This window comes from Winogradskyella sp. (genome assembly GCF_025210595.1).
Taxonomy (GTDB): domain Bacteria; phylum Bacteroidota; class Bacteroidia; order Flavobacteriales; family Flavobacteriaceae; genus Winogradskyella.
The window spans coordinates 1-57,671 of record NZ_JAOARH010000044.1 but is presented as its reverse complement, the minus strand read 5'-3'; the positions used below and the strand labels follow the sequence as shown (position 1 = coordinate 57,671).

The following is a 57,671-nucleotide window of genomic DNA, read 5'->3' as shown; positions in this document are numbered from 1 at the left end:
TAAAACGTATGTTTATTATATTTATTTTATCAAAAAATTATGATAATACTTCTGCTACTTTTTTACCGATTTCAGCAGGTGAATCTACAACGTGGATACCACAAGCTCTCATAATTTTCTTTTTTGCTTGAGCAGTATCATCACTACCACCAACTATAGCACCAGCATGTCCCATTGTACGTCCTGCAGGAGCAGTTTCACCAGCAATAAATCCTACTATTGGCTTTTTACTTCCACTTTCTTTATACCAGTTTGCAGCATCTGCTTCTAACTGTCCACCTATTTCACCTATCATAACAACAGCTTCAGTTTCTGGATCGTTAATTAAAAGCTCTACAGCTTCTTTAGTAGTAGTACCAATGATTGGGTCACCACCAATACCAATTGCTGTTGTAATACCTAAACCTTGTTTTACCACTTGGTCAGCAGCTTCGTAAGTTAAAGTTCCAGATTTAGAAACAATACCTACTTTACCAGATTTAAAAACAAAACCTGGCATAATACCAACTTTTGCTTCACCTGGTGTAATAACACCTGGACAGTTTGGCCCTACCAAACGACAATCTTTATCTTTAATATAACCTGCAGCTTTAATCATATCTGCTACAGGAATTCCTTCTGTGATAGTAATAATGACTTTAATACCTGCATCTGCAGCTTCCATAATTGCATCTGCAGCAAACGCTGGTGGTACAAAAATAATAGTGGTATCAGCATTAACTTGTTCTACAGCATCAGCTACAGTGTTAAAAACTGGTTTTCCTAAATGTGTTTGTCCGCCTTTTCCTGGTGTTACACCTCCTACAACGTTAGTACCATACTCAATCATTTGACCAGCATGAAATGTTCCTTCGCTACCTGTAAAACCTTGAACTATAATGTTAGAATCTTTATTAACTAAAACGCTCATTTGATAGTGTTATTTTTATTTTATTCATCCTTACCTGTAAGTTAAGATGAACATGGTTTATATTTTGTTGCACAAAAATAAGTTATTTTCTATGAGTTAGAAATAACATTTCATTAAAATTATTGATTCATTTTAGATACTCTTAAAAAACATTGAGGGTTTCACAAAAAAGCGAAACCCTCAGAGTATCTAAAAATAAATATCTAACAATTTATTTTGAAAGATTTTTTACCTGCTCAATAAGCTCAGGTACTTTTTTTATAGATGCTATTTCTTTATACTTTGATCTAAAATCATCTGCTGGAATACCAAAATAATGCTTTCCGCCTTCTAAAGATTTACTCACACCTGCTTTTGCAGATATCACCGCTTTTTTTCCAATAGTTACACCACTTGTAATACCAACCTGTCCCCAAATAGTGACTTCATCTTCAATAACTGTACAGCCAGCGATTCCTACCTGTGAAGCAATTAAACATTTTTTACCAATAACAGTATCATGTCCTATCTGAACCTGATTGTCTATTTTTGATCCTTCTCTAATAGTAGTATCTCCTGTAACACCTTTATCAATAGTACAGGCAGCGCCAATATCTACATTATTCTCAATAACTACACGTCCTCCAGATTTTAATTGATCGAAACCTTCTGGTCTGTTTTTGTAATAAAACGCACTGGCACCTAAAATTGTGCCTGCATGAATAATTACATTATCGCCTATGATTGCATCGTCATAGATACTAACATTAGAGTGAATAACACAATTTTTTCCAATGGTTACATTATTACCAATAAAACAGTTGGGCTGTATTACTGTACCTTCCCCAATTTTAGCATCAGCCGCTATAGATACACTAGAAGATCTAAATGGTTTAAAATAAGTGGTTAATTTATTAAAATCTCTAAAAGGATCATCTGAAATTAATAATGCTTTACCTTCAGGACATTCCACCTCTTTATTTATCAATACTATAGTTGCAGCAGATTGAAGTGCTTTGTCGTAATACTTAGGATGATCTACAAATACAATATCGCCTGGTTCAACCACATGAATTTCATTCATGCCCAGAACAGGAAAATCATCAGAACCAACATAATCTGTATTGATTAAACTAGCTATTTCTTTTAATGTATATGGCTTTGGAAATTTCAAACTTTAGAATTTTGAATATTAGATTTCTGCTTTACTTCGGCAAGCTCAGTACAAGTTGCAGGAATAACAATTACTCTTTAATACGTTCTTTGTATGTTCCTTTTTCTGTTTCTATTTTAATCTTATCACCTTCATTAATAAATAAAGGTACATTAACAGTTGCTCCTGTTTCTACAGTTGCAGGTTTAGTAGCGTTAGTAGCTGTATTACCTTTAACACCTGGCTCAGTGTGAGTAACTTCTAAAATAACACTTGCAGGCATATCTACAGATAATGGTGAATCATCTTCGGTGTTAATTAATACTGTAACCACTTCACCTTCTTTCATTAAATCTGGTGCATCTAATACTGTTTTTTGAAGTTGTATTTGAGAATAATCTGAAGTATTCATAAAATGATAAGTGTCACCATCATTATACAAATACTGGAACTTATGTGTTTCTACTCTTACTTCATCAATTTTATGACCAGCAGAAAAAGTATTATCAATCACTTTTCCTGTGGTAACACTTTTTAATTTCGTTCTTACAAAAGCAGGTCCTTTTCCTGGTTTAACATGAAGAAATTCTATAATTTTAAATATATCGTGATTATATCTTATGCATAATCCGTTACGTATATCTGATGTACTTGCCATAATATTGTTAAGTTGTTTATTCGTTAAGTCGTTTTGAAAAAAACTTTAATAATTTAATTTGATTTGAAATACCCTTTCATAATACCACGATGAGAATTCTTTATAAACTGAAGAATTTCATCACGCTCTGTAGTGGCTTCCATTTCAGCTTCAATGATTTCTGAAGCTTGTGTGTTATTGTAATTCTTTTGATATAATATTCTATAGATGTTCTGTATCTCTCTTATTTTTTCGGTACTAAACCCTCTTCGTCTTAAACCTACAGAATTTATACCAACATAAGATAAAGGTTCGCGAGCTGCTTTTACATAAGGTGGTACATCTTTTCTAACTAAAGATCCTCCTGTTACAAATGCATGGTTACCTACAGATGCAAATTGATGTACTGCAACCATACCTGCTAACACTACATTATCACCTATAGTAACGTGACCTGCTAAAGTTGTATTATTAGAAAAAATACAGTAATTACCAACAATACAATCGTGTGCAATATGGCTATAAGCCATTATTAGACAATTATCACCAATTACAGTCTTCATTTTATCTGTAGTACCACGATTAATAGTTACACACTCTCTAATGGTAACATTATCTCCAATTTCTACAGTAGTATCTTCATCGTTATACTTTAAGTCTTGTGGAATTGCAGAAATAACAGCACCTGGAAATATATTGCAATTCTTTCCGATACGTGCACCTTCCATAATGGTTACATTACTTCCAATCCATGTACCCTCACCTATAATCACATTATTATGAATGGTTGTAAAAGGCTCAATAACTACATTCTTGGCTATTTTTGCTCCAGGATGTACGTATGCTAAAGGTTGATTCATTTTCTTATTTTACTTTTGAAATTTGAGCCATTAATTCGGCTTCTGCACATAATTTTCCATTAGCATAGGCATAACCTTGCATATGACATATACCACGTCTTATTGGTGTGATAAGTTCACATTTAAATATTAGCGTATCACCTGGTACTACTTTTTGTTTAAACTTAACGTTATCCATTTTCATGAAAAAAGTTAAGTAATTTTCAGGGTCTGGAACTGTACTAAGTACTAAAATACCTCCTGTTTGCGCCATAGCTTCTACAATTAAAACGCCTGGCATTACTGGAGCACCTGGAAAATGTCCTTTAAAGAACTCTTCGTTCATAGTAACATTTTTAACTCCAATAACATGATTATCAGTTAGCTCATACACCTTGTCTAATAATAAGAACGGTTGTCTATGTGGTAACATATTCATAATTTGATTCACATCCATTAGTGGTGGAGAATTCAAATCTATTTGTGGTACGTTATTACGTCTTTCGTTCTTAATAATCTTGGACATTTTTTTAGCAAACTGGGTGTTCACAAAATGTCCTGGTTTATTTGCTATAACTTTTCCTCTTATGCGAGTACCAATTAATGCTAAGTCACCAACAACGTCTAATAATTTATGACGCGCCGCTTCATTAGGATGATGCAACGTTAAATTATCTAAGATACCATTAGGTTTTACAGCAATATTATCTTTTTTAAAGGCAACTCTTAATTTATCCATAGTCTCTGGAGATAATTCTTTATCTACATAAACTATGGCATTGTTTAAATCACCACCTTTAATTAAACCATGCTCAAGAAGCATTTCAATTTCGTGTAAGAAACTAAATGTTCTGGCGTCTGCTATTTCTTCTTTAAACTCAGAAACCGAATTCATAGTAGCATTTTGGGTTCCTAATACTTTAGTCCCAAAATCTACCATTGTGGTTATTTTATATGAACTAGAAGGCATAAGAATTATTTCACTACCTGTAGTTTCATCTGAATAAGACACTACGTCTTTAACCACATATTCTTCGCGTACGGCTTCTTGCTCTACAATACCAGCTTTTTCGATAGCTTCAACAAAAAACTTTGAAGAACCATCCATTATTGGTGGCTCAGAAGCATTCAATTCAATAACAGCATTATCTATATCCAATCCAATTAAAGCTGCCAAAACATGCTCACATGTTTGAATAGTAACACCGTTTTTTTCTAAACAAGTACCACGTTGTGTGTTTGTTACGTAATTAGCATCAGCTTCTATTTTTGGGCTTCCTTCTAAATCAATACGTTCAAACAGAAAACCTGTGTTTTCTGCACCTGGTTTAAAAACTAATGTCACATTAGCTCCTGTGTGAAGTCCTACACCTTTTAGTGTAACTTCTTTTTCAATGGTCTTTTGCTTTATTTCTGTCTTAATTATAGCCATCTACTTTTTTTTCGATTTCATTTATATTTTTAACAATCTTAGGTAAGTTCTTAAAATAGACATAAGACTTGTTATAATCTCCATAAGTTAGTGCTGGCGAACCTTGTAATACTTCATTATCTTTAACATGTCTACCTATACCAGACTGAGCTTGTATTTTTACATTATTTCCTATAGAAATATGCCCAACAATACCTACTTGTCCACCTATCTGGCAATTTTCACCAATTTTAGTAGAACCTGCAATACCAGTTTGAGCTGCTATAACAGTATTTTTCCCTATTTCTACATTATGTGCTATTTGTATTTGATTATCTAGCTTTACTCCTCTTCTAATAATTGTAGACCCTAATGTTGCTCTATCTATTGTAGTACCTGCTCCTATATCTACAAAATCTTCTAAAATAACATTACCTATTTGTGGTACTTTAGAATATTCGCCTTTATCATTAGGTGCAAAACCAAAACCATCTGCTCCTATTATTGCTCCAGAATTGATTACACAATTCTTCCCTATAATACAATCTGAATAAATCTTACCACCAGAAAACACTATAGTATTATCTCCAATAGTTACATTGTCTCCAATGTAAGAATTAGGAAAAATTTTCACATTATCTCCGATAGTTACATTATCTCCTATATAAGTAAAAGCACCTATATATATATCATTGCCAACTTTTGCTGAATCTGATATAAAACTAGGAGTTTCCACTCCAGATTTATTAAGCTTTATTTGATTGTAATACTCTAACAACTTTGTAAAAGCACCATAAGCATCCTCAACTTTAATTAAAGTTGTATTTAAAGGTTCTTCGGGCTCAAAGTCTGAATTAACAATAGTAATAGAAGCCTTAGTTGAATATATATACGATTTGTATTTAGGGTTTGCTAAAAATGTTAATGACCCTTGAGTTCCTTCTTCAATTTTTGCAAGTTTAGAAACTTCAATGTTTGGATCACCAACTATTGTACCTTCTAGAATACCTGCGATTTGTTCTGCTGTAAATTTCAATTAGTAAATTTTAAATAATTTGTTGGTTTCCGCAAAAATAGAAAAAATGTATTACATTTTCTTTTTAGGATAACACATATAATATTTAGTGACTGGTTTGCTTAATGCTTTAAGGTTTAATTGATCTGATGCTTTTACTATATCTTTTATTTTACCAGACTTTAATAGAATGTTAATATGTTGCTTTTTATTTTGATAAGCAACATTGGTAATCTCACCATTAAAAACAAAATAATCTGCTTCTGGTTTAGAAATTTTGTATTTTTCCATTAACATATTTGTATGAGCAATCAATTCAGGTTTTTCAATTGGCTTTTTCTTCATTTTAATCTTCAATAAATCCCTATTAATAATCATTTCGCACAAATTTTTAAGTACAAAATCATCATGGTATTGCCACTCTTTCATCGCAGAAAGAATATCATAATCATCTAGCTTAGCGAAGATTAACAATGTGTCGGAATCAAAACTATTGAGATTAACTTCAGAAGTTAAAAAATAATTTAACGGTTCACTACAATTTAATTGCACGCCTTGTTGTACCAATTCTTTAGCACGTTTTAATATTCTGGTAAGTAATTGCTCTGCAACAATACCTGTTTTATGCAAATACACTTGCCAATACATAAAACGTCTTGCTACTAAAAATTTTTCAACACTATAAATACCTTTTTCTTCAACAATTAACTGATCGTCGACCACATTAAGCATTGTAATTAAACGCTCACTATTAATATTTCCTTCTGCAACACCTGTGTAAAAACTATCACGTTTTAAATAATCTGCCCTATCCATGTCTAGCTGACTAGAAATAAGCTGACACATAAATTTCCGAGGATATTCTTCCTTAAAAATTGAAATAGCTAACGTTAAACTTCCGTTAAACTCTTCGTTGAGTTCTTGCATAAAGCGCAGCGATATTTCCTCGTGAGATATGTCATTAACAATACTATGCTCCATAGCATGAGAGAAAGGACCATGGCCAATATCGTGCAATAAAATAGCGATTAAAAGCCCATTTTCTTCATCATTAGATATTGTAACACCCTTAAAACGAAGCACATTGACAGCTTTTTGCATTAAATGCATACTACCTAACGCATGGTGAAAACGTGTATGATGTGCTCCTGGATACACTAAATAAGACAAACCCATTTGAGTAATACGTCTTAATCTCTGAAAATATTTGTGCTGAATTAGATCGAAAATTAACGAATTAGGAATCGTAATAAATCCGTAAATTGGGTCGTTAAATATTTTAAGTTTATTATTAGACTTCAAAACTGAAAATTCATTAATTAGAAAACAAATATACATGAACAACATAAATATTCTCTGGGTAGACGATGAAATTGATTTATTAAAGCCTCATATTCTTTTTTTACAAAAAAAACAATACGATGTCACCACATGCCAAAGCGGTACTGAAGCCCTAGAGATTATTAACGATACAAATTTTGATATTGTTTTCTTAGATGAGAACATGCCTGGTCTTACCGGTTTAGAAACACTTAATGAAATAAAAGAGCGTCGTGCCAACTTACCTGTTGTTATGATTACCAAGAGTGAAGAAGAATATATAATGGAAGAAGCTATTGGTAGCAAAATTGCAGATTACTTAATTAAACCTGTAAATCCAAATCAGATTTTATTGAGTTTAAAAAAGAATTTGGATCATTCGCGCTTAGTGTCTGAAAAAACCACTTCTAACTATCAGCAAGAGTTTAGAAAAATTGCTATGGATTTATCTATGGTAAACTCTTATGAAGAATGGGCAGATCTATATCAAAAATTGATTTATTGGGAATTACAACTTGAAGATATTGAAGATGTTGGTATGACAGATATTTTAGAGTCTCAAAAAACTGAAGCCAATTTGCAATTCGGAAAATTTATTGAAAAAAATTATGAAGACTGGTTTAATGCTGATACTGATGCACCTGTAATGTCGCATACCCTATTCAAAGACAAGGTTGTTCCAGAACTTAGTGATAAGCAACCAACCTTAATGATTGTTATTGATAATTTACGCTACGATCAATGGAAAGCCTTTGAACCTATTGTAAACAACTATTATAAAAAATCTTCAGAATTATCTTTTTATAGTATTCTACCTACTGCTACACAATATGCGCGCAATGCTATTTTTTCTGGTTTAATGCCTGCTGATATGGAAAAATTATATCCTAAATATTGGAAAAACGATACTGACGAAGGTGGTAAAAACCTACATGAAGATGATTTTTTAAGAGAACAATTAAAACGTTTAGGGCTAAATCATATTAAATACGAATACCATAAAATTACCAATTTAAAATCTGGAAAAAAACTCGTTGAAAACTTTAGAAGTTTAAAAAATAATGATTTAAGTGTAGTAGTTTATAATTTTGTAGATATGCTTTCTCACTCAAAAACCGAAATGGAAGTTGTAAAAGAACTAGCATCTAATGATAAGGCCTATCGCTCTTTAACGCAAAGTTGGTTTAAAAACTCACCTTTGCTTGAAATGATACAATTATCACAACAGCTAGGGTTTAAACTCATTTTAACAACAGATCACGGAACTATAAATGTAAAATCACCATCTAAAGTTATAGGTGATAGAGATACAAGCCTTAATTTAAGATACAAAACAGGCCGAAGTTTAACTTATCAAGATAAAGATGTTTTGGCTGTAAAAAACCCTAAGTCTGTGCATCTACCAGCATTAACTATGAGTAGCTCCTTTATTTTTGCAAAAGGCGATTTATTTCTGGCGTATCCTAATAATTATAACCATTATGTGAGTTATTACAGAAACACCTATCAGCATGGTGGAGTTTCCTTAGAGGAAATGATTATCCCGTTTGTCGTCTTAGATCCTAAATAAAGTAAAACTCAATGCAGAACACTTACCAAATAAAAACAGGTGTTCTGCATTAAAAACATCTCATTATCAGCAACTTTAAAAGATAAATTTAAGTGAATTTAATATGCTAAATATTTAGATTTACAACTGCTTAAACATCTTTTAAAAGCATAAAAATCCGATGAAATACACTTTTTCCTAGGATTTTTAGTTTTTTTTTTTTAACATTGTACTCATATTTACAATTTTTAGCGTGAATACCATTGAGTTAACATATCACTTAGATGAAATCAATACTGCAGCTTTAGATGTACTAAAACACTTAGAATCTAAAGTGATATTATTTAACGGTAATATGGGTGCAGGTAAAACAACTTTGATAAATGCCTTATTAAAAGCCATGCAAAGTGATGATGTTGCCACTAGCCCTTCGTTTTCTATTGTAAATGAATATAAAATACCGAATGATAGAGTTTTTCATTTTGACTTTTACAGAATTGAATCTGTAGAAGAAGCTTTAAATTTTGGTATTGAAGATTATTTTAATAGTAAGCATTGGTTATTTATAGAATGGCCAGATCGTGTAGAGAGCTTATTACCAGAACACACCCAAACACTTACTATTACTCATATTGACAACAATAAAAGATCCCTCAAATTAACTATAAACAATAAACTTTTAACCGAACATAACGCTATGACAGAACCGAAATTTTAAATAAAATTTCACATACATTCTACCAAAGAAGTACTAGAATTACGGAAAAACCGTAACAGAAATCTTAAAATTTCTTGGATTTTAACACCAATTGATTTTTACAGCCTATGTATGCGCTATACATTTGTATTAAATTAATTAATTAAATCCCTTAAATTATGAAAGCAAAAAAATTAGTACTAGCGGTTGCTATCTTTGGAGGAATGTTGTTTACTGTACAAGCAACTAATATTATTGACCTAGATGGACAGACTACAACAGAAGTTAGAAAAGATAGAATCAAAAAACTTAAGAACGGATAAGAAACGTTACAACAGAAAAGTTATAAATGGGAGTTTAATAGCAACGATTGTTGCTGCTACTCCCTTTTTATTTTATCTATATGAATATGTTCCTGAAGCTAAGGTTTGGGAAACTTTTCTTTTTACTTATGAAAGCAACCATTTTGAAGACGCAAGTACAGGTATTTGGGTTCTAATGATGAAAGTCGTCCCATTATTATTAACAATTGTTTGGTTCTTCACCTGTAAACATTGGTGGTATCATGCGTTAATTGTACCTATAGCTATGTTTACTTTTCAAGTTGTTAGTGCGTTAAGCCAAGAACTATATATGGATGTACTTCATATTATTTATCTTCTTCCAATTATGGCTATTATTTTTCCATCAATTTATTTAATAAGAGCTAAAATGTTTTATAGGATAAATGATCACGATAAAACCATGGAGGAATTAGAAGAAGAATTTATGATGAAACCTAAAACTATTTGGGGAAAAGTAAAGCAGTATTTTTAGGTTCTATTAAATTTATTAAGATATTATTCGTAATTTGAAGTTAGCTAATTTAGTAATCAAGCTAGTGATTTATTATCTTGCAGTTACTAAATCAATTAACTATTTTTAATGAGTAAGTCTTTATCACCATTTACTAAAGCCCAATTATTACCACAAGAAGAAACTTTAGAGATTCTTAAACAAAAAGGCGAACTTTTTATTGGTATTCCTAAAGAAACACATTTTCAAGAAAGACGTGTTTGTTTAACACCAGATGCTGTTTCTGCATTAACAGCCAATGGTCATCGTGTTTTATTTGAATCTGGTGCTGGTGAAGGTGCTAATTTTAAAGATAAAGATTATAGTGAAGCTGGTGCAGAAGTAACTAAAGACACTTCTAAAGTCTACTCCTGCCCTATGATATTAAAAGTAGAGCCACCGTCTTTAGACGAAATTTCACTCATTAATCCACAAACCATATTAATTTCTGCATTGCAGATTAAAACACAAAGCAAAGCCTACTTTGAAGCTTTAGCTAAAAAGCGTATTACTGCTCTAGCTTTTGAGTATATTAAGGATGATGATGGTGCATATCCTGCGGTACGTTCGCTTAGTGAAATTGCTGGTACTGCATCAATTTTAATTGCCTCTGAGCTTTTATCTAATGTTAATGGTGGTAACGGACTAATGATGGGAAACATCAATGGAGTTCCACCAACCGAAGTTCTTATTCTTGGAGCAGGTACTGTTGGTGAATTTGCAGCACGTTCTGCTATTGGTCTTGGTGCTAATGTAAAAGTATTTGACAGCTCCATTACTAAATTGCGATGCGTACAAAACAATCTAGGTAGAACAGTTTATACCTCTACAATGCAGCCTAAAAACCTTCTTAAAGCTTTAAAACGTTGCGATGTTGCCATTGGCGCAGTACGAGGAACAAATCGATCTCCTATAGTGATAACAGAAACTATGGTAGAACACATGAAACCAGGTTCAGTTATAATAGATGTGAGTATAGATATGGGAGGTTGCTTTGAAACTAGTGAAATTACGACACACGATCATCCAACTTTTGAATACAAAGGTGTAACTCATTATTGTGTTCCTAATATCCCAGCAAGATACTCTAGAACTGCTTCAGTATCTATTAGTAATATATTTACACCATATTTATTACATATTGGCGAACATGGTGGATTAGAAAATGCTTTACGTTTTGATAGAGGATTAAAAAATGGGTTGTATTTTTACCACGGTATTTTAACAAACAAATCCGTTTCTGAATGGTTTGGTTTAGATTACAATGATGCCAATTTATTAATTTTCTAATTTAATATATATACATGAAATTTACTCAACGCTTGGCCTATTATCTTGGTGGCTTTGCAATCGGACTCATAATATTAATGTTTTTTTTGAATGGTAAAGAGGCTTCATGCGATTATACTCCAAACGCAAGAACAGTTAAAAATATAAGCTCTAAGCCTATAACCTATTCTAATGAAGCTTCAGAATTCATAAACAAGAATTCATTAGACTCAACTACAATTATAAATCTCATAAAATACGGAAATGTAGATTTTTCAAAAAGCAAAACAAAACTGAAATCTTGCAAAATTTATCATATAGATAACATTTATAAAGATTTAGACATTGAACTTAATGTTGAAAATTGTGATTCTATTGCTAAAATATTGTCCATGCGTTACATCAACGAATAAAATTACATTTTCGTAGTATAAATATCAATTCTTAAATTTTAATTTAAATATTTGATTTTTAAACTTAAATCTATCAAATAAATGAAAATACTTGTAACTGGAGCAGCAGGATTCATTGGCTTTTTTACTTCAAAAGTTTTACTAGAAAAAGGACACGAAGTTGTTGGCTTAGATAATATTAATGATTATTATGATGTTAATCTTAAATTTTCAAGATTAAAAGAGTTAGGAATTAACACAAATGAAGCAGAAAATTTTGATGTACTATGTAAAAGTACAATTGATAAGTTTTCTTTTGTAAGAATGAATCTTGAAAATCGCGAAGCGCTTCCTAAACTTTTTGAACAAGAAAAATTCGACGTTGTATGTAATTTAGCAGCACAAGCTGGTGTAAGATATAGCTTAGAAAATCCTGAAACATACATAGATTCTAATTTAGTTGGCTTTTTAAATATTCTTGAGTGTTGTAGACACCATAATATTAAACATTTAGTTTATGCCAGTAGCTCTAGTGTTTACGGACTTAATGAAAAAATTCCATTTTCAACTGATGATAATGTAGACCATCCTATTAGTTTATATGCAGCAACAAAAAAGAGTAATGAATTAATGGCACACACATATAGTCATCTCTTTAATATTCCTACAACTGGTCTGAGATTTTTTACAGTATATGGACCTTGGGGAAGACCAGATATGGCTATGTTTTTGTTTACAGATGCTATAGTAAATGATAGACCTATTAAGGTTTTTAATCATGGTAAAATGGAAAGAGATTTTACATATATTGATGATATTGTTGAAGGTGTCGTTCGTATCTGCGAAAAACCAACTCAAGAACGTCTAGATAAACAAATGCTATATAAAGTCTATAACATAGGAAACAACAACTCTGTTAAATTACTAGATTTCATAAAAGAAATAGAAGTTAACTTAAACAAAGATGCCGAAAAAAACATGATGCCTATACAACCTGGAGATGTTGAAAAAACATGGGCTGATGTTGATGAGTTAATTAAGGATTATGACTACAGACCAAATACACCTATTCAAGAAGGTGTAAAGTCATTTGTAAAATGGTATAAAGAATATTATAACAAATAGTTAAGCACTTTATATCTAAAAACAAGTCGTTTATATATATTTGTAAATACTTAAATAAATCTCACATATTTGTGATATAAAACACCCCAAATCAAACACATTAAAATATAATATGAAAATTTCAAAAATTTGTTGCATTGGCGCAGGATATGTAGGTGGGCCTACTATGGCTGTAATCGCTAAAATGAATCCAAATATACAAGTTACTATTGTAGATATTAACGAAGATCGTATAGCTGCTTGGAACGATGAAGATCTTTCTAATTTACCAATATATGAACCTGGTTTAGCTGAAATAGTTAAAGAAACTAGAGGGAAAAATCTACACTTTACCACAGAAATTAATAAAGCAATTGATGAGTCTGAAATGATTTTTATCTCTGTAAATACACCAACCAAAACCTATGGTAAAGGAAAAGGTATGGCTGCAGATTTAAAGTATGTAGAACTTTGTGCAAGAAATATCGCCGAAGTTGCTACTACAGATAAAATCGTGGTAGAAAAATCTACTTTACCTGTTAGAACAGCTAAAGCTATAAAAAGCATACTTCATAACACAGGAAGTGGTGTTAAATTTGATATTTTATCTAACCCAGAATTTTTAGCTGAAGGCACAGCTATTGAAGATTTGTTAAGTCCAGATAGAGTTTTAATTGGAGGTGAATCTGAAGAAGCCATAGAAGCTTTAGCAAATATTTATGGAAGTTGGGTATCTCAGGATCAAATTCTAAGAACAAATGTTTGGTCTTCTGAGTTGTCAAAACTCACAGCAAATGCCTTTTTAGCACAGCGTATATCTTCTATTAATGCTATTTCTGAGTTATGCGAAAAAACTGAAGCTAATGTTAGTGAAGTTGCAAAAGCCATTGGTATGGACTCAAGAATTGGACCAAAGTTTTTAAATGCCTCAATTGGTTTTGGTGGATCTTGTTTTCAAAAAGACATTTTAAACTTAGTTTATATAGCCAGAAGTTATGGTCTAAATGAAGTGGCTGATTATTGGGAACAGGTTATCACGTTAAATGATCATCAAAAAAGAAGATTTTCAGATAATTTAATAAGTACCTTATACAATACCGTATCTGGTAAGAAAATTGCAATGCTTGGCTGGGCATTTAAAAAAGACACTAACGACACAAGAGAATCTGCCGCAATATATGTTGCAGATCATTTATTAAACGAACAAGCTAATATTGCAGTTTATGATCCTAAAGTACCTTCTAAAAAAGTATATGGAGATTTAGATTATTTAGCTACTCGTTCTGAAGATGAAAATAAAGAATTAGTTGAAACTTTTGACAATCCGTATGATGCTATAAAAGACGCACATGCTGTTGCTATTATGACAGAATGGGATGAATTTAAAACTTACGATTGGAAAAAAGTTTACGACTTAATGAAAAAACCAGCATTCATTTTTGATGGAAGAAACATTCTTAATAAAGATGAAATGGCTGAGATTGGGTTTGAATATTCTTCTATAGGCAAATAAAAACTTAACAATATATTTCTCTAAAAGCCTATTGAATTTTGAATAAAGATTTAATAGGCTTTTAGGTTATATACACTTGTTGAAACTGTCTTATCTCACAATTAATCTGCTATATAATTCTCTTTCAGCATCAGACATTTTTATCAAATAAATGCCAGGTTTCAAACTACTTATATCTAATCTTGTTGTAGAAGACACATTAAGACTTTCATTTTCTACTCTTTTCTCTTGAATAATCTTACCTGTGATATCATACAAGTATAAATTAGTTAGTCGATCACTACCAGCAAGTTTTATATCAACATAATCTGCTGCAGGGTTAGGATAGACTGCAAAACTAAAATCAAGAGCTGTACCATCTATTGGCTCTTCTACTCCATCATCACTACAATCTGTTTCAACAAAAATAGTTACAGAATCTTCATCAAAATCATCTATTAAAGAACTGAAAACGGTTACTGTATACTCTGTGGTTTCTGTTGGTGACACTTGAATAGACTGAGTAGTCTCACCTGTACTCCAAACATATTCATATTCAGATCCATCTCCTCCACTAGCAGTTAAAGTTATCATATCCCCTATGCAAATTTCTTCATCTTCGCCTGCATCTGCAATAACTTCAGGAATAACATTCACAACAACTTGCTTTTCATCATAGCAATCACCTATATACCCTCTTACCTCATAAGCTGTTGTTTGAGAGGGACTAACTGCTACATTTGGTTGAGACGCACCATTATTCCACTCATAGGTATTTGCACCAGAAGCTGATAACGTTACAAAATCACCATTCATAATGTTAACACTTTCACCATTTAAAATAACAACATCTGGATTAGGATTTACAAAAACTGTTACTTCATCAGAATCAACTTGAACACCTTGAGTAACTGTTACATCATATGTTGTTGTTGATAAAGGGCTTACTGTAATACTCTGAGTAGTCTCCCCTGTGCTCCACAAATAACTATCCCCTGGACTAGATGTTAACACTACTTCATAACCTGAATTTTCACAAACATTCTCATCTTGCCCAGCAGACACAACCAAAAGCTCTTCTACTGTTACAGTTACCTGTGCTTCGGCTGTACATGTTAGATTTGTTCCTAAAACGGTATAAGTCGTAGTGGAATTAGGCGTTACAACAATTGTATCACTTGCTTCTCCAGTACTCCACAGGTATGTATCTGCACCAAAAACAGTCAGTTGTACACTTTCACCTTCAACAATAGATAAATCTTCAGTTATCGTTAATGTTGGTAAGCTATTAACTGTTACAATCACCTCATCTGTACTTGAACAACCATTTGATATTACTTCTACGGTATATATTGTGTCAGTAATTGGTGAAACAGGGATTGAAGGTGTGGTTTCTCCAGTACTCCACAAGTATTCATCTCCACCACTAGCAATGAGTATTGTAGAATCACCCTCACAAATTGTTTGGTCTTCACCAGCTTCAGCAATAGGTAAGTCATTCACGAACACAGTAACAATATCATCATCACTATTCCCAAAGCCATCAAATGCAATAACCGTGTATGTAGTTGTAACTGTTGGACTAACTTCTATTGAAGTTGTAGTTTCACCATTATTCCATAAATAGGTTTGCCCACCAGATGCAGAGAGCAAAACAGACTCCCCTTGGCAAATAGTTTGATTTGGTCCAGCGTTCGCTGCGAACGCTCCTGACAAAACCGTTATCTGATTACTTCTAAGAAAACGGTTAGGTATTTCTCCTTCTGCAAACTGTGTATATCTTGCCTCTATTTGAAAAGTTTGATTTATCGATGTATCTAATCCTGTGATTATTCTTGTATAATTTGTAGCAGTAGCATTATCGTTTTGATCGACTTCATTTATTATCGTATCGAATCCACCTTGTGGTTCTAAACTACCTGTATCTAATTCAAATGTTAAAATATAATCATCACCACTGAGAATCGCACTAACAAGTACTGGAGGTAATGGTAATAGTAATGACTCAACAGTTATAATTGAACTATCTGTAAAGCCACCATCATTAGATGTGAAAGTAATATTAACTACCCCTTCTGAGATTGCGGTTACAAGACCAGTATTTTCGTCAACTGTTGCAATAGTATCATCAGAACTTGACCAAAAACCCGTTTGATCAGTAGCATTATTAGGTAGAATCTCAACATTTAAAGTTAATGTTTCATTAACGTTAGTAGTAACTGTTTGTGGCGTTACCAAAACACTAGTAACATTAACTTCTGGGCTAACATTTACTATTCTTGTAACCTCTTCAGCAGCATTACCTTCACTGTCATTTACATTATATGTTATCACATAGGTACCAATACTAGTATTATCAACGACGTCACCACCAACAACTATACTTGAAGTAATATCTCCATCCTGTTGGTCAAACGCAGTAGCACCTTCATCAGTATAAGCAACACTATTTACAATAATATCAACTACTTCATCACCTAATAAAATAATTTCAGGCTCTTCAACTGGAACAATTTCCCCATCTACTTGATTTAAAAATACTTCTAAATTAGTATAACCTGCATCTAAATCATTACCATTATTATCTGCTACATTTGGATTTAAACCATTTGCGGTTTCCCAAGTATCTGGCATACCATCATTATCTGTATCATATCCAGATGGTCTAGCACTAGTTGGAATTGTAGGGTGTGGTATACTGCTTATATCATCAAAAAAAGAACCATTATAAGTATCATTAATAATCATGTTTAAGTCTGCAGTATCTTTGGTATCTCTATAGATGTTTACAGTACCATCTGAATTAAGTGTTTTATAAGCACCTAAATTTCCATTTACAACAATATTATTATAAGCATCGTTAGCAGTCTCTATCGTAAAGGCTTCGCCAATTAAAGGAAATTGAGTACTTGTAAAAAACTGATCACCAACAGGTGTATTAGGAGTATACGGAGCGTCACTTGCAGTAAAATAAACCCACATGTCTCTATCATCACTTAGGGGTGTCTCTCTTTGACCTGTCACTATGTTTCCAGAAGTATAAATTAAAGGATTTTTATTTATTTTTGCCTGAAGCTTTTGTAAAGTATTAGCAGATATAACTCCATCACCATACCATGCGTTGCTTCTAAGACCGCCTACTGAAGGTTTATAATAATTATTCATTACATTATAAGTTCCTTCATGAGTAATTCTTATTAATCTAGTTCTCCAGTTATATACAACATTATTTATGATATCGTATTGCCCATTACCTTTAGGATTAGGAAATCTGTGGGAAATGCCACTATAAACATTATTTATAAAAGTAAAATCACCATCAACTTCGTCAACTCCTAAAATACTTCCTGTTTTACTATCTTGAAAAAAACAGTTTTGAATCGTAACATTTCCCATTACTCCAGAAGTATTTCCCCAAGTAGCTGATTGATCCATTCCATGGCTAAACGTACAATGGTCAAAAATTATATTGTTACCTCCTAAATATTTAAAGCTATCAGGTAAATATTGGCTTGTGCCCACTTGAATAACAATACCTTCATTTCTAAATCTAATATGCCTTACAATAACATTATCCACATCCTGAAACATTAAATAAGACGTTTTAATAGTAATACCACCATTAGGTGCTGTTTGACCTGCAATAGTTAAATTATCGTAATTACTGCCATTGATTACTACTGCAAAAGCACCTTCTTGGGTAGCGTCGATTTCACCACTCACATCAAAAACTATAGTCCTAGTTCCTTGTGTTTGAATAGCTTCTTTTAGTCCACCTGGCGCATCCCAATCTAATGTTGTTACATGTATTACTTGTCCTCCACGGCCACCTGTTGCATAAGCACCTGCACCTTTAGCGGATGGAAATGCTAACTGTTGGGCGAAAGTATTCTGAAAACTAAATGTTAATAATATAAAAAGGAGTGCAAAATTTAATCCATATAAGGTTCGTGCTCTTAGTTCTTTCATTTTTGGGGTAATTTAAAATCTAAGTAGGTTATTGTAAATCCAAATATATCTAACAGAATAACATTTAACGTCAAAAAGCTAAACTATTCGATAAAAAGATTAAGTTTGTAAGTACAAACCTACTAATGCGCTATTAATCTAATTTATTTGCACAATATACGACAAGAAGTAGGCTATTGGACGTCAGGCTAATAAACTTTTATTAACATGTTATCAAAAACGTCGTCTTTTTAAAAGGCCATCAATAATTGTAAGTTTACTTTGCTTATTAATGGAATGACATGCAAGTAATTTTTTATCCCAGTTTGGTAAAATACTATTTACAGTTTTCTCTGAATAATCATTAGTTGTTAACACTTCTATTTTATTAATTTTCATACTGTGTCCGTACCTTTTTGCACAGTCTTGTGAAGGTCTATATAAATTATCTTGTTCGTCTCTAAATATGTTACCAGCAGGACGAGATCTTCTAACATCAGAAACTATTGGGTTCTTAGGATGACTTATCCACTCATTGGTAAACAAACTATCTGAATAAAATAAAAATAATTCGTCAAGAGACGAAGCACCATTATTTTCTTTTATATTACAAAATAACCAATACTTGTTATCATGTTTTAGTATAGTGGAATCTAAAGCTTGAATTCCTTTCATAAGTGTTTGCTTAAAGCGCCAATTATAAGGGAATTCAATACATTCATAAATATCCACACTATTGTTTGCGGCTGTCTCGGGAATCAAATATAACTTACCATCTTCTTCTATAATAAAGGGGTAAGACATATGGTAATCGTTTTCTATAATGGTTTTTGGCTTAGTATAATTACCTTTTTGGTCTAATTCCATTACAGATATTTTACCTAAACCTTCTTTATATATTAACTCTTCAATATAAAGATAATACTTATCATCTTTTTCAACAATAAATGGATCTGCCCAAAATCTATCCTTAGGAGGTACTATCTTTTTAAATCTAAAAAATGATTTAGACCATTCTTGTTTAGAATTGAATTTAAAAAGTAGTATCCATTGATTAAAATAGAATGAATTATAGACGAGAGAATTAATCTTTCTTAAGGCAATAACTGCCATAGCCTTTAGGACTTGAGAATTTGTTGGTGTTAAAAACAATCTATTACTATAAAAATCTAGATCTTCTGACTTATCTAAACTACTAAAGAACTCATCTGGACTTAGCGCATGTAACTCCTTTAATTTTCTAGGCATCATATTTAACGCCTTCCAATAATATTTGTTTTTATTTCGTTTGATACTTAATTTTTCTGTTGCACTAAATGAATCTGACAACTTTAATCCACCATCCAAATCTTCAGATAAAATCTGTAGTATTACACCTGTTACATCCCAATTTTCAAATACCTCCCAAGTGCCTGCTGGCCCTCCTCTGTTTACAGTATTGTCACCATGATGGTATGACCAAATACCATATCTAGCTATTTTTAGGATATCTCCTCGTAATATTCTAAATCCTAATCTTATTAATACATCTAGATCATATTTTTTTATTTCAGCAATATCATCTTCTATAATATAATCACTAAACTTTTTCTGTTTAGGAACAACAACTATTTCATCACAACTAACCAGATCTTTTACTCTTTTAGACTTAAATGCATCTGGTGTTACTTTAAATAATTTAGAATCTAATTTGTTATATAAAATCCATACTAGTTTTTTTCTCAGTTCATAAATTGTTCTGAACTTAGACTTGTTATTACTAGAGCTACCATTCTTTATTATTAGGGATATTTCGGCATAATCAGAAGAGTTTAATATTTCTAGCATTTTATATGCCCAATTAGGAATATTGTCACTGTCTATTAATAATCCGATTTTTAATTTACGATTCATCATTATAATAAAGTATTGAGGTAAAAGCTTTTGTAATTATCAAAATTGAAGAAGTCCAAATATGCGATAATTTAATTATATAAAAAAAAATTATCAAACACTTTCTTTTTATAAAGCGATGAAATAACAAGAAATAAGTAGCAAAAAAACAATTAAGATTAACTAATTTTATTACATAAACGAATATATCCATAATGTCAACCTAAAAAAATGGCATTTAATTGTCTTTTGTGCATATTTACAGCTCAAAACATTAGCCTGCTTATGGATTCAAAAAAAGAAAAGAAAAACAGATTATATCATTTAGATTTAATTCGTTTTTTTGCTGCTCTATATGTTGTACTATATCATTATGGATATAGAGGCTATGCAAAGGATAATTTCTCAATTTTACAATTCCCAGAGTTAGAAAGCTTTTCTAAATATGGTTACTTAGGAGTTGACTTGTTTTTTATAATAAGTGGTTTTGTAATTCTTTTGTCCATAAGGAAATCTAGTTTTATAGACTTTATGGTTTCAAGGATAACAAGATTATATCCAGCTTATTGGTTCTGCGTAATTTTGACAGCGTTAATAATTTATTTCTTTGATGGAAATATTTTTAAAATAACCTTACCACAGGTTTTATTTAATCTAACAATGTTAAATGGCTTTTTTGGAGTTGAATATGTAGATGGGGTGTATTGGTCATTATTAATAGAACTTAAATTTTATATACTAATTGGTTTGATATTACTGTTTAGATTAATGAAGCATATCAAACTTTTTGCATACATTTTACTATTCTTCGCTATTGCTCAATTAATAGTTCCATTTAAGAATGCACCTATATTACTAAAAGTTATTTACTATGTAACCTTTGCAAAGTATAGTGCATACTTTGTTGCAGGAATGTTTTTCTTTTTAATCAAAACTGGAAAAAGATCAATTTTCAATATAATTCCAATACTTATTTCATATATAGTTGCAATATTATACGCTGTAGGTAAAGTACAAGATAGAAATCTAAGATATGATAACGCATACGATGAGAATGTGGTTGCTATTCTTATTACAGTATTTTTTATCATCATGTTTTTAATAAGCTATGGTAAATTGTTGTTTTTAAATAAAAGAATATTTTACTATTTCGGAATACTAACGTATCCTTTGTATTTAATACATCAAAATATAGGTTTCATAATATTTAATACACTAGGAAAATCAATAAATAAGTGGTTATTGATTAGCATAGTTTTGATTCTTATGATATTTGCTTCCTTTTTAATTCATAAATTCATTGAAAAACCTCTAAGTAAATCAATAAGAAACAAGCTAACAAGTAGCAAAGTTTTAAATAATATAAGATTAAAGACAAAGCCTGCAAACTAAGAGTTAAAAATTATAAGATGCATAAACTCCAAATCAATATTTCAATTAAGAAATTAAATACCTTAAATCCTAAAACGGTAATTAACATCATTATCAATTTTTAGACAACATATATTTTAGATAATTCTCATATAACTATAACACTTAAAGAAAAATCAAATAGCTTACAAATAAACAGAAATGGCTTCTATAAATATAAAATCATTAATTTCTAGTTTAGTTTCAAAGCTAAAAAGTCCTTTAGTAAGAAATGTAATTATTGTAGCCTTAGTTACACTTTTTATAAAGGTTTTGGCCTTTTATAAAGAAACAATTATTGCCAGTAAATTTGGTTTAGGATTCGATCTAGATACATTTTTAGTTGCCTTACTTATACCCTCTTTTATTCAAAGTGTATTTCTTAACTCATTAACAAACCTGTTTATTCCAAATTACATTGTAGAGTTAAAGAATAAGGGTAACATTGCTGGTTTTCAGAGTATCGTTTTTTTAATGGCATTTGCTGTAGCTCTATTCTCAACACTTTTAGCATATTTTGTTATTGATTTATTTCTTGAAGAGGTGTTTCCTAACAAATCCGTAGAATATTATTTACAAGTAAAAAAGCAACTTTTCATCATTTTACCTTGTTTAGCATTATGGGGATTTACATCTGTTATATCTGGTCTTTTAGAAATTAGTAATAAATTTTTGGTGTCAACAATTCAAGGTGTCTTCCCTATCCTTACTGTAATTTTATGCTTGTTGTACTTCAAGTCTTACTTTGGAGATATGGTTCTGGCTTATGGTAGTCTCTTTGGGAGTATCATTAGTTTTATATTTATTCTATTATTTGGATTACACCATAAAGTTATATACATAGGCAAGCCGGTAATGAACAAAAACTCTTGGGAAATGGTGAATCAGTTGCCGCCTAAAATTTCTTCAAGTTTTTTATCTGCTATGAATAATTTTATCGATCAGTTTTTTGCTGGTCAACTAGCTATAGGCTCTATTGCTGCTTTAAATTACGGCAATAGGTTTCCTGCTTTTGGTGTCACAATTGTTATTATGGCATTTGGAAGCGTTCTTTTACCACATTTTTCTAGACTAGTTAATGAAGACTTAAAAATGGCATACAGCCATCTTTTTAAGACCTTAAAAATAATTTTTTTCTCAGGTATTATAGTAGTAGTCATTCTTATCTTATTCTCTGATTCAATTATAGAATTGTGGTTAGAACGTGATGAATTTACTGCAGAAGATACTATTAAGGTATCTAGAATTCAGCAAATTCTTCTCATTAATGTACCTTTTTATTTGTGTACCAGAATAATAGTTAAATTCTTAACAAGCATAAATAAAAATAAATTTATGGCTTGGGTGTCACTACTCAATTTAGTAGTCAATGTTATTTTAAACATAATATTAATAAAATACTATGATGTTTATGGACTGGCATTTAGCACAACATTGGTATTAATTATTAGTAGTTTTTTCTATTTTGGTTTTACTTATAAACAATTTAAAAAATTAAGTTTATGAAAATTGATTTTCTAGTCAATTCTTTAGTTCCAGGTGGAGCGGAAAGAGTTCTTGTTTTACTTGCAAACTTTTTTAAAAAACAAGGGCATGATGTTACGATAATAACTTTTAACGAACCTGAGATATGGAAGCCAGATCCAGAAATTACAAGAGCAAGATTACATGGCGGAAAGATTAAGAATCATATGGTAAGGAGTTTGGTTAATCTTACAAAGTACTATTCTAAAAAGAAAAACAGACCAGATGTGCTTATTTCATTTATGATACAGACTAACTTAATAGGTATACTAGTTAGCAAGCTGTATAGGATAAAGGTTATTGCATCTGAGCATAACAATCACCTGAAAGAGACTGATCGTATAGGGCGAATGACAAGAAAATATTTTTATAGATTAGCCAATAAACTAACCGTATTAACTCATTTTGATAAAATTCACTACGATAAATTAGGTGTAGACACTTATGTAATGCCAAATCCATGCACGTTTGATATCTATGAAGAAGAAATAAGAAAAAGAGATAAAATCATTTTAGCTGTTGGAGCTTTAAATAGATATCACCATAAAGGATTTGATAATCTTATTAAATTAATAGCACCTATCCTAAAGAAACACAAGGATTGGAAACTTAAGTTGGTAGGTGGTGGAACCAAAGGAACTAACTTTTTAAAGGCACTTGTAGATGAGCATAATATACAAGACAAAGTTATATTTACTGGATTTTCAACAGAGGTATCTGATATAATGAAAAAATCGGATATTTACATTATGACGTCTCGTTGGGAAGGATTACCAATGGTGCTTATAGAAGCTATGTCTCAAGGTTTGGTCTGTATTTCTTACGATTGCAAAACTGGTCCGTCTGAAATTATTGAAAATGAAACAAACGGAATTTTAGTTGAAGATCAAAATATTGAAGAAATGTCTCTAAAATTAGAGGACCTTATTAATAACCCAGATAAAAGAAATAAATTAGCAAAATCTGCCACAGAATCGTTAGACAGGTATGATATATCCTCAATATATGATAGGTATATGAAAATTATAAAAAGCTTTTAATGTGAAACTAAAGACATTAATACATATCTGTTTTCTGTTACCTTTTGTTTTTACTTTATTTAATGCACAGGTTTTAATAAGTATCTTAGTATATGATGTATATGCTCAGATAATGGCTTATGCAAATTTAGGCCTGCTCGTTTTAGGTATTGTCCTTTTGTTTAAAAATCATGGGGAATTCTCTAGAACAGCTAAAATGTGGATAATTTTTTTCATACTTTATTTTACAATTGGTATGACAGCTGGAATTATTCACGATCATCCTTCTAATATAATTGTCAGCATTATCCCTTTATTTTATGTTGTTGGTTTCTACTACTACCTAAGTTTTGCAGAAAATAGAGTTTTATTTGAAAAGGTAGCATTTATATGTCTTATAATCGTTTGTCTATTATGTATTCATTGGTATAATATAAACTTTGATTTAGATAAAGGTGGTGTACATATATACACCGTAGACAGGGCACAAGGAGTTTACGGAGATGCAAATAACATGGCCTTAACTTCAATAATAGCTTTTGTTTTTGTCTACAAGGTTTTTCAGCCGAAAAATAAAATGCTTTACATTTTAAAATTGGCATTATTATTTGCTATGTTTTATAGCTTATTTGTAACTTTTTCAAATACAGGCTTCATGGTACTTATTGTATCATTGGTAATGTTAAACCACAACTTTTTTAAAGGCATAAGACTTCTTATAGGAATTGTATTAATACCTGTCCTCTATATATTTTTACTCAACTTAAACAACTTAACGGCAGACCTAGATTTAGTTGGGCAGCAACGTGATAAAATAAATAACATTGTTAATATAGTATCTCTCAATTTTGATAAGGTTGATGATTCTGGCCGAAATGAGTTGGTTGCGAAACTTTTAACTTACGTATACGAAAATCCCTTTTTTGGCAATGGTGTAGATTTTGCAATTTCTAAACACGGTCATAATACAATTATAGGTGTTTGGGCAGATGCTGGTTTATTTGTACTTTTGTTTTTCTTAGGAATGCTCTTTACTTACTTTGTTAGGGCTATAAAATCTTCAATTGAAACAAGATTCTTTGTTTTACCTCTTTTAATTGCTATGTGCATATTTATGCTTAGTCTCCAAACTATAATTAACCAACCATATTTGATAGCCTTTTTTATGTACATTGGCTATAAAATAGATTTTGCTCAAGAAAACGAGGAGGAGGATGTGACACAAATTGAAGAGTGAAATTTTAAACCAATTTTAATTACTGATGTTTAAAATCAATCATAAAATATTAAATGTCGTATTACTAATACTTCTCGCTGTCATAGTTGTAAAAAACAACTACTTAAGTAAGTTAGGATTAATCCTATTCAAAGACAGTAATCACAATTATAAATCAAACAGAGAATATAAAAGACAACTAGACCTATATAAGGTTTACTCAAAAAAGCAATGTAATTACGTAATGCTCGGCAATTCAATAACTCAAAATGTTAATTGGAACGAATTGTTAAATAGAACAGATATTATTAATCGTGGTATTGGTAAAGATGTTACTGCGGGTTTTAAAAACAGACTAAATCATGTTACTAGTTTAAAACCGAAATACTGTTTTATAATGGGCGGAATAAATGATATTCTTTTTAACATAGATGTTGATGAAATTCTTGCCAATTATGAGGATATCGTTCGCATTTTAAAAGCCGAGAATATTATTCCGATAATTCAAAGTACACTCTTTGTTTCTGAGAGTTATGAAAATGCAAATTCTATAAATATAAAAGTGAATAATCTGAATTCAAGACTTATTCAATTAAGCAAGTCACATGATGTGAAATATTTAGACTTAAACGGTATACTTTCCTCTAACAATAACCTCAAAGATTCTTACACCACAGACGGAATTCACCTTAATGGTATAGGGTATCTTAAATGGAAGAAAATACTCGCTATGGAAATGAAAAACCACCAATTATCCGATTAATAATAACTGTTATTGCAGATAAAAGTAATTACTTGACAGTTAAAGGAATAATTTTGATTTTTTGACATTGTTAGTCATATTTGCAATATAAACAACCCAAATCTAAAAGAGAAATGCGAATAGTTATTTCCCAAGTAAAATTAGTCTATTATAAGACTCATATTCATTTGTTTTAGATGAAAAAATTTCTGAAACATATAGCCTATGGTTTCTTTTTCTTTGTGCTAATCAATCTTTTGATTGTATTAAAGTACGAATACCCTGCATATAAAGCCATAAAGGAAAAAACCCATAAAAATTATTTAAAGTGGAATAACATTTATGAAAATAAAAACACTTACGATCTAATAATTTTAGGATCAAGTAGATCGTATACTGGTTTTAATCCAAAAGTCATAGACTCTGTATTAAAACTAAAATCATTTAACATGGGAACTTCTGCACAAGATATAGCAGAGTCCTATCATTCTTTAGTTGAAATATTAAATCATCAAAATCCTAAATATATAGTTCTTGAAACATACTTAGATCTGTCCGACGACAGACACGATTATTATCAGATTTTCTCAAATGCTTCCTTTTTTAAATCTTCATCAAATAAATTTGAATTAATTTCTAATGGTTATGGAAGCAATGGAATAGCTAACTATTTTATCCCATTAATGAAGTTTAATAATTACATAAAACAAGATATTATAACTCTTTTCTCTAAGGCTGCTCAAAAAGCACCTGAGACTGATTGGTATAAAGGGTATTTAAAAGATACGGTAATTATTACTAAAAAGAAAATAGCTGCTTTGAGTCCTGTACCCAATTTTGATAATACACCTTTTAATAAAGAGCGATTTAATACTTATTTTAATAAGATAAAAGAGTTAACCAAATCTAAAGGAATTAAATTAATAGTTTTAAGAACTCCTTATCCTCCTACTCGACTTAAACTAGATGATAATGCAGATGAAGAGAATTTTTATAAAAGCTATTTTAAAAACATTACTGATGTAAAGTTTTACGATTTAAATCATTATAAAGCTGAAATATTCAAATACTCAGATGAAGACTTTTCAGATCATCACCATGCTAACCTCACAGGTGCAAAAAAAATTAGTCTTCAACTCTCTGATATTATAAAAACCAATCAAACTAATTAATAACTACTATGCTTTTTAATTCAATAGAATTTTTCATCTTCTTACCTATAGTGTTCGCTATATATTGGCTCATTGGTAATAAGCGTATTAAACATCAAAACCTTTTGATTGCCATAGCAAGCTATGTGTTCTATGGTTGGTGGGATTGGAGATTTTTGTTTTTGATTTTGTTTAGCTCTTTAGTAGATTACACTATAGGTTTAAAGCTTAAATCTGAAGAGAAACCATCCAAACGCAAGGCCTTACTATGGGTAAGTATTTGTGTAAATCTAGGATTCCTTGGTTTCTTTAAGTACTACAACTTCTTTGTTGATAGTCTTGTTGACTCCTTCACCTTTTTTGGTAGTGAGCTAAGCATTAACACATTAAATATTATTCTTCCTGTAGGAATTAGTTTTTATACGTTTCAAACCTTAAGCTATACCATAGATGTATACAATAAAAAATTAGAGCCAACCAAAGATTTTCTAGCTTTTATGGCTTTTGTTAGCTTTTTTCCTCAGCTAGTTGCCGGACCTATTGAGAGAGCCACTAACCTATTACCTCAATTTCATGTAAAAAGAGAATTTGTTTATAAAAATGCTGTTGATGGGTTACGCCAAGCACTTTGGGGATTATTCAAAAAAGTTGTAATTGCTGATAATTGTGCAACTTATGCCAATATAATTTTCAATAATCAAGAGGATTATTCTGGTAGTACACTTCTTATGGGAGCATTTTTCTTTGCTTTTCAAATTTATGGTGATTTTTCCGGATATTCAGATATAGCTATTGGTATCTCGCGTCTATTTGGTTTTAATCTAAAACGGAACTTTGCTTTTCCTTACTTCTCAAGAGATATTGCAGAATTTTGGAGACGTTGGCACATATCCTTGTCAACATGGTTTAGAGACTATTTATACATTCCGTTAGGTGGTAGTAGAGGCGGTACAAAGATGAAAGTCCGAAATACATTCATAATTTTCATTGTAAGCGGATTTTGGCATGGTGCCAATTGGACGTTTGTAGTTTGGGGTGCATTAAATGCCATATATTTCTTACCCCTTCTTCTTTTAAATAAGAATAGAGTAAACACCAACCTTGTTGCAGAAGGAAAATATTTACCAACAATAAGGGAGGTATTTCAAATGACAACAACATTTTTCATAACCTTAATTGCATGGATATTTTTTAGAGCAGATAATGTAACAAATGCATTTATATACATTAAAGACATGTTTACAACATCATTATTTACTACACCAGAAATCTTCCCATTGACAATTTTAGGATTGGTAGCTTTCTTTACGTTTATAGAGTGGTTAGGAAGATCTGGTGAGTATGCTATTGAAAAAGTTGATTTTATGAAACGCCCTGTTCGATGGTGTTTCTATTTTTTACTGGTTGTATTAATATTTAGCTTTACTGGTGAACAGCAAGAATTTATTTACTTTCAATTCTAAGTTTGATGAAAAAGTTTATTAAAAACTGTATTTTATTTTTTCTATTATTATTAATAGTAGGTGAATTTGTCGTAAGGTTTACTCATGCTGTTTCTGATATACCAAAAAGAACAATAGATAATACAGGTATTCAAAAATACTTTATAAATCAAACTGGTTATTGGAAAGGTGGCGACCATAAATGGAAGATTAACGAATTAGGCTGGCCAGGTGATTTACCCTCATCTTTTGACAAATTAATAACTATTATTGGCGATTCTTACATTGAAAACTTTATGAATCCTAATGAGTGTCATCAAGGCTCGCTATTAAAGAAAAGAATGTCGGATTACAATTTTATGGAAGCAGGAAGGTCAGGTGTGTCTTTTATTGAGGCTATGGAAATCAGTAAACATTTAGACTCATTACATCCTATACAAACCTTAATTTATATTAATGATAATGATTTTTATGAGAGTGTTACCGAGATTAAAAAAATGAGAGATATTACTCAACTAAACTTAGAAAACAATCAGATAATATATGGTGAAATGAAATCACCAGGATTAAAAAAAATTCTATACAATTGGAAATTACTCTACTACTTTTATAATAGATATCCGATTAATTTTTCAAATAAGAATAAAGAAAATGAAATAAAAGAACCAGAATTTGATAAGGCATTAAAGTTTAAAAATGAAATTTTAGAATTATTTAAGTTCATTAAAACTAATTATGAAACATCAAGCAAAATTTTAATTTTCCACCCTAAAACCAACGAGTATTTTATAAAGTTAGCTAAAGAACATGGATTTAAAACCATCGTATTAGACTCTAGTATGGATAATAAATCATGGACATTTGATTACGATTCTCATTGGACATGCTATGGACACGAACAAGTAGCCGATCAAATCACGATTGGGTTGAATGAATACTTAAAAGGAAAGGAGTAATAAAATGATTAAATCTAAATCTGATTATAAAAACTATCTTAATAAAGATAAAGTTGCTCTAGGTATCAAATGCTCTAGTCTTGAGAATAAGCTAATAAATTTTATCTCGCCAAATCCAATATGGACGTTTCAAAAATTACTAAGAAAGTTAGAGTATTATACAAATTGCAAAAAAACAGGAATTCACAAAATCTATTGTTATTATTTAAGATACAGATTCAAAAAAACATCTATAAAACTTGGCTTTTCAATTCCTATTAATGTCTTTGGACCAGGACTTTCAATTGTACATTACGGCACTATTGTTGTTAATTCCGCTTCATCAATAGGTGCCAATTGTCGTATACATGCTGGTGTAAACATTGGTGCATCTGGAGGTAAAAAAGAAGCTCCACAGTTAGGTAACAATATATATATAGCACCAGGAGCAAAAATTTATGGTAACATAAAAATTGCAAATAATTGTGCTATAGGTGCTAATGCAGTTGTTCACAAATCTTTCGAAGAAGAAGGCATTATGATTGCCGGAAATCCTGCAAAAAAGATAAAAGCTATTGACATACGAAAAATCATAAAACACATTCAGTAGTTTTTTAAATCCTTCTAAATCCAAGCCAAAAATGAAACCCAATCAAAAAACAAAAATTCTATTCGTTTTGCCTTCATTAGTGCCAGGTGGTGCAGAACGTGTAATTTCATTTGTTGCAAATAATATAGATAGAGATATATTTGATCCTGTGCTCGTAATAGCAGGCTTTAATAAGGATAATGCTTATGATGTAAGTAAAACAAATACCATTTACTTAAAAAAGTCTAGAATCCTTACCGCTATACCCTTTATAATTACAACAATTTCACGCTTAAAACCCGACATTGTGGTTAGCTCCATATCTCATGTTAACACAGCCATGTCAATAATTTCACCACTGTTTAGAAAAACAAAATTTATTGGAAGAGAATCTACAGTTTTAAGCAAACGCAAAAATGAAAAAAAACCTAGAAAATGGTCTCCTGCATATTTTTTACCTGATGGTTTCAAAAATTTAGACAAGCTTATTTGTCAATCCCAGGATATGGCAGAGGATATGATAAAAAACTATAATGTCCCAAAGGAAAAAACATTTGTTATTAATAACCCTATTTCTAGCTTACCTATAATAAAAAAAAATAGACAAAGGATAGGTCAGAAAAGATTTATTACAGTAGGGAGATTGACAGAAGTCAAAGGATATGAACGTATTTTGGAAATACTTTCAAAACTAAAAACACCTTTTATTTATACTATCATTGGTAATGGTAATTTGAAAGAACAAATCTTTAATAAAGCTAAAGAACTAGAAATAGAAAAAAAAATCATTCACATTGAGTTTTCAAACGAGTTAAACAAACATTTTTCAGAAAACGATATTTTCCTTCAAGGCTCATATGTTGAAGGTTTTCCTAATGCAGTTTTAGAAAGCTGCGTTGTCGGCACACCAGTAATAGCTTTTAATGCTCCTGGCGGAACCAAAGAAATTATAACAAATGGTGTTAATGGTTATATCGTGGAAAATGAACAGGAATTTTTAGAAAAGTTGAATGAGGAAAAAGTTTGGGATCCTAAAATTGTTAGGGAGTCTGTTTACAAAAAATTCAATAGCGATAAGATTTTAAAAGAATACGAAGATCTTTTTATAGGAGTACTAAAAAATAATTCCTTATCCTTTAAACATTAAAAACCTACAATTATCGATAAAATAAGTGTAGTCGTTTAATTGTTGCTATGTTTGGCACTAATATGTATAATATCAATCCATAAGATATTTATTTTATGACCCCAAATCAGAAAAAAAATATTGCAATCCTAAGTATCTCACTAGCAAGTGGTGGCGCAGAAAAAGTAATAAGTTTACTTTTAAAAGAACTTAGAAATGACTATAACGTTACTTTAGTTTTATTTCATAAGGTCTTACATTTCCCTGTTCCAGAAGGAGTAGAGATTTTTGCTATGAGCAACAAATCTCCTAAAAGACCTTTTCACAAAAAAATCTTCGATTCTATACGCTTTATATTTACATACTATCGCTTTATAAAGAAGAATAATATAGAAATTTCTATTTCATTTTTAGCATTTCCGAATTTAATAAATGGTATCGTTGCCACCTTTAATAAAAAAGTAAAAACAATCATTAGCGAAAGAGGATTTCCATCAGATAATGTTACCAGTAAATTATCTTTTTATATTTCCAAAATCTTCTACCCTATTTTCTATAATAAATGTTATAAGTTATTTTCTAACTCTGTTTACATAAACAATGATCTAAAAGATAATTTTGGCATTAAAATTCCGATGGAAGTTATTTACAATCCAATAGAATTACCTAATAAAACCATAAACTCAGAACTATTAAGTACTGAAACGAAAAAATTAAAACTCATTACTGCTGGCACTATCAATAAGAGAAAAAACCAAATAATGGTTGTTAGAGCCATTAAAGAATCTAAGTTAAAATATGATTTTTCTATTCTTGGAGATGGAGATTTAAGAACATATATAACTGAGGAAATTACTAAATTTAAGCTAGAAGATCAGATATCTTTAAAGGGCAAAGTAAAGAAAGTAAACGAATACCTTATAAATAATGAATGTTTTGTATTATCCTCATTCACAGAAGGTTTTCCAAATGCATTAATAGAAGCCATGGCAATAGGGTTACCATGTGTATCTACTAATTGTTTATCTGGTCCGTTAGAATTATTGAACGAAAATCAACCAATTAATATAAAAAATGGTGAGTTTTTTATTGGTAAATATGGCTTACTTGTAAACAATGATGATCATATAGGTTTAAGCAAAGCTTTGGACTATTATCATACCAACCCAACAGAAAGAGAACGCTTTAGTCGTTTAAGTTTAGAACGAGCAAAGGCTTATGAATTAAAATCTATCTACAGCCAATTCAACCAATTTATTAAAAGCTAAAAGTATATGTGCGGAATTAACGGACTTATAAATAAAACCAAAATAAGCGAAGACAGAATGTCCTCAGTGCTTAACGCTATGAATAATCTCATTCTACATAGAGGACCAGATGAAGATGGCGTTTTTTCAGAACAAAACAACAATTGTACGGTAGGCATGGCTATGCGTCGTTTGTCTATCATTGATTTATCTTCAGGTAAGCAACCCATATTTACAGATGATAAGCAAATTGTTATCGTTTTTAATGGTGAAATCTACAATTACAGATCTATCAAATCTAGATTAGAATCTGAAGGAGTAACATTTAACACATCTAGTGATACTGAAGTCATTTTAAAAGCTTACGAAAAGTATGGTGTTGAATCATTTCAGTGGTTAGATGGTATGTACGGCTTCAGTATTTATGATAAAAAAATAAATAAACTATTTATAGCTAGAGATTTCTTTGGTGAAAAACCACTGTATTATACACAAAATAATAATCAATTTTTATGGGCTTCAGAATTAAAGTCTATTATAAAGACCATAGATTACAAACCAAATATTTCAAAGAAAGGTTTAAATCTATACTTTAGATTAACATATATACCTGCACCATATACTATATATGATGGCATACATAAACTAGAAGCCAATCACTATTTAGAATACGATTTTAATACGTTTCAATATAACATACACAAAATCAACCACGAGCCTGCTCCAAAAACAGCAAATATTTCTTTTGAAGATGCCAAAGCAAAAACCAAAGAATTAGTTTATAACAGTGTAGATAGCAGGTCTATTGCAGATGTAGGTTTAGGAACATTTTTATCTGGAGGTGTAGATTCATCTATTGTGTCGCTTTGTTTATCTCAAGCTACAGGTAAAAAGATTGATACCTTTTCTATCGGATTTAAGAAAGCATCTTATGATGAAACCGATAAATCTCGTGTGGTTGCGAAAATGTTAGATAGTAATCATCATGAATTTATTATAGATGAAAATGATCTTAAACATAATATTCATGAAATATTAGTAAATTTTGATGAGCCATTTTCAGATACTGCAGCCTTGCCTACGCACCTACTTTCCGAAAAAACCAGAGAACATGTTACAGTAGCTTTAACTGGCGATGGTGGTGATGAAGTTTTTGGTGGTTACAACAAATATTACATAGGTAAAATGAATAAAAGGTACACAAGTGTTGTACCAAAAGCATTGCATAAAACCATTGCCAAACTGAGTAATAAATACTTGATTAATAAAGATGATACGCGTGGAAAACGATTTCAAATTAATAAGTTATTGAATGCTATTAATTATGAAGGCGATTTTTATTGGGACATTATTTCTTTAGCAAATACTAGCAAACTTCTATCAGAAATAATGCAAGACGATTATTATGACAGTGATTTATTTAAAGAATATAAAGAAGTATTAGGCAAACAAAAAATTGAAAGTCTAACCGATTTTAGATTGGTAGATAAAATTTTAAGCCTTGAAGGCGGTATGCTTGCTAAAGTAGACAGAACAAGTATGTTAACGTCTTTAGAATGTAGAGCACCATTTTTGAATAAGTCTATTTGGGAATTCACCAATACTTTGCCAGAAAGCTATTTAATGAAAGGCTGGAACAAAAAATATATTTTAAAAGAAGCCTTTAGAGATCAATTCCCTCAAGATTTTCTAGAAAAAGGTAAAAGTGGGTTTGGCTCACCAACAGGTGATTGGTTAAGACAAAGTCTTAGAAAAGAATTAGAAAGCTATATAGAACCAGAAATGCTTAAAAAACAAGGCATTTTTAAAGTTGATGTTATTACAAAACTAGTGCAAGATCACTTAGATAGTAAAAAAGACAGTACGTTTAGAGTTTGGTCTTACTACTGTTTTCAAAAATGGTATAAATTTAATTTTCTAAATGAAAACTAAAACAATGGAAAAAAAAAGAATACTTATTATAGCATCTTTCGCAGGTTCATTAATTCGATTTAGAGGCGATTTTATTAAAAGTTTAGTTGCCAATGATTTTGAAGTTTTTACAGCATCACCAAGTTATACCGAAGAAGATTTACAACTCATAAAAGAACGCGGAGCCCATCCTATTGAATTCAATCTTCAACGTACTGGCTTAAATCCATTTAAAGATTTTAAATCTATTTTAGAACTAAAATCCATAATGAAGGAAAACAAAATAGATTTAGTTTTCCCATATACTGTAAAACCAGTTATATATGGATCTATAGCCGCTAACATGAATAAAACACCTGTAATATCATTAATTACAGGTCTAGGGTTTGCTTTTACAGGTCTTACTCGCAAAGCACGTATTTTACAAAGGTTTAACGAGACGTTATATAAACTATCTATTAGAAAGAATAAGTTTATTGTATTTCAAAATAAAGACGATCATCAACTCTTTTTAGACAGAAAAGTAATTTCTAAAAAACAACCTGTAGCTTTTGTTAGTGGATCTGGAGTAAACTTAAATGAATTTACATTTAAAGAAAAAAATCCAGTAGATAAAGTTAGCTTTTTACTTATTGCCAGATTAATAAAAGAAAAAGGAATAGCACTATACATGGATGCTGCTAGAGCATTAAAACCAAAGTATCCTAATGCCGAGTTTCATGTAATTGGTGCTTTAGAAACTTCACCAAGTGCTATTAGTGAAGATGAATTACACGACTTACATGAGAAAAAAGTCATTATTTTTCATGGCAGGCAAATGGATGTAGACAAACATCTTCACCAAAGAGATATCTTTGTACTACCTAGTTATTACAGAGAAGGCATACCAAGAACCACTTTAGAAGCCCTTGCTTGTGGAAACCCTATTTTAACTACAGACTCTGTAGGCTGTAGAGAATCCGTAAAAGACGGCATTAATGGAAGACTAATTGAGCCTCAAAATTTAGAAGCATTGATAGATGCCATGGAGTTTTTTATTACAAATCCTAATAAAATTAAGGAAATGGGGATTAATAGTAGAAAATATGCTGAAGAGCGTTTTGACGTGAATATTATTAATAACGATTTAATAGAACTCATCAATAAATCACTTCTGTGAATTATCATAGAATATTTTTAATTTTTTAAGTTAAAAAACATCAATTAACATTCAAAAAAACAACCAATTATGTATAAGTTATTTTTTAAAAGATTAATTGACTTTGCAATCGCTTTAGTTGGGCTATTAATCTTATCTCCAATTATCATCACCATTATTGTTTTATTAGCCATAGCTAACAATGGAAAACCATTTTTCTATCAAACTAGAACAGGAAAGAATGGGAAAGTTTTTACAATTATTAAACTTAAAACCATGAACGATAAAAAGGATGCCGAAGGCAACCTATTACCAGATCATGTTAGAATAACCAAAGTTGGAGATATATGCAGACGTTATTCATTAGATGAAATTCCTCAACTCTTTAATATGCTAAAAGGGGACATGAGTCTAATTGGCCCTCGTCCTCTACTTCCAAAATATCTGCCACGTTATACTAAAGAACAATTTAGACGACATAATGTTACTCCTGGAATTACAGGATGGGCACAAGTCAATGGCAGAAACGCTATAAGTTGGGAAGAAAAGTTTAAGCTTGACACTTATTATGTAGATAATCAATCCTTCATGCTAGACTTCAAAATATTTTTTAAAACTATTCAAAACGTTGTTGCTAAAAAAGATATTAACGCATCTTCTAACCAGCCTATGCCAGAATTTATGGGTACTGAAAAAAAGTAACACTCTTTTTATAACAAAAGTTTTTAGTTAAATCAACTATAATTCTTTAGTTTATAAACCTTTGCAGCTATTAATTTAACAACGTAAATATTTGCTTTTTATCGTCTTTATTTGGGATAAGTTATAATATTAATGCATATTTAAACCGATTTTTAAATCGTGTCCCAAATCCCTCTAAGACATGAAATTGATATAGTAAATCAATTACTTAACAATTTTTGCTTATGAAACCTAAAATATGGTTATCGTCACCACACATGAGTGGTGCCGAACAAACTTACATAAAAGAAGCTTTTGACACCAATTGGGTCGCACCACTAGGACCTAATGTTAATGGTTTTGAAAATGATTTGCAATCTTACCTTAATGAAGATATACATGTTGCTGCATTAGCATCTGGTACTTCTGCATTGCATTTAAGCCTTATACTATTAGGTGTTGGTTATGGAGACGAAGTAATTTGCCAAAGCAAAACATTTTCAGCCTCAGCTAATCCAATAGTTTATCAAGGAGCAACTCCTATTTTTATTGATAGTGAAAAAGAAACCTGGAACATGTGTCCAGAACAATTAGAGATTGCAATAAAAGATAGGATCTCTAAAGGCAAAAAACCTAAAGCAATCATTCCTGTACACTTATACGGAATGCCTTATAAAGCAGATGAAATTCACTCTATTGCCAAGAGATATGGCATTCCTGTTGTTGAAGATAGTGCCGAATCTTTAGGAAGTCATTATAAAGGGCAAAATTGCGGTACTTTTGGTGATTTATCTATTTTATCTTTTAATGGTAATAAAATAATCACCACTTCTGGTGGTGGTGCTTTGGTAACTAGAACACCTGAGCAAAAGCAAAAAGCCGTGTTCTTATCAACTCAAGCTAGAGACGCTGCACCGCATTACGAACATACTCATATTGGTTATAACTATAGAATGTCTAACATTGTTGCTGGTATAGGTAGAGGACAAATGACGATACTAGACAGCCATGTAAAAAACCGTCGCTCTAATCACGATTTATATTTCAACACCTTTAAAAACTTTGAACAAATAACATTTTTACCAGAGCCTGAAGGTCATTTTTCTAACCGTTGGTTATCTTGTATTCTTTTAGATTCCAAAGAAACTAGAGAAGGATTAAGATTAGCTTTAGAAAAAGAAAACATTGAGTCTAGGCCTTTATGGAAACCTATGCACCAACAACCTATTTTTAAAGATGCACCAAGCTATTTAAATGGTGTTTCAGCAGAACTTTTTGAGAGAGGTTTATGCTTACCAAGTGGATCAAATTTAAGTAATGAGGAATTAGATAGAGTAATTTCAGCTATAAATATGTATTTTGCAGTATGTTAGATAAGTTTTTAGATAAAATATCGCAACGTTATGCTTCAAAATGGCTGGTACTATTATTCGATATATTCGTTGTAGCCTCAGCGTTTTTCTTAGCTTATCTAATTAGGTTCAATTTTCAGCTAGAGTTTGATTTTATAATCCTTCTTAGACAAGTTCCTTATGTAATGATTGTTGCAGCAATTAGCTTAATTGCGGTTGGAACATACAAAGGTGTAGTCAGGTTTACAGGTTTTAAAGATATTGTAAATGTAATCATAGGCGCCAATATTCTTGCAACCATATTGATTTGCTGTACTTTTTTAAGCAGAAAATTATTTGACAACGATAGTATTTTTAACATCTCTGGTTCAATAATTTATATTCACCTTTTACTTAATATACTCTTTTTAATTGGTGCAAAATTATTTATTAAATCGCTCTACAACCAGATTACCCAAGATGTTAATAAAACTGCCAATGTTCTAATTTTTGGTGCTGGTAATTCTGGCATGTTAACTTATGACGCCATAAAGAATGATACTAAAAATGGCTTTGAAGTAGTTGGCTTCATAGACGATGACGAAAGAAAAATAGGAAAAAAAATAAACTTAATTAAAGTTTATAGCCTTTCTGAAATAAATGATGAATTTATAAAAAAGCACTATGTAGAAGATGTCATCATTTCTATTCAAAATATTGACCCTTCAAGATTACTTCAAATAACAGGAAGCTTATTTAATCTTGGGTTAAAAGTAAAAATAGTACCTCCTGTACAAAGTTGGATTGATGGCGACCTAAGCGTTGGGCAAATTAAAGAGGTTAAAATTGAAGATTTATTAGGAAGAGAACCTATAACAATTAAAAATCCAGACTTAGAAGAGCAGTATGACAACAAGGTTATCTTAATTACAGGAGCTGCAGGATCTATTGGTAGTGAAATTTGTAGAAAAGTAAGTCTTTACAATTACAAAAAACTAATATTAGTTGATAATGCTGAGTCTGCTCTATATGATATTCAGCAAGAATTTAGACAAAAAGGCCTTACTAAAATAAATGCTATAGTTGCTGACGTAAGAAACAGAACAAGAATTGACCAAATTTTTAACCAACATAAACCCAAAATTGTTTTCCACGCAGCGGCATACAAGCATGTCCCTTTAATGGAAAACAATCCTTTTGAAGCCGTTAGTGTAAATATTGGTGGCACAAAAAATGTTGTAGATATAGCCATAAAACATAGTATTGATAAGTTTGTTTTAATATCTACTGACAAAGCTGTTAACCCTACAAATGTTATGGGTGCAACTAAGCGCATTGCAGAGTTATATGTTTCTTGCTTAAAAGGAAAAGGACATACTAAATTTATAACCACAAGATTTGGAAATGTTTTAGGCTCTAACGGATCAGTTATTCCTTTATTTAAAAGACAAATAGAAAAAGGAGGTCCATTAACTGTAACTCACAAAGACATAACCCGTTATTTTATGACCATTCCAGAAGCTTGTCAACTTGTACTAGAAGCTGCAGCAATGGGTAATGGAGGCGAAATATTTGTGTTTGATATGGGAGAACCAATAAAGATTTTCAACTTGGCAAAAAACATGATTATCTTATCTGGTTTACGTTATCCTGAAGATATAGATATTAAAATTACTGGCTTAAGACCTGGTGAAAAGATTTATGAAGAATTATTAGCTGATGGAGAAAACACCAAAAAGACTTACCACGAAAAAATAATGATTGCTAAATCTAGATATGTTGATATTAATGTTGTAGAAAAGCAAATTAATACTTTAACAAGTATAAATTCACTAACACAACCATTAGAAATTGTATCTTCGATTAAAGCTTTAATACCAGAATACATATCTAATAACTCAACATATGAAGTCTTAGATTCAAAAAAATAATCCAAATTATACAATAAACTATACCTTAAATTAACCATGAAAACACATAACTTTATAATTCAATTAATAGCATTAGTGATTTTGACTTCATGTGGATCTCGAAAAGACATTGTTTATTTTCAAGACGAACCCCTCCAAGAAGACATTTTAACATCAAAGCCAAAAGAATTAATTTACAAACCAGATGATATCCTTACAATTAATGTCTCCGCTCTTGATCCTGCAACTGTTGCTCCATTTAATCTAACTTTAGTATCAGGTGGTAATTTAAGTAATCCTCTTAATGCTCAAGGTGGCCTACAACAACAAACCTATTTAGTAGATTATGAAGGCAATATAGAGTTCCCTGTTTTAGGAACATTAAAGATTTCTGGACTTACTAGAACTCAATTAACAGATTTGCTAACTGAGAAAATAAGTGAATACGCAAAAGACCCTATTGTAAATGTTAGATTATCAAATTTCACTTTTACCATATTAGGTGAAGTTCAAAACCCTGGCACATTTACAATTCCCGATGAAAGAATTACTATCATAGAAGCATTGGGTATGGCAAATGATTTAACGATTTTCGGTAAACGAAAAAATGTTTTGCTTATTCGAGAGATTAATGGAAAAAAGAAATTCGCAAAAATAGATTTAACTTCAGTTAACACCGTAAATTCTCCCGTATACTACCTCCAACAAAATGATGTTATCTATGTTGAGCCAAATAATGCTAAAATCAGAGCGTCGTCATACAATCAAAATAATAGTGTATTAATCTCTGCTATAGGTACCTTAACAACTATTATTGCTGTATTTTTAGTTAGAAATTAAGAAGGTTATTGTAATTTATGAAATCTAATACATCATCCTCGTCTATAGAATTAAAGCAAACATTAGAATTATTTCTTTCCTATTGGAAATGGATTTTACTAAGTATAATTATAGCCATCATTCTTGGTTTTACACAACTCAGATATGCAGATTACATTTACAAAGCAAACGCCACTATTAAAATCAGAGACGAGGAACAATCACAAAAACTCCCCAGTTTGGATGATATCCAAGGTGGTGGTTTATTTTCTGGTGGTGCTGATAAAATCAAAGATGAAATTAAAGTTATTAAATCCCGAGAAATTTCTGAGGATATTATCAAGAATTTAGAATTAAACATTAGATATTTTGCAGATGGGAAGATAAAAGAAAAAGAATATTACAAAAATGCCCCTATAAAAATAAATTTCTTTGAAAGTGACTCAATTATTGACCAAGTAAAAACTATACTGCATATAAAGATTAAATCTTCAACGCAATTTTTACTATTCAATGACAAAGAACAATCTTTATTCGAAAACAGAGAGGATTCTGAAGGTAAGCTGTATGATTTTGGTGAAAAAGTAGACACGCAATATGGAGGTTTCTATATAGTACCTAATGATGGTAAAAATGCCCCTATTGTAGGTAGTAATTTAAAAATTTTAATTACTCCAATATCTAAATTAGTTAGTGCTTATTCTAATAATGTCGAAATATTCACAGAAAAAGGATCTAGTGTTATAAGTTTAGAGTTGAAAGAAACAGTTGCTCAGAGAGCAATTGACTATTTAAATGAACTTATTAATGAATACAATAACGACGTACTTAAAGACAAAGAAGAAGTAGTTAAAGTAACATCAGATTTTATTACTGATAGACTAGAAAAAGTCTCTGAGGAATTAGAACAAGTAGATTACACCGCTGAAGAGCTTCAAAAAAGCAGAAACATTACATCTTTAGGCGCACAGACAGATCTTAACCTGCAGACAAACAAACAGCTAGAGCAACAAATAGCCAACACTGCTACAAACATTCAATTAATTTCTTTTTTACAAGAAGAAATTCAAGCAGAAGATAAAAGCAGTGATATGTTACCTGCAGATGTAGGTATCGGAGATGCTTCAACAGCTCAAATGATACGAAGTCATAATGATTTAGTGGCAGAACGCAATAGAATACTAAAAAACTCAAGCCATAAAAACCCTGTTGTAATCAATCTTAACGACCAAATTAATGCGCTTAAATCTAACCTTGAGCGTTCATTAAGCAACATGAAACAAACTTCTGAATTAACCTTAAATAATTTAAATAAGGAAAACTCAAGAATTCGTGGACAACTTTATGCTGCTCCTACAAAAGCAAGACAATTTAAAGACATAAAAAGACAACAAGATATTAAGGAATCTTTATACTTATATCTCTTAGAAAAACGAGAAGAATCTGCCATTAGACTTGGTATGTACACTCCAAATGCTAAAGTAATTGAAAAAGCTTATTCGTCTTTTATACCTGTTTCACCTAATTCAAAAATGACCTATATAGCATCATTCTTAATTGGATTATTTATTCCCATAGGTTTTATTTATATTTTAAAGTTAGTGGATACAAAAATATATACTAAAGCAGATTTGATTGAATTATTACCAATTACTTATTTAGGAGACATCCCTAAAACACCAAAGAAACAAAAACTCATAAAAAAGGTTGATTACTCTCCTAAAGCTGAAGCTTTTAGAATTGTTAGATCTAATATTGATTTTATATTAAAAGATTTAAAAGGCAAACAAAAAAAGCTTTTTGTAACCTCTACAAAAGCTCAAGAAGGTAAATCACATACAAGTACAAATTTAGCATCATCAATCTCATTTTCAGAAAAATCTGTTCTATTAATTGAGATGGATATTCGTGTACCTAAAATACTGAATTACCTTGGTGTTAAAGACAAATCTGGAAAAGGACTTACAGACTTCATTGCTGACTCTTCTATTAAACCCGAAGAAATCATTGTTAAACATCCTGAAAATAAATTTTTAGATATTATTCCTTCAGGGACAATTCCTCCAAACCCATCAGAATTGTTAATGAACGATAGAGTTACAGATCTCTTTAAACACTTCGAAAAAAAGTACGATTACATTGTTGCAGACACATCTGCTGTTGGCTTAGTTAGTGATACGCTTTTAATATCTGACCTTGCAGACATATTCATTTATGTTGTTAGCGCAGACAACGTAGATAAAAGAAGACTTGTTCATGTATCTCAGGCTCTTTATGATGAAAAGCGTTTACCTAACATGACCATGCTTTTAAACGGTGTTAAACCTGGTAAAAAAGGATATGGATATGGTTATGGCTATGGTAATAACCCAAACAAAAAGAAAAAATGGTTTAAATTCTTTTAGTAAAGAATAACTTATAAAATTACCTAAGAATGCCTTATTAAAATTTACTGATAAGGCATTTTACATTTTTCGCCTCTTTCTTTCTGTTTTTAACAATGCTAATTCTCTGTTGGTTTGCCCTGCTACTGAAGTATTCTCTTCAGCCCTCCTAATAAGATATGGCATTACATCTTTAACAGGTCCAAAAGGAATATATTTAGCCACATTATAGCCTTCGGTAGCAAGGTTATAACTAATATGATCACTCATACCATACAACTGTCCAAACCAAACATTATTATCATTCTTTTGGATATTGTGATTTTCCATAAATTCCATTGCCAAATAACAACTTTCCTCATTATGTGTACCAATAAATATAGACATATTAGATAAATTCTCTAATATGTAAATAAGGGTGCTGTCAAAATTATCATCAGTAGCTTTTTTATTAACACAAATAGGAGACTTATACCCTTTTTCTTTAGCTCTTTCACGCTCTTTTTCCATATAAGCACCACGAACTATCTTCATACCAACATTAAAACCATCTATTTTTCCTCTTTCATGAAGCTCTTTAAGATATTCTAATCGATCCCAACGGTAACATTGAAGTGTATTATAAACAACCGTTTTTTCTTTATTATATAAACGCATCATTTCTTCTACTAAATCATCTGCAGCATCTTGCATCCAACTTTCTTCAGCATCTATTAATACAACAACATCTTTTTCCTTAGCTAATTTACATACAGCATCAAATCTAGCGACAATTCTATCCCATTCTTCTTGTTCCTTCTCATTAAACGCAACACCTTCAGTCTTTTTTTGATATAATAAAAACTTGCCAAAACCTGTAGGCTTAAACACCACAATTGGCATCGCATCTTTTTCGTCACAAAAATCAATGATTTTTAATATTTTCTGTAATGCATTATCAAACTCCTCTTCTACTTCTTTTCCTTCAACCGAGTAATCTAAAACAGAACTCACTCCTTTTGTATATAATTTATCTATTACTGGCAAAGAATCTTCTTCATTGACTCCTCCACAAAAATGATCGAAGACTGTTGAACGAATTAAGCCTTCTACTGGCAAATTAGCCTTAAGTGCAAAATTAGTTGCCGCTGTTCCGATCCTTACCAAAGGTTGAGATGATATCATTTTAAACAAAAAATAAGCGCGTTCCAGCTCAGAATCAGACTTTAATGCAAAAGCTGTAGCTGTATTATCAAAAAGTGATCGTTGTACCATAGATTAAAAATATGTAATTACAAATATATTTAATCCTAAGCGTATTCTTTTCTAAAAAAAGAGAGTATTTTCACCGAATTAATTGAGGTATTCAAAAAAATGAAATCCATTAAGACAACAAACGCCATAGTACATTTTAATTCAGACGTATACTCAGAATTAAATGCTTATATAAAATCTTCAAACCCTTCTAAAATATTTATTCTAGTAGACACCAACACACATGAGTATTGCTTACCCAACTTTTTAGCTCAGCTAGAATCAGGTGATATTATAATTGAAGTTATGGAAATGCCAGAAGGCGAAGACCATAAAACTATAGATATTTGCACTGGTGTTTGGGAAGCCTTATCAGAATATCATGCCGACAGAAAAAGCCTAATGATAAATTTAGGTGGTGGAGTTGTAACTGACTTAGGCGGATTTGTTGCTAGTACCTACATGCGTGGCATGGACTATATTAATGTTCCAACCACTTTGCTAGCTATGGTAGATGCCTCTGTTGGCGGAAAAACAGGTGTTGATCTTGGAGTATTAAAAAATCAAATTGGCATTACAAACGAAGGAAGCATGGTTTTAATAGACACCTCTTTCTTAGAAACACTTCCTTCAAATCATATGGTTTCTGGTTATGCAGAAATGCTAAAACATGGTTTAATTTACGATAAAAACTATTGGAACAACTTAATAAATTTTGAAAACTTAGACATTTCAGAATTAAACGATATGATATACGATTCTGTCGTTATTAAGAACACAATTGTTTCTCAAGATCCTAAAGAACAAGGAATAAGAAAGGTTTTGAATTTTGGACATACTTTAGGCCACGCTATAGAAAGTTGTTTTTTAAGCAATGCTGATAAAACTCCCTTATTGCATGGTGAAGCTATTGCAATTGGCATGTTATTAGAAGCTTATATTTCTAATAAATCTGTTGGTTTATCTAACAATGAGTTTGAAGAGATTGAAAAAGGTATACTAAAAACATTTTCTAAAGTTAACATTACAGAAAACGATCAGAAAATAATTTTCAACTTACTTAAACACGACAAAAAGAACAGTCATGGTAAGGTTAAATTTGTATTATTAGAAGCTATAGCAAAACCCAAAATTAACTGCGAAGTAGAAAATGACCTTATTTTAGAAGCTTTTAAATACTATAACTCTTAATAGAAATATTTAATTTAGAGTGGTTAAAAAAAGAAAAGCCCTTAGTTGTTTAGCTAAGGGCTTTTCTTTTACGAACAATTTTTCTAAAGTTCGTTAAATATAGTATGCATTAATCGTTTTTTATCATTAATACTTTCTTCTAAAGATATCATAGTTTCAGTTCTATAAACACCATCTATATCATCTATACTAAAAATAATCTCTTTGGCATGCATTGTATCCTTAGCACGTATTTTACAAAAAATATTAAACTTTCCTGTGGTGATATGAGCTACTGTTACATAAGGTATACTATCTATACGCTCTAAGACAAACTTTGTTTGTGAAGTATTTTGAAGAAAAACACCAACATATGCTATAAAAGAATAACCCAGTTTTTTATAATCTAAAGTTAATGAAGATCCTCTTATAATTCCTGCTTCTTCCATTTTCTTTACACGTACATGAACTGTTCCTGCAGATATTAATAGTTTTTTTGCTATATCTGTAAAAGGAATACGTGTATTATCAATAAGCATATCTAGTATCTGGTGATCTACTTCGTCTAATTTAAATTTCGCCATTTTATATGTATAATCATTAAATTTTATGCAAAAATAAATGTTTTTCGTTATCAAATACGCATTTAAAAAGAGTTTTTTTAAGGTTTTAATGCGATTTTTTCATTATTAATACAAACGAAATCGATTTCGTTGCCAACTACAATTTCCATACCCTCTTCACCTAGCACCAATTGTCCATTAACATCCATTTCTTTATGCCCAAAAAAATCGTCTAATTTTGAAATAGCTTCTATTTTCGGAATAAATTCAATCTTTCTATTATTTAATTGTTCAGTATATAAAATGCCCAAATCGATTACCTCATTAGAATCAACTGATAAACGAGCATTTCTTATAATAATGTCATAAAACAGCTTATTATTATCTGGTATTGCAAAATAATCTTCATGTTTAGTTTCTGTAATACCTTCTGAAATAACCTCTAAACCTTTAAGAATAGATAAAAAAACCAGATACCCCACCTCTTCCCTATTATAATCATCTGGATAATGCCCTGCTTCAAATAATATAGTTGGAATACCTAATTTCTGAAATGTATCACCAACGCAATTAAGATTAAAACCATCATCATAGCGCGCTACAGCACCTGAAATAACACATTGCAACATTTCGTTAATCTTAGATATAATATGCATTCCAACCCTTCTATTTGGTGTTAAAGAACGCTCCTTGTTTTGAGCAGGTGACAAAAACGATAATATAGAAGACACATTAGCAGTACCAACATTATAGATCGTACGCTGACCATGAAGATTAAAACAAAAATCTGGCTTAAAATCATCAAATACCTGTCTTAGTGCTTTGCTTTCTGGCTGAGAAAGGTCTTGTGCATCTCTGTTTAAATCAACTTCATTCGCATTTAAACGTGTATAATGTTCAGCACCATCGGGATTTAGAATTGGAATAACTAACAAAGTACAAGATTCTAAAATAGCATTAGGGATAGCATTATTAGTCAAAAAGAGATTAAAACAATCAAACAAAGCTTTAGTCGTTGTAGATTCATTACCATGCATCTGAGACCATAACAACACTCTTTTTGGTCCTTTACCAAATTGCACACTATAAATTGGTCTTTTCTCTACAGAATAACCAACCACATTAACTAACGACTCTGGAAATTTTTTAAGACATAATTCAATATCAGAATTGGTAATATATCGTCCAAATAATTCAGATGATTTAACTAAAGTATATAAACTATTAAGATGTTCAATTTTCATTTGAAACAATTAAGTGTTACAAATGTAACTATTTGATTATTTACAATTGTAAACTAATTATTATTTGTTATTTGTTACAATTATAAACACACTTCGTTTAGACAAAACACTACATCTTACAATAGAAGCTGCTTAATTCATGTAATATTTATTCAAAACAATAAAGCGCAATAAATCAACATTTTAAATCTCTTAATCAAAGTTTCACTTTAATTTAAAATAACCAATATTAAAGAAGATGTTGTGTATTAAACCTCTTATGTTTACATTTGTATCTTCGTTATTTTATTTAAACTGTTTACAATGATAAACACTCCTGAATTTACCGCTAGACTCCAAAAAATCCTCGATTTCTACGACGAAACCGCATCTAGTTTTGCAGAAAAAATTGGTGTGCAACGCTCTAGTATTTCACATATTCTATCTGGTAGAAATAAGCCTAGTTTAGATTTTGTTATGAAGATTCTCCACTCCTATCCTGATGTAGAATTATATTGGTTACTAAAAGGCAAAGGAAGTTTTCCTAACACAAAAAAATCTCATCAGGTAGTCACTCCAAAAATTGAATTCCCAAAAAACCCTCCAACACAGAAGCCAAACAAAGAATCTGAAATTGAAAAAATAGTCATCTTCTATAAAGATGGTACTTTTAAAAGCTACAAGCCTTAAATTTAATTTTACTAAGTTATCTTTGCACAAATTAAGAGAATGAAGAACTTTCTTTTCCTAGGCGTATTACTACTGTTAACAAGCTGTTACGAGATTGAACGCAACTGCAATGATTTTAAGACTGGTGAATTTGAATTTGAATACACCATTAATGGTGAAAAAAAAACTGGCCGATTTGTTAGAACAGAAACACACAACATAGATTATTATGAAGGCAAGGTTGATTCTTCTAGTGTGCGTTGGATCAATGATTGTGAATTCATTCTTAAAAAATTGAATCCTACAAGCAATTCTGAAAAAGAAGCTATTCACATGAAAATTTTATCTACAGATGGCACATCTTCATACTCATTTGAATATAAACTAGCCGTAAAGAAACCTAACAGACCATTACGTGTAGAAAAAGGAATTGCTTACAGAATTAATTAGTTACTATGCTTGATTTTTTATTCACCTCTGATGCTATAATGGCGCTATTAACGCTAACCTTTTTAGAGATTATTCTTGGTATAGATAATATTGTTTTTATATCAATAGCAGCAAACAAATTACCCGAGCATCAGAGAAACAAGGCAACCAACATTGGTTTGATTCTTGCCATGGTGCAACGTGTTATTTTACTATTTTTTGTTTCATTCCTCATTGGCTTAAGTGAACCTTTTTACACGTATAAATCAGATTGGTTTAATATAGCATTAAGCTGGCAAGCTATTATTCTCTTTGCAGGTGGCTTATTTCTTATTTACAAAAGTACTTCTGAAATTAGAGAAAAAGTAGAAGACCCAAAACACGATGAAGATGGCATGAAGTCTAAAGTTATAAAATCGCTGTCACAAGCTATAACTCAAATCCTGATTATTGACTTTATTTTCTCTGTAGATTCTATATTAACCGCTGTTGGTATGACCAATGGTCTTCACCCAAACACCAACTACACATTGGTTTTAATGATTATTGCGGTAGTAATATCTATTATTGTTATGATAGGTTTTGCAAATCCTATTCGTAAATTTATAGACCGCAATCCAAGTATGCAGATTTTAGGCTTGGCTTTTTTAATCCTTATTGGTTTCATGTTAATTACTGAAGCTGCTCACCTATCGCACACAGAATTTTTCGGAAAATCGGTTGGAGCTATACCAAAAGGGTATTTATATTTTGCAATTGCATTTTCGCTTTTTGTAGAATTCTTAAACTTTAAAACTGCTAAAAAGAAGTAATATAAAAGCCATAGAACGTTATTTTCAATCCACTTAGCTAAAATTTTGAGCGTTTTTATGCTAAGGAAATCGGTTTTTCTATATTTCGAAAACTTTAATAAGTTTGTTTTCAAGAACCCAAATCTATAAAACTCTCAGTTAATGCTTTTTAACTCGATTGAATATCTTATTTTTCTACCTATAGTCTTCATTTTATATTGGCTACTAAAATCTAATTACAAGAACCAAAATGTACTACTGCTTATAGCGAGTTATGTGTTTTATGGTTGGTGGGATTATAGATTTTTATCTTTAATTGTTTTTAGCTCCTTCTTAGATTATTATGTAGGTCAAAAAATTGAAGCAGAACAAAAAAATAAGAAAAAATGGCTACTGATAAGCCTATGCTCTAACCTTGGGCTATTAGCTGTTTTTAAATACTATAATTTCTTTGCAGACTCTTTTGCTAGTACAATGTCTGCTATAGGTTGGGAAGTTAATGACTTAACACTAAATATTATTTTACCTGTTGGTATTAGCTTCTATACCTTCCAAACACTAAGTTACAGTATAGATATCTACAGAAAAAAAATAAAACCCTGCAAAGATATTGTCGCTTTTTTCACTTTTGTAAGCTTATTTCCTCAACTGGTTGCAGGCCCAATCGAAAGAGCTTCAAACCTAATACCTCAAATAGAAAAAAAACGTTCACTAGATACTATCTTATTAAAAACAGGTGTTTTTCAAATATTCATTGGTTTATTTAGAAAAATAGCAATTGCAGATAATCTTGGTGTATATGTAGATTCTGTATATGCCAATCAAGATATACATAATGGATCCACACTACTTTTAGCAACTATTTTTTATGCATTTCAAATCTATTTTGATTTCTCTGGGTATTCTGATATAGCGATAGGAAGTGCCAAATTATTTGGCTTTAATTTTAATCGAAACTTTAATTTTCCATACTTTTCCAAAACACTAACTGAATTTTGGAGACGATGGCACATGTCTTTATCATTCTGGCTAAGAGACTATTTATATATTTCCTTAGGCGGAAACAGAAAAGGCATTGTTATTACTTATAGAAACCTTATATTGACTATGTTGCTTGGTGGTTTATGGCACGGTAGTTCTTGGAATTTCGTGATTTGGGGTGGTATTCATGGGCTATTTCTAAGCATGGAAAAATACACCTTTTCTACACTTAAAATAAAAACCTTTAATGCTTTTGGATATATATACACGTTTATTGTGGTATTAATCGCCTGGGTCTTTTTTAGAGCAGTAGATTTTGATTCTGCTTGGTCTATAATAAGCAAATGGTTTACCTTGGATTTTGGGTTATTATTTATTGGAGACTCAAATGCCTTTGTTAATGCCCTTTTTTTAATGTCATTAGGTCTTTTAATAGATTTAAAGATTTTTAAATCTAATGTACCTCTTGAAGATTATGGCACTAAGCTTAGCGTCACACACCTTTCAATTATAGCCTCGGTAATTATAATATTACTTTGCTTATTCTATTCAACTGCTGAAAACTTTATTTATTTTCAATTTTAGGTATGAATTCAAAAACACTAAAAAATATCCTAAAAATTATATTACTTACTGTAGTGATAAGTTTTACTATTGATAAAATTGTATTCCTTGGGCTAAATACAATTAGCGATAAAGTAATGACAGGACAATCTATAGGTAAGCTAAACCAGTTTCTTGCAATTAAAGATTCGACTAATTTTTTAGTATTTGGTAATTCTAGAGCTAATCACCATATCGACATGGACTTATTTAGCACCAAGGGCTATAATATGGGAGTAGATGGCACAGGGATAGCCTATAGCAGCACACTTATAAACACACTTAACAAAAATAAACCACAGTTAATCTTAGTACATATAGATACTAAGAATTTTTTTGACAATTCTTATGAAGGATCTGATATTAGAGGATTAAAAACTAAATTTAATAGAAATGAAAATATCACTAAAGCATTAAATAAATCTAAGCAAATATCACCAATACAACACTTTTACTACAGCATTAATTATAACGGAAACGCCATAGGTATCCTAAAAAATTACTTTAAGCCAAGTTATAATTACAAAACTTACAATGGCTACGATCCAATAAAAGTAAGTGAATCTCAAAAATCTATGCGAGATGCCCTATTATTGAAAGACAACTCTGTCAATTGCTTAAATAATTATCAAGTAAACACTATTGCTTTAGAATACCTAAGAACCATAAAATCATACATTGAAAACTCTAAAAATAAGACCTTTATTTTTATCACTTCACCATCATACAATGATCCTTGCGAAGGAGATAATAAAGTTTTAAATGATATAATGAAACAATTAGGCCTTACTTACATAGATTATACGAATCTCTACAAAGAAAACAAGATCAATAACTCTTCTTATTGGAAAGATAAAACTCACCTCTCTGAAAAAGGAGCAAAAGTATTTTCAGAATTTTTACAAAAAGAACTAAAAAATTATTTCAACTAAAATAAAGTTACCTGACCAGAATCATCAACATCTAAATCACCACCATTTCCTTCATTATTACAAGATGAATTTTCGCTAGACTTCTCTGATTCTTCAGTATTTTTATTAACCTCTAAATCTACAGAAACCGTTTCTTCACCCACAACTTCTAGCTCATCTGCATGCACTTCTTCGGGCGCTTCAAACGGCAACGGATTTAATAAATTAATTTGATTTATTTTTTCTTTAGTCAATTGATTTCCAAGAGCATTAATACCTTTTACCGCAATGAATTGTTCAAGATCAACCTCCATGTTAGGTTTACGATCTTTACCTCTCTCTTTTGTGAATTCTACTTCTGCCATTGGCCTCCAATCTGTAGACACAATCTCTAATTGAGAATTAGCATGACTTGATATAAAAGTTTCCTCTTTTCCTTCATGCTCAATTAAAAAACGTTTTACATAATAACGTTCTTTTTCTCCATCATAGTAAATAGCCGAAATAGGTTTTTTAGGCACCCATTTTTCTAAAACTATCATATCACTATCAAAATGAATCGTCAATTCTGGCATAAGCGTTTTTACAATTCCTGATTGTGTAATTACCAGCAAACGATCTTCACCTCTAAATTCACCAATTAATTCACCACGTTCATCAACATTAAGACGTTGTACAGCCTCATCAAACCATATTTTGCGAGGTTTTAATGTAGAAACACCTTTTTCCTTAAGCTCTATACGCTTTATAGAATACTTAGTAACCAGGTTTCCTTTTGAAGACCTTCCTTTGATGAGAATATCTGCAAAATCTAAGTCCCATTTCAATTTCTTAATACTTCCCACTTGTCGCAACATAACTGTAACGACTTCTGCTTCTCCATTTGGATTCGCTGAGAAATACCACATCGAAGAGCTCTTGTTTCCATTAGTTAAATCGTACTCTCTGTCTCTGGTTATACTCGTTACAGCAAAACGCTTAACATAGGAAGGACCTCCTTTACCATCGCGATAAATCATATTATAAATGGTGCGCTTATCTTTTTTCTTAAATACCGCAACATGAATGATATTTTTACCAACAAAGGTTTTAGAATCTACTCTGGTTACCATCATCTTACCGTCTTTGGTAAAAACAATAATATCATCTATATCACTACAATCACATACATATTCATCACGTCTTAGCGATGTTCCTATAAATCCTTCATCTCTATTTACATAAAGTTTAGTGTTTCTTATCACCACTTTTGTAGCATCTACGTCTTCAAAAACTCGTAATTCGGTTTTACGCTCCTTTCCTTCCCCATAATCTTTCTTTAATCTTTCAAAATATGCAACTGCATATTCTATAAGATTTGCTAAATGATGTTTAACCTCAGCGATCTGATCTTCTAAGGCATCAATCTTTTGCTGTGCTTTATCTATATCGAATTTAGAAATACGCTTGATTCTAATTTCGGTTAAACGAACAATATCTTCTTCGGTTACTTTTCGCTTTAAATGCTTAACATGAGGAGCAAGCCCTTTATCTATTGCACTTATAACTCCTTCCCAAGTTTCTTCTTCTTCAATATCGCGATAGATTCTATTCTCTATAAAAATACGCTCAAGCGAAGCAAAATGCCATTGCTCTTCAAACTCTCCGAGTTTAATTTCGAGCTCCTGCTTTAAAAGCTGAACCGTATTATCTGTTGAACGACGCAACATCTCTGAGACACCAACAAAAAATGGTTTGTTATCCTCAATAACACAACCCAATGGAGAAATAGACGTTTCACAATTTGTGAATGCATATAACGCATCAATAGTTTTATCTGGAGATAAACCTGATGGTAAATGAATTAAAATCTCTACTTCAGCCGCTGTATTATCCTCTATGCGCTTGATTTTAATTTTCCCTTTATCATTCGCTTTTAAGATAGAATCTATCAAAGAAGATGTTGTAGTACCAAAAGGAATCTCAGTAATTACAAGTGCATTTTTGTCGCGTTGCGAAATTTTTGCACGTACACGTACCTTTCCACCACGCATGCCATCATTATAATTAGATATATCAGCAATACCAGCAGTTGGAAAATCTGGCAATATTGTAAATCGTTTGCCTTTTAAATGCTTTACGGAAGCATCTATAAGCTCTATAAAATTATGAGGTAATATTTTAGTTGAAAGTCCTACCGCAATACCTTCACCGCCTTGCGCCAAAAGCAGCGGAAACATTACTGGTAAATTAATTGGCTCTTTACGCCTACCATCATAAGAAGCTTGCCATTCCGTTATTTTAGGATTATAAACTACATCTAAAGCGAATTTAGATAAACGCGCTTCAATATAACGAGATGCAGCTGCACGATCTCCTGTAAGTATATTTCCCCAGTTTCCTTGAGTATCTATCAATAAGTCTTTCTGACCTATTTGCACCATAGCATCTGCTATACTTGCATCTCCATGTGGATGATATTGCATGGTATGGCCTACTATATTAGCAACCTTGTTATAACGACCATCATCTAAGTCTTTCATAGAGTGCATAATACGACGCTGCACAGGTTTAAAACCATCTTCAATAGCTGGCACTGCACGTTCTAAGATTACATAAGAGGCATAATCTAAGAACCAGTCTTTATACATTCCGGTAACCTTGGTAATCGTCTCCTGACTACCATTGTCTTCATTTAGCAACTCATCACTTTCTTCTACCATCTATCCTTGTTTTCGCTTTATGTTTTCTTTTAGTGTTTTTTTTAAGGACTGCTTTACATATTTCATCTTCTTTCTTTTAAGAAGTGTAACATTAAAGCATCCTTTTACTTGTTTCCCTTCATAAGTCTTAATCAACACGACTAAAGACTTATAGAGAATGTAATCATTTATTTTATAACCAATAAGTTGGTTTCTAGAAAATTCAATCTTATTTTCTCTGTAATTGATATATTCTGTTAGAATAAGTCCTTTATTGAGTATTACAATTTTAGCACCATCACTATCATATTCAAAATAACCTGCTATAGAATGAAACAACACCAACACAACAAACAAACCCATAAAAATAAAAAATGTACTATCTACAAATTCTAAAGATTTAAATACTGTTGCTAATAGCAAACCAAACACAATGAGTATAAAATAAATAGAAACTACAGTATTTTTAATGTTTCGGTTATCTGTTCTCATATGTTTTCTCTCTATTGTTCATTAATATAAAAACAAAATTTAGTTCCCTAATAAATTTCTTGATTTCTCAATAGCTCTTTTAAAATTATAATATTTATCATACCAAACATCTATTACAAATACACCTTTATACTTATCTTTTAAATTTGTGTAAATTCTAATTTCTGATGGTTTCTTTAAATCACCAAAAAATGCTTTATACCTATAAACTTTTGTGAAAATACTATCTGATAAAACCTGTTGAAAAATCATATCTTCTAGATTACCATTCTTTCCCTTTATAGAATCACATTCTTTTAATTGACGTTCATTAAAGTTAGACTTTAAAGCTCTTAAAACCGTATTGGTTTCATTTACTTTAAACAAAGAATCTTTATGGCATTTCTTATAAGACTGATACGCAAATTGATAGTTGTGTTTTTTTAAACTTAACTCTATATTAGAGGTATCTATATTCTTTAAAGGTGGTGTTTCATTAAAACCAAAAAATTCATCACTCCAAAAACGTTTATTAGCAAGGCTAACATATTTGCCTTTTTCATTAAGCCCAACTCGTATTTCAAAAAGTCGATCAGCTTCACTACGAGCTACTTTAAATCGTAACCATTTTATGTCATTATCAATAAGAACCTCCTTAAAATCAATCGAAACAACCTCACCATAATACTCATCAAATCTTTTAGCAATCTTAACAATATCGGTTTCTTTATATATTTTCTTAAAATAGACAGTTGCTTCTTTACTCGATAATTTAGGTTTAACTTTACTCTTATAAATATCTGTTATAAAATCTTTAGCATTCTCAATGTTATCAATAGACACAGAGTCTGATGCTAACTTTTCATATTGCGAAAACATTACACAAGGAAATAAAATAAATACCAAGACAATAATTAATCGTGTCATATAAAAATTATTCCTCAACAATATCTAATTCTACTTTTAAGTTTTCTATAATAAATTCTTGACGAGAAGGTGTGTTTTTTCCCATATAGAAAGACAACAACTCTTCAATAGACATGTCTTTATCTAACATTACAGGATCTAAACGGATATCATCACCTATAAAATGCTTAAACTCATCTGGAGAAATTTCACCCAAACCTTTAAATCGTGTGATTTCTGGTTTTGGTTTCAGTTTATTAATAGCACTTTTACGTTCTTCATCTGAATAGCAATAAATTGTTTCTTTTTTATTTCTCACTCTAAACAATGGTGTCTGTAAGATATACAAATGCCCTTCTTTAATTACTTCAGGAAAGAATTGCAAAAAGAACGTAATTAACAACAATCTAATATGCATACCATCAACATCAGCATCGGTTGCTATAACAATGTTGTTATATCTTAAATCCTCAATAGATTCTTCAATATTTAAAGCAGCTTGTAATAGATTGAATTCTTCATTTTCATAAACAATCTTTTTACTTAACCCATAAGAATTCAAAGGTTTCCCTTTTAAACTAAAAACGGCTTGTGTATTTACATTTCTGGACTTTGTAATACTACCAGATGCCGAATCACCCTCAGTAATAAACAAAGTGGTATCTAAATAGCCATCCTTTTTTGTATCACCAAAATGAATACGACAATCGCGTAACTTTTTATTGTGAAGATTAGCTTTTTTAGCGCGCTCCTTAGCTAGTTTTCGTATGCCTGAAAGTTCTTTTCTTTCGCGTTCTGCCTGAAGAATCTTGCGTTGTATTTTCTCGGCAGTATCTGGATTTTTATGTAAAAAATTATCTAAAAATCGTTTTACAAAATCATTAATGTAGGTTCTTACCGTTGGTAAATCTCCTCCCATATCTGTTGAACCTAATTTTGTTTTGGTCTGACTCTCAAAAACAGGTTCCATAACTTTAATGGCAATAGCAGCAACTACAGATTTTCTAATATCTGACGCATCATAACTTTTGCCGTAAAATTCTCTTATGGTTTTTACTATAGCTTCTCTAAAAGCCGATAAATGCGTTCCACCTTGTGTAGTGTTTTGTCCATTTACAAAAGAGTGATACTCTTCACTATACTGCGTTTTACTGTGCGTTATTGCCACTTCAATATCATCACCTCTAAGATGAATTATTGGATATAACAAATCAGATTCAGTAATGTTTTCAGATAGTAAATCTTTAAGCCCATTTTCAGAATAGTACTTTTCTCCGTTAAAAACTATAGTTAATCCTGGATTGAGATACACATAGTTTTTCAACATTTTTACAACATACTCGCTTCGGTATTTGTAGTTTTTAAAGATAGATTTATCTGGAATAAAAGACACTTTAGTTCCTTTTCTTCGCGATGTTTCCTCAAGCATTTCTTTATTGGTAAGCGTACCTTGCTCAAATTCTGCCGAAGCCGATTTACTATCTCTAGTAGACTCTACCCTAAAGTAGGTTGATAATGCATTTACCGCTTTTGTACCAACACCATTAAGACCTACAGATTTTTTAAAAGCTTTGGTATCGTACTTTCCACCAGTATTCATTTTAGACACTACATCTACAACTTTACCAAGCGGAATACCACGACCATAATCTCTAACCGTAACACGCTCTCCTTGAATTGAGATTTCAATGGTCTTACCAGCTCCCATAACAAACTCATCAATAGAGTTATCAAGAACTTCCTTAAGAAGAATATATATACCATCATCTGGCGAAGAACCATCACCTAATTTTCCGATATACATACCAGGTCGCATTCGGATATGTTCTTTCCAATCGAGTGAACGTATATTTTCTTCGGTATAGTTAGACTGCTGCGCCATATAAATTAGGACAAAAATTTAGATAGAACGCTAATATACTACTATAGCTTAAAAAAAGAAATACGGTTTTAGTAAATTAATTAACAATAAACTATTGTTATTGTTGAGAACATTAAAACCAACTCATTTCACAACAATTTCGCGTTCTTCTCCAATCATTTT

47 protein-coding genes are annotated in these 57,671 nt (G+C 31.0%); 31 read left to right on the top strand and 16 right to left on the bottom strand.

Annotated elements, in window-relative coordinates; all coding sequences use genetic code 11:
• Positions 1 to 37: 37 nt before the first annotated feature.
• The 7 genes from sucD to N4A42_RS04730 form a co-directional block, all read right to left on the bottom strand.
• A complete protein-coding gene (sucD, locus tag N4A42_RS04760; protein WP_294070645.1) occupies positions 38 to 910 on the bottom strand; it encodes a succinate--CoA ligase subunit alpha in 873 nt (290 codons plus the stop codon).
• Between the two features lie 211 nt (positions 911 to 1,121).
• Complete coding sequence (locus N4A42_RS04755; protein WP_294070642.1) at positions 1,122 to 2,063, bottom strand: UDP-3-O-(3-hydroxymyristoyl)glucosamine N-acyltransferase; 942 nt, start codon at positions 2,061 to 2,063, stop codon at positions 1,122 to 1,124.
• Between the two features lie 70 nt (positions 2,064 to 2,133).
• A complete protein-coding gene (gene efp / locus N4A42_RS04750) occupies positions 2,134 to 2,700 on the bottom strand; it encodes an elongation factor P (protein ID WP_294070639.1) in 567 nt (188 codons plus the stop codon).
• A gap of 53 nt (positions 2,701 to 2,753) precedes the next feature.
• The gene (gene lpxA, locus N4A42_RS04745; RefSeq protein ID WP_294070637.1) at positions 2,754 to 3,539 is read right to left on the bottom strand and encodes an acyl-ACP--UDP-N-acetylglucosamine O-acyltransferase; all 786 of its coding nucleotides are present in this window, start codon (positions 3,537 to 3,539) and stop codon (positions 2,754 to 2,756) included.
• A gap of 4 nt (positions 3,540 to 3,543) precedes the next feature.
• Positions 3,544 to 4,950 carry a bifunctional UDP-3-O-[3-hydroxymyristoyl] N-acetylglucosamine deacetylase/3-hydroxyacyl-ACP dehydratase gene (locus N4A42_RS04740; protein WP_294070635.1) on the bottom strand — a complete coding sequence of 469 codons (1,407 nt, stop codon included), beginning with the start codon at positions 4,948 to 4,950 and terminating at the stop codon, positions 3,544 to 3,546.
• Positions 4,937 to 5,965, bottom strand: coding sequence for a UDP-3-O-(3-hydroxymyristoyl)glucosamine N-acyltransferase (lpxD, locus tag N4A42_RS04735; RefSeq protein ID WP_294070632.1), 1,029 nt, complete (start codon positions 5,963 to 5,965; stop codon positions 4,937 to 4,939). The genes N4A42_RS04740 and lpxD overlap by 14 nt, the downstream gene beginning before the upstream one ends.
• A gap of 51 nt (positions 5,966 to 6,016) precedes the next feature.
• Positions 6,017 to 7,246, bottom strand: coding sequence for an HD domain-containing protein (locus N4A42_RS04730; RefSeq protein ID WP_294070629.1), 1,230 nt, complete (start codon positions 7,244 to 7,246; stop codon positions 6,017 to 6,019).
• A 34-nt stretch (positions 7,247 to 7,280) separates the two neighbouring features.
• Here N4A42_RS04730 and N4A42_RS04725 point away from each other — a divergent pair, with 34 nt between their 5' ends.
• From N4A42_RS04725 to N4A42_RS04695, 7 genes are all read left to right on the top strand, one after another.
• A complete protein-coding gene (locus tag N4A42_RS04725) occupies positions 7,281 to 8,834 on the top strand; it encodes a PglZ domain-containing protein (RefSeq protein WP_294070626.1) in 1,554 nt (517 codons plus the stop codon).
• A 232-nt stretch (positions 8,835 to 9,066) separates the two neighbouring features.
• Entirely contained in the window at positions 9,067 to 9,531 is a 465-nt protein-coding gene (gene tsaE, locus N4A42_RS04720) for a tRNA (adenosine(37)-N6)-threonylcarbamoyltransferase complex ATPase subunit type 1 TsaE (RefSeq protein ID WP_294070623.1), read from the top strand.
• A 243-nt stretch (positions 9,532 to 9,774) separates the two neighbouring features.
• The gene (locus N4A42_RS04715) at positions 9,775 to 10,326 is read left to right on the top strand and encodes a hypothetical protein (RefSeq protein ID WP_294070620.1); all 552 of its coding nucleotides are present in this window, start codon (positions 9,775 to 9,777) and stop codon (positions 10,324 to 10,326) included.
• A gap of 108 nt (positions 10,327 to 10,434) precedes the next feature.
• Complete coding sequence (locus tag N4A42_RS04710) at positions 10,435 to 11,634, top strand: alanine dehydrogenase (RefSeq protein WP_294070617.1); 1,200 nt, start codon at positions 10,435 to 10,437, stop codon at positions 11,632 to 11,634.
• 14 nt (positions 11,635 to 11,648) lie between these two features.
• The gene (locus tag N4A42_RS04705; RefSeq protein WP_294070614.1) at positions 11,649 to 12,026 is read left to right on the top strand and encodes a hypothetical protein; all 378 of its coding nucleotides are present in this window, start codon (positions 11,649 to 11,651) and stop codon (positions 12,024 to 12,026) included.
• An 81-nt stretch (positions 12,027 to 12,107) separates the two neighbouring features.
• Positions 12,108 to 13,130: an NAD-dependent epimerase gene (locus N4A42_RS04700; RefSeq protein ID WP_294070611.1), complete on the top strand. Its 1,023-nt coding sequence runs from the start codon at positions 12,108 to 12,110 to the stop codon at positions 13,128 to 13,130.
• A gap of 112 nt (positions 13,131 to 13,242) precedes the next feature.
• Positions 13,243 to 14,622 carry a nucleotide sugar dehydrogenase gene (locus tag N4A42_RS04695; RefSeq protein WP_294070608.1) on the top strand — a complete coding sequence of 460 codons (1,380 nt, stop codon included), beginning with the start codon at positions 13,243 to 13,245 and terminating at the stop codon, positions 14,620 to 14,622.
• Positions 14,623 to 14,712: 90 nt separating this feature from the next.
• Here N4A42_RS04695 and N4A42_RS04690 read toward each other — a convergent pair whose 3' ends face one another.
• Entirely contained in the window at positions 14,713 to 18,570 is a 3,858-nt protein-coding gene (locus N4A42_RS04690; RefSeq protein WP_294070605.1) for an Ig-like domain-containing protein, read from the bottom strand.
• 213 nt (positions 18,571 to 18,783) lie between these two features.
• On the bottom strand, positions 18,784 to 20,445 hold the full coding sequence (locus tag N4A42_RS04685; protein WP_294070602.1) for a hypothetical protein: 1,662 nt from the start codon (positions 20,443 to 20,445) through the stop codon (positions 18,784 to 18,786).
• A gap of 261 nt (positions 20,446 to 20,706) precedes the next feature.
• Here N4A42_RS04685 and N4A42_RS04680 point away from each other — a divergent pair, with 261 nt between their 5' ends.
• The 18 genes from N4A42_RS04680 (at position 20,707) to N4A42_RS04595 (ending at position 43,017) form a co-directional block, all read left to right on the top strand.
• A complete protein-coding gene (locus N4A42_RS04680; protein ID WP_294070599.1) occupies positions 20,707 to 21,813 on the top strand; it encodes an acyltransferase in 1,107 nt (368 codons plus the stop codon).
• A 180-nt stretch (positions 21,814 to 21,993) separates the two neighbouring features.
• Complete coding sequence (gene murJ, locus N4A42_RS04675; protein WP_294070596.1) at positions 21,994 to 23,337, top strand: murein biosynthesis integral membrane protein MurJ; 1,344 nt, start codon at positions 21,994 to 21,996, stop codon at positions 23,335 to 23,337.
• Positions 23,334 to 24,395, top strand: coding sequence for a glycosyltransferase family 4 protein (locus N4A42_RS04670; protein ID WP_294070593.1), 1,062 nt, complete (start codon positions 23,334 to 23,336; stop codon positions 24,393 to 24,395). Before murJ ends, N4A42_RS04670 begins: the two co-directional genes overlap by 4 nt.
• Position 24,396: 1 nt before the next feature.
• Positions 24,397 to 25,611, top strand: a complete 1,215-nt coding sequence (locus tag N4A42_RS04665) for an O-antigen ligase (protein WP_294070590.1) — start codon at positions 24,397 to 24,399, stop codon at positions 25,609 to 25,611.
• Positions 25,612 to 25,834: 223 nt separating this feature from the next.
• A complete protein-coding gene (locus tag N4A42_RS04660) occupies positions 25,835 to 26,353 on the top strand; it encodes a GDSL-type esterase/lipase family protein (RefSeq protein ID WP_294070587.1) in 519 nt (172 codons plus the stop codon).
• Positions 26,354 to 26,529: 176 nt separating this feature from the next.
• Positions 26,530 to 27,504 (top strand): hypothetical protein, encoded by a 975-nt coding sequence (locus tag N4A42_RS04655; protein WP_294070584.1) that lies wholly within the window; start codon positions 26,530 to 26,532, stop codon positions 27,502 to 27,504.
• Between the two features lie 8 nt (positions 27,505 to 27,512).
• Positions 27,513 to 28,946, top strand: coding sequence for an MBOAT family O-acyltransferase (locus N4A42_RS04650; RefSeq protein WP_294070581.1), 1,434 nt, complete (start codon positions 27,513 to 27,515; stop codon positions 28,944 to 28,946).
• Positions 28,947 to 28,951: 5 nt separating this feature from the next.
• Positions 28,952 to 29,881, top strand: a complete 930-nt coding sequence (locus tag N4A42_RS04645; protein ID WP_294070578.1) for a hypothetical protein — start codon at positions 28,952 to 28,954, stop codon at positions 29,879 to 29,881.
• A 4-nt stretch (positions 29,882 to 29,885) separates the two neighbouring features.
• Positions 29,886 to 30,470, top strand: a complete 585-nt coding sequence (locus tag N4A42_RS04640) for a serine acetyltransferase (RefSeq protein ID WP_294070575.1) — start codon at positions 29,886 to 29,888, stop codon at positions 30,468 to 30,470.
• 31 nt (positions 30,471 to 30,501) lie between these two features.
• A complete protein-coding gene (locus N4A42_RS04635; protein ID WP_294070572.1) occupies positions 30,502 to 31,596 on the top strand; it encodes a glycosyltransferase in 1,095 nt (364 codons plus the stop codon).
• 95 nt (positions 31,597 to 31,691) lie between these two features.
• A complete protein-coding gene (locus tag N4A42_RS04630; RefSeq protein WP_294070569.1) occupies positions 31,692 to 32,843 on the top strand; it encodes a glycosyltransferase in 1,152 nt (383 codons plus the stop codon).
• Positions 32,844 to 32,849: 6 nt separating this feature from the next.
• On the top strand, positions 32,850 to 34,754 hold the full coding sequence (gene asnB, locus N4A42_RS04625) for an asparagine synthase (glutamine-hydrolyzing) (RefSeq protein ID WP_294070566.1): 1,905 nt from the start codon (positions 32,850 to 32,852) through the stop codon (positions 34,752 to 34,754).
• Between the two features lie 4 nt (positions 34,755 to 34,758).
• Entirely contained in the window at positions 34,759 to 35,892 is a 1,134-nt protein-coding gene (locus N4A42_RS04620; protein WP_294070563.1) for a glycosyltransferase family 4 protein, read from the top strand.
• A gap of 69 nt (positions 35,893 to 35,961) precedes the next feature.
• Positions 35,962 to 36,573 (top strand): sugar transferase, encoded by a 612-nt coding sequence (locus N4A42_RS04615; RefSeq protein ID WP_294070560.1) that lies wholly within the window; start codon positions 35,962 to 35,964, stop codon positions 36,571 to 36,573.
• A gap of 224 nt (positions 36,574 to 36,797) precedes the next feature.
• On the top strand, positions 36,798 to 37,925 hold the full coding sequence (locus tag N4A42_RS04610) for a DegT/DnrJ/EryC1/StrS family aminotransferase (RefSeq protein WP_294070557.1): 1,128 nt from the start codon (positions 36,798 to 36,800) through the stop codon (positions 37,923 to 37,925).
• Positions 37,919 to 39,814, top strand: a complete 1,896-nt coding sequence (locus N4A42_RS04605; protein WP_294070554.1) for a nucleoside-diphosphate sugar epimerase/dehydratase — start codon at positions 37,919 to 37,921, stop codon at positions 39,812 to 39,814. The genes N4A42_RS04610 and N4A42_RS04605 overlap by 7 nt, the downstream gene beginning before the upstream one ends.
• 36 nt (positions 39,815 to 39,850) lie before the next feature.
• Positions 39,851 to 40,633 carry a polysaccharide biosynthesis/export family protein gene (locus tag N4A42_RS04600; protein ID WP_294070551.1) on the top strand — a complete coding sequence of 261 codons (783 nt, stop codon included), beginning with the start codon at positions 39,851 to 39,853 and terminating at the stop codon, positions 40,631 to 40,633.
• A 17-nt stretch (positions 40,634 to 40,650) separates the two neighbouring features.
• The gene (locus tag N4A42_RS04595) at positions 40,651 to 43,017 is read left to right on the top strand and encodes a polysaccharide biosynthesis tyrosine autokinase (RefSeq protein WP_294070548.1); all 2,367 of its coding nucleotides are present in this window, start codon (positions 40,651 to 40,653) and stop codon (positions 43,015 to 43,017) included.
• A gap of 60 nt (positions 43,018 to 43,077) precedes the next feature.
• Here N4A42_RS04595 and N4A42_RS04590 read toward each other — a convergent pair whose 3' ends face one another.
• Positions 43,078 to 44,250: a proline dehydrogenase family protein gene (locus tag N4A42_RS04590; RefSeq protein WP_294070545.1), complete on the bottom strand. Its 1,173-nt coding sequence runs from the start codon at positions 44,248 to 44,250 to the stop codon at positions 43,078 to 43,080.
• A gap of 99 nt (positions 44,251 to 44,349) precedes the next feature.
• Between N4A42_RS04590 and aroB the strand changes: the two genes are divergently transcribed.
• A complete protein-coding gene (gene aroB / locus N4A42_RS04585; protein WP_294070542.1) occupies positions 44,350 to 45,420 on the top strand; it encodes a 3-dehydroquinate synthase in 1,071 nt (356 codons plus the stop codon).
• Positions 45,421 to 45,503: 83 nt separating this feature from the next.
• Here the strand turns inward: aroB and N4A42_RS04580 are convergent, their stop codons facing one another.
• Together N4A42_RS04580 and N4A42_RS04575 are read right to left on the bottom strand one after the other, a co-directional pair.
• A complete protein-coding gene (locus N4A42_RS04580) occupies positions 45,504 to 45,983 on the bottom strand; it encodes a winged helix-turn-helix transcriptional regulator (RefSeq protein WP_294070539.1) in 480 nt (159 codons plus the stop codon).
• A 77-nt stretch (positions 45,984 to 46,060) separates the two neighbouring features.
• Positions 46,061 to 47,206, bottom strand: a complete 1,146-nt coding sequence (locus N4A42_RS04575; RefSeq protein WP_294070536.1) for a M14 metallopeptidase family protein — start codon at positions 47,204 to 47,206, stop codon at positions 46,061 to 46,063.
• Positions 47,207 to 47,509: 303 nt separating this feature from the next.
• Here N4A42_RS04575 and N4A42_RS04570 point away from each other — a divergent pair, with 303 nt between their 5' ends.
• The 5 genes from N4A42_RS04570 to N4A42_RS04550 all read left to right on the top strand — a co-directional run bounded on the left by N4A42_RS04570 (position 47,510) and on the right by N4A42_RS04550 (position 51,590).
• Positions 47,510 to 47,875, top strand: a complete 366-nt coding sequence (locus N4A42_RS04570; protein WP_294070533.1) for a helix-turn-helix transcriptional regulator — start codon at positions 47,510 to 47,512, stop codon at positions 47,873 to 47,875.
• Between the two features lie 39 nt (positions 47,876 to 47,914).
• Positions 47,915 to 48,304, top strand: a complete 390-nt coding sequence (locus N4A42_RS04565; RefSeq protein ID WP_294070530.1) for a hypothetical protein — start codon at positions 47,915 to 47,917, stop codon at positions 48,302 to 48,304.
• Between the two features lie 5 nt (positions 48,305 to 48,309).
• On the top strand, positions 48,310 to 49,095 hold the full coding sequence (locus N4A42_RS04560; protein ID WP_294070527.1) for a TerC family protein: 786 nt from the start codon (positions 48,310 to 48,312) through the stop codon (positions 49,093 to 49,095).
• Between the two features lie 141 nt (positions 49,096 to 49,236).
• Positions 49,237 to 50,640 (top strand): MBOAT family O-acyltransferase, encoded by a 1,404-nt coding sequence (locus tag N4A42_RS04555; RefSeq protein WP_294070523.1) that lies wholly within the window; start codon positions 49,237 to 49,239, stop codon positions 50,638 to 50,640.
• Between the two features lie 2 nt (positions 50,641 to 50,642).
• Positions 50,643 to 51,590 (top strand): hypothetical protein, encoded by a 948-nt coding sequence (locus N4A42_RS04550; protein WP_294070520.1) that lies wholly within the window; start codon positions 50,643 to 50,645, stop codon positions 51,588 to 51,590.
• Here N4A42_RS04550 and N4A42_RS04545 read toward each other — a convergent pair.
• The 4 genes from N4A42_RS04545 to N4A42_RS04530 are packed head-to-tail and all read right to left on the bottom strand — an operon-like array spanning position 51,587 to position 57,509.
• Complete coding sequence (locus N4A42_RS04545; protein WP_294070517.1) at positions 51,587 to 54,271, bottom strand: DNA gyrase/topoisomerase IV subunit A; 2,685 nt, start codon at positions 54,269 to 54,271, stop codon at positions 51,587 to 51,589. The two genes, N4A42_RS04550 and N4A42_RS04545, sit on opposite strands and share 4 nt — an antisense overlap.
• Positions 54,272 to 54,742 (bottom strand): hypothetical protein, encoded by a 471-nt coding sequence (locus N4A42_RS04540; protein ID WP_294070514.1) that lies wholly within the window; start codon positions 54,740 to 54,742, stop codon positions 54,272 to 54,274.
• Positions 54,743 to 54,781: 39 nt separating this feature from the next.
• A complete protein-coding gene (locus tag N4A42_RS04535) occupies positions 54,782 to 55,648 on the bottom strand; it encodes a hypothetical protein (protein ID WP_294070510.1) in 867 nt (288 codons plus the stop codon).
• A 7-nt stretch (positions 55,649 to 55,655) separates the two neighbouring features.
• The gene (locus N4A42_RS04530) at positions 55,656 to 57,509 is read right to left on the bottom strand and encodes a DNA topoisomerase IV subunit B (protein WP_294070507.1); all 1,854 of its coding nucleotides are present in this window, start codon (positions 57,507 to 57,509) and stop codon (positions 55,656 to 55,658) included.
• Between the last annotated feature and the right edge of the window lie 162 nt (positions 57,510 to 57,671).

What these genes read in the sequence shown, in the direction of transcription:
- sucD (WP_294070645.1), bottom strand. Translation starts at nt 910, where the DNA reads ATGAGCGTTTTAGTTAATAAAGATTCTAACATTATAGTTCAAGGTTTT.
- efp (WP_294070639.1), bottom strand. Translation starts at nt 2,700, where the DNA reads ATGGCAAGTACATCAGATATACGTAACGGATTATGCATAAGATATAAT.
- lpxA (WP_294070637.1), bottom strand. Translation starts at nt 3,539, where the DNA reads ATGAATCAACCTTTAGCATACGTACATCCTGGAGCAAAAATAGCCAAG.
- N4A42_RS04740 (WP_294070635.1), bottom strand. Translation starts at nt 4,950, where the DNA reads ATGGCTATAATTAAGACAGAAATAAAGCAAAAGACCATTGAAAAAGAA.
- N4A42_RS04725 (WP_294070626.1), top strand. Translation starts at nt 7,281, where the DNA reads ATGAACAACATAAATATTCTCTGGGTAGACGATGAAATTGATTTATTA.
- N4A42_RS04715 (WP_294070620.1), top strand. Translation starts at nt 9,775, where the DNA reads ATGGACAGACTACAACAGAAGTTAGAAAAGATAGAATCAAAAAACTTA.
- N4A42_RS04710 (WP_294070617.1), top strand. Translation starts at nt 10,435, where the DNA reads ATGAGTAAGTCTTTATCACCATTTACTAAAGCCCAATTATTACCACAA.
- N4A42_RS04705 (WP_294070614.1), top strand. Translation starts at nt 11,649, where the DNA reads ATGAAATTTACTCAACGCTTGGCCTATTATCTTGGTGGCTTTGCAATC.
- N4A42_RS04700 (WP_294070611.1), top strand. Translation starts at nt 12,108, where the DNA reads ATGAAAATACTTGTAACTGGAGCAGCAGGATTCATTGGCTTTTTTACT.
- N4A42_RS04695 (WP_294070608.1), top strand. Translation starts at nt 13,243, where the DNA reads ATGAAAATTTCAAAAATTTGTTGCATTGGCGCAGGATATGTAGGTGGG.
- N4A42_RS04690 (WP_294070605.1), bottom strand. Translation starts at nt 18,570, where the DNA reads ATGAAAGAACTAAGAGCACGAACCTTATATGGATTAAATTTTGCACTC.
- N4A42_RS04685 (WP_294070602.1), bottom strand. Translation starts at nt 20,445, where the DNA reads ATGATGAATCGTAAATTAAAAATCGGATTATTAATAGACAGTGACAAT.
- N4A42_RS04680 (WP_294070599.1), top strand. Translation starts at nt 20,707, where the DNA reads ATGGATTCAAAAAAAGAAAAGAAAAACAGATTATATCATTTAGATTTA.
- murJ (WP_294070596.1), top strand. Translation starts at nt 21,994, where the DNA reads ATGGCTTCTATAAATATAAAATCATTAATTTCTAGTTTAGTTTCAAAG.
- N4A42_RS04670 (WP_294070593.1), top strand. Translation starts at nt 23,334, where the DNA reads ATGAAAATTGATTTTCTAGTCAATTCTTTAGTTCCAGGTGGAGCGGAA.
- N4A42_RS04660 (WP_294070587.1), top strand. Translation starts at nt 25,835, where the DNA reads ATGCTCGGCAATTCAATAACTCAAAATGTTAATTGGAACGAATTGTTA.
- N4A42_RS04655 (WP_294070584.1), top strand. Translation starts at nt 26,530, where the DNA reads ATGAAAAAATTTCTGAAACATATAGCCTATGGTTTCTTTTTCTTTGTG.
- N4A42_RS04650 (WP_294070581.1), top strand. Translation starts at nt 27,513, where the DNA reads ATGCTTTTTAATTCAATAGAATTTTTCATCTTCTTACCTATAGTGTTC.
- N4A42_RS04645 (WP_294070578.1), top strand. Translation starts at nt 28,952, where the DNA reads ATGAAAAAGTTTATTAAAAACTGTATTTTATTTTTTCTATTATTATTA.
- N4A42_RS04640 (WP_294070575.1), top strand. Translation starts at nt 29,886, where the DNA reads ATGATTAAATCTAAATCTGATTATAAAAACTATCTTAATAAAGATAAA.
- N4A42_RS04635 (WP_294070572.1), top strand. Translation starts at nt 30,502, where the DNA reads ATGAAACCCAATCAAAAAACAAAAATTCTATTCGTTTTGCCTTCATTA.
- N4A42_RS04630 (WP_294070569.1), top strand. Translation starts at nt 31,692, where the DNA reads ATGACCCCAAATCAGAAAAAAAATATTGCAATCCTAAGTATCTCACTA.
- asnB (WP_294070566.1), top strand. Translation starts at nt 32,850, where the DNA reads ATGTGCGGAATTAACGGACTTATAAATAAAACCAAAATAAGCGAAGAC.
- N4A42_RS04620 (WP_294070563.1), top strand. Translation starts at nt 34,759, where the DNA reads ATGGAAAAAAAAAGAATACTTATTATAGCATCTTTCGCAGGTTCATTA.
- N4A42_RS04615 (WP_294070560.1), top strand. Translation starts at nt 35,962, where the DNA reads ATGTATAAGTTATTTTTTAAAAGATTAATTGACTTTGCAATCGCTTTA.
- N4A42_RS04610 (WP_294070557.1), top strand. Translation starts at nt 36,798, where the DNA reads ATGAAACCTAAAATATGGTTATCGTCACCACACATGAGTGGTGCCGAA.
- N4A42_RS04605 (WP_294070554.1), top strand. Translation starts at nt 37,919, where the DNA reads ATGTTAGATAAGTTTTTAGATAAAATATCGCAACGTTATGCTTCAAAA.
- N4A42_RS04600 (WP_294070551.1), top strand. Translation starts at nt 39,851, where the DNA reads ATGAAAACACATAACTTTATAATTCAATTAATAGCATTAGTGATTTTG.
- N4A42_RS04595 (WP_294070548.1), top strand. Translation starts at nt 40,651, where the DNA reads ATGAAATCTAATACATCATCCTCGTCTATAGAATTAAAGCAAACATTA.
- N4A42_RS04590 (WP_294070545.1), bottom strand. Translation starts at nt 44,250, where the DNA reads ATGGTACAACGATCACTTTTTGATAATACAGCTACAGCTTTTGCATTA.
- aroB (WP_294070542.1), top strand. Translation starts at nt 44,350, where the DNA reads ATGAAATCCATTAAGACAACAAACGCCATAGTACATTTTAATTCAGAC.
- N4A42_RS04580 (WP_294070539.1), bottom strand. Translation starts at nt 45,983, where the DNA reads ATGGCGAAATTTAAATTAGACGAAGTAGATCACCAGATACTAGATATG.
- N4A42_RS04575 (WP_294070536.1), bottom strand. Translation starts at nt 47,206, where the DNA reads ATGAAAATTGAACATCTTAATAGTTTATATACTTTAGTTAAATCATCT.
- N4A42_RS04570 (WP_294070533.1), top strand. Translation starts at nt 47,510, where the DNA reads ATGATAAACACTCCTGAATTTACCGCTAGACTCCAAAAAATCCTCGAT.
- N4A42_RS04565 (WP_294070530.1), top strand. Translation starts at nt 47,915, where the DNA reads ATGAAGAACTTTCTTTTCCTAGGCGTATTACTACTGTTAACAAGCTGT.
- N4A42_RS04560 (WP_294070527.1), top strand. Translation starts at nt 48,310, where the DNA reads ATGCTTGATTTTTTATTCACCTCTGATGCTATAATGGCGCTATTAACG.
- N4A42_RS04555 (WP_294070523.1), top strand. Translation starts at nt 49,237, where the DNA reads ATGCTTTTTAACTCGATTGAATATCTTATTTTTCTACCTATAGTCTTC.
- N4A42_RS04550 (WP_294070520.1), top strand. Translation starts at nt 50,643, where the DNA reads ATGAATTCAAAAACACTAAAAAATATCCTAAAAATTATATTACTTACT.
- N4A42_RS04545 (WP_294070517.1), bottom strand. Translation starts at nt 54,271, where the DNA reads ATGGTAGAAGAAAGTGATGAGTTGCTAAATGAAGACAATGGTAGTCAG.
- N4A42_RS04540 (WP_294070514.1), bottom strand. Translation starts at nt 54,742, where the DNA reads ATGAGAACAGATAACCGAAACATTAAAAATACTGTAGTTTCTATTTAT.
- N4A42_RS04535 (WP_294070510.1), bottom strand. Translation starts at nt 55,648, where the DNA reads ATGACACGATTAATTATTGTCTTGGTATTTATTTTATTTCCTTGTGTA.
- N4A42_RS04530 (WP_294070507.1), bottom strand. Translation starts at nt 57,509, where the DNA reads ATGGCGCAGCAGTCTAACTATACCGAAGAAAATATACGTTCACTCGAT.